The organism is Micromonospora sp. DT41 (assembly GCF_049841715.1).
GTDB classification, from domain to species: domain Bacteria; phylum Actinomycetota; class Actinomycetes; order Mycobacteriales; family Micromonosporaceae; genus Micromonospora; species Micromonospora profundi.
Genome location: NZ_JBNCKU010000020.1, coordinates 1 through 53,976, shown reverse-complemented (window position 1 = coordinate 53,976; position 53,976 = coordinate 1). Strand labels below are relative to the sequence as shown.

57 protein-coding genes (1 of these 57 only partly in view) are annotated in these 53,976 nt (G+C 71.3%); 28 read left to right on the top strand and 29 right to left on the bottom strand.

Annotated elements, in window-relative coordinates; all coding sequences use genetic code 11:
* Together ACLQ23_RS27770 and ACLQ23_RS27765 are read right to left on the bottom strand one after the other, a co-directional pair.
* On the bottom strand, nucleotides 1-1,382 hold the 5' portion of the coding sequence (locus tag ACLQ23_RS27770; protein ID WP_355629890.1) for a PP2C family protein-serine/threonine phosphatase. It extends 286 nt beyond the left edge of the window; the window shows 1,382 of its 1,668 coding nt (coding positions 1-1,382); it begins with the start codon at nucleotides 1,380-1,382; its stop codon lies beyond the left edge, outside the window.
* Nucleotides 1,383-1,509: 127 nt separating this feature from the next.
* On the bottom strand, nucleotides 1,510-2,748 hold the full coding sequence (locus ACLQ23_RS27765; RefSeq protein ID WP_355593837.1) for an ROK family transcriptional regulator: 1,239 nt from the start codon (nucleotides 2,746-2,748) through the stop codon (nucleotides 1,510-1,512).
* Nucleotides 2,749-2,835: 87 nt separating this feature from the next.
* Between ACLQ23_RS27765 and xylA the strand changes: the two genes are divergently transcribed.
* The 3 genes from xylA (at nucleotide 2,836) to ACLQ23_RS27750 (ending at nucleotide 7,000) form a co-directional block, all read left to right on the top strand.
* Complete coding sequence (gene xylA / locus ACLQ23_RS27760; RefSeq protein WP_053653080.1) at nucleotides 2,836-4,023, top strand: xylose isomerase; 1,188 nt, start codon at nucleotides 2,836-2,838, stop codon at nucleotides 4,021-4,023.
* A gap of 9 nt (nucleotides 4,024-4,032) precedes the next feature.
* On the top strand, nucleotides 4,033-5,460 hold the full coding sequence (gene xylB / locus ACLQ23_RS27755) for a xylulokinase (protein ID WP_355593839.1): 1,428 nt from the start codon (nucleotides 4,033-4,035) through the stop codon (nucleotides 5,458-5,460).
* Between the two features lie 94 nt (nucleotides 5,461-5,554).
* Nucleotides 5,555-7,000 carry an MFS transporter gene (locus tag ACLQ23_RS27750; protein ID WP_355593841.1) on the top strand — a complete coding sequence of 482 codons (1,446 nt, stop codon included), beginning with the start codon at nucleotides 5,555-5,557 and terminating at the stop codon, nucleotides 6,998-7,000.
* A gap of 265 nt (nucleotides 7,001-7,265) precedes the next feature.
* Here the strand turns inward: ACLQ23_RS27750 and ACLQ23_RS27745 are convergent, their stop codons facing one another.
* From ACLQ23_RS27745 to ACLQ23_RS27725, 5 genes are all read right to left on the bottom strand, one after another.
* A complete protein-coding gene (locus ACLQ23_RS27745) occupies nucleotides 7,266-8,939 on the bottom strand; it encodes a glycoside hydrolase family 13 protein (RefSeq protein ID WP_355594010.1) in 1,674 nt (557 codons plus the stop codon).
* Nucleotides 8,940-9,039: 100 nt separating this feature from the next.
* On the bottom strand, nucleotides 9,040-10,086 hold the full coding sequence (locus ACLQ23_RS27740; protein ID WP_355593843.1) for a LacI family DNA-binding transcriptional regulator: 1,047 nt from the start codon (nucleotides 10,084-10,086) through the stop codon (nucleotides 9,040-9,042).
* A gap of 67 nt (nucleotides 10,087-10,153) precedes the next feature.
* Nucleotides 10,154-11,119, bottom strand: a complete 966-nt coding sequence (locus ACLQ23_RS27735) for a carbohydrate ABC transporter permease (protein WP_355593845.1) — start codon at nucleotides 11,117-11,119, stop codon at nucleotides 10,154-10,156.
* 1 nt (nucleotide 11,120) lies between these two features.
* Nucleotides 11,121-12,167: a carbohydrate ABC transporter permease gene (locus ACLQ23_RS27730; RefSeq protein ID WP_355593847.1), complete on the bottom strand. Its 1,047-nt coding sequence runs from the start codon at nucleotides 12,165-12,167 to the stop codon at nucleotides 11,121-11,123.
* A 70-nt stretch (nucleotides 12,168-12,237) separates the two neighbouring features.
* The gene (locus tag ACLQ23_RS27725) at nucleotides 12,238-13,584 is read right to left on the bottom strand and encodes an ABC transporter substrate-binding protein (protein ID WP_355593849.1); all 1,347 of its coding nucleotides are present in this window, start codon (nucleotides 13,582-13,584) and stop codon (nucleotides 12,238-12,240) included.
* Between the two features lie 238 nt (nucleotides 13,585-13,822).
* On the opposite strand from ACLQ23_RS27725, the gene ACLQ23_RS27720 reads away from it, so the two are divergent.
* Entirely contained in the window at nucleotides 13,823-14,596 is a 774-nt protein-coding gene (locus ACLQ23_RS27720; protein WP_355629887.1) for a peptidoglycan DD-metalloendopeptidase family protein, read from the top strand.
* A gap of 53 nt (nucleotides 14,597-14,649) precedes the next feature.
* On the opposite strand, the gene ACLQ23_RS27715 is transcribed toward ACLQ23_RS27720, so the two are convergent.
* From ACLQ23_RS27715 to ACLQ23_RS27695, 5 genes are all read right to left on the bottom strand, one after another.
* Nucleotides 14,650-15,144, bottom strand: coding sequence for a TspO/MBR family protein (locus tag ACLQ23_RS27715; protein ID WP_355593853.1), 495 nt, complete (start codon nucleotides 15,142-15,144; stop codon nucleotides 14,650-14,652).
* 190 nt (nucleotides 15,145-15,334) lie between these two features.
* The gene (locus tag ACLQ23_RS27710) at nucleotides 15,335-15,478 is read right to left on the bottom strand and encodes a GPGG-motif small membrane protein (RefSeq protein ID WP_165947907.1); all 144 of its coding nucleotides are present in this window, start codon (nucleotides 15,476-15,478) and stop codon (nucleotides 15,335-15,337) included.
* Nucleotides 15,469-16,245, bottom strand: a complete 777-nt coding sequence (locus tag ACLQ23_RS27705; protein WP_053653071.1) for a metallophosphoesterase family protein — start codon at nucleotides 16,243-16,245, stop codon at nucleotides 15,469-15,471. The genes ACLQ23_RS27710 and ACLQ23_RS27705 overlap by 10 nt, the downstream gene beginning before the upstream one ends.
* A gap of 10 nt (nucleotides 16,246-16,255) precedes the next feature.
* Complete coding sequence (locus ACLQ23_RS27700) at nucleotides 16,256-16,534, bottom strand: hypothetical protein (protein WP_355593855.1); 279 nt, start codon at nucleotides 16,532-16,534, stop codon at nucleotides 16,256-16,258.
* Entirely contained in the window at nucleotides 16,531-17,157 is a 627-nt protein-coding gene (locus tag ACLQ23_RS27695) for a nucleotidyltransferase (protein WP_355594012.1), read from the bottom strand. Before ACLQ23_RS27695 ends, ACLQ23_RS27700 begins: the two co-directional genes overlap by 4 nt.
* Nucleotides 17,158-17,295: 138 nt before the next feature.
* Between ACLQ23_RS27695 and ACLQ23_RS27690 the strand changes: the two genes are divergently transcribed.
* A complete protein-coding gene (locus ACLQ23_RS27690) occupies nucleotides 17,296-18,042 on the top strand; it encodes a dTMP kinase (protein ID WP_355594014.1) in 747 nt (248 codons plus the stop codon).
* Here ACLQ23_RS27690 and ACLQ23_RS27685 read toward each other — a convergent pair.
* The gene (locus ACLQ23_RS27685) at nucleotides 18,027-18,719 is read right to left on the bottom strand and encodes an SDR family NAD(P)-dependent oxidoreductase (protein WP_425881352.1); all 693 of its coding nucleotides are present in this window, start codon (nucleotides 18,717-18,719) and stop codon (nucleotides 18,027-18,029) included. The two genes, ACLQ23_RS27690 and ACLQ23_RS27685, sit on opposite strands and share 16 nt — an antisense overlap.
* A 249-nt stretch (nucleotides 18,720-18,968) precedes the next feature.
* Here ACLQ23_RS27685 and ACLQ23_RS27680 point away from each other — a divergent pair, with 249 nt between their 5' ends.
* The 3 genes from ACLQ23_RS27680 to ACLQ23_RS27670 all read left to right on the top strand — a co-directional run bounded on the left by ACLQ23_RS27680 (nucleotide 18,969) and on the right by ACLQ23_RS27670 (nucleotide 22,230).
* The gene (locus tag ACLQ23_RS27680; protein ID WP_355593859.1) at nucleotides 18,969-19,883 is read left to right on the top strand and encodes a MurR/RpiR family transcriptional regulator; all 915 of its coding nucleotides are present in this window, start codon (nucleotides 18,969-18,971) and stop codon (nucleotides 19,881-19,883) included.
* Nucleotides 19,880-20,836, top strand: coding sequence for an N-acetylmuramic acid 6-phosphate etherase (locus tag ACLQ23_RS27675; RefSeq protein WP_355593861.1), 957 nt, complete (start codon nucleotides 19,880-19,882; stop codon nucleotides 20,834-20,836). The genes ACLQ23_RS27680 and ACLQ23_RS27675 overlap by 4 nt, the downstream gene beginning before the upstream one ends.
* 404 nt (nucleotides 20,837-21,240) lie before the next feature.
* On the top strand, nucleotides 21,241-22,230 hold the full coding sequence (locus ACLQ23_RS27670) for a sigma-70 family RNA polymerase sigma factor (protein ID WP_053653065.1): 990 nt from the start codon (nucleotides 21,241-21,243) through the stop codon (nucleotides 22,228-22,230).
* Nucleotides 22,231-22,302: 72 nt separating this feature from the next.
* Here ACLQ23_RS27670 and ACLQ23_RS27665 read toward each other — a convergent pair whose 3' ends face one another.
* Nucleotides 22,303-23,280, bottom strand: a complete 978-nt coding sequence (locus tag ACLQ23_RS27665) for a C40 family peptidase (protein WP_355593863.1) — start codon at nucleotides 23,278-23,280, stop codon at nucleotides 22,303-22,305.
* A 501-nt stretch (nucleotides 23,281-23,781) separates the two neighbouring features.
* On the opposite strand from ACLQ23_RS27665, the gene ACLQ23_RS27660 reads away from it, so the two are divergent.
* A complete protein-coding gene (locus ACLQ23_RS27660) occupies nucleotides 23,782-24,303 on the top strand; it encodes a DUF6232 family protein (protein WP_355593865.1) in 522 nt (173 codons plus the stop codon).
* Between the two features lie 18 nt (nucleotides 24,304-24,321).
* Here the strand turns inward: ACLQ23_RS27660 and ACLQ23_RS27655 are convergent, their stop codons facing one another.
* Nucleotides 24,322-24,648, bottom strand: coding sequence for a DUF3817 domain-containing protein (locus tag ACLQ23_RS27655; RefSeq protein WP_053653062.1), 327 nt, complete (start codon nucleotides 24,646-24,648; stop codon nucleotides 24,322-24,324).
* A gap of 25 nt (nucleotides 24,649-24,673) precedes the next feature.
* Entirely contained in the window at nucleotides 24,674-25,120 is a 447-nt protein-coding gene (locus tag ACLQ23_RS27650) for a hypothetical protein (protein ID WP_355593867.1), read from the bottom strand.
* A 130-nt stretch (nucleotides 25,121-25,250) separates the two neighbouring features.
* Between ACLQ23_RS27650 and ACLQ23_RS27645 the strand changes: the two genes are divergently transcribed.
* The 3 genes from ACLQ23_RS27645 to ACLQ23_RS27635 are packed head-to-tail and all read left to right on the top strand — an operon-like array spanning nucleotide 25,251 to nucleotide 26,493.
* Nucleotides 25,251-25,589 (top strand): DUF6158 family protein, encoded by a 339-nt coding sequence (locus ACLQ23_RS27645; RefSeq protein ID WP_167942952.1) that lies wholly within the window; start codon nucleotides 25,251-25,253, stop codon nucleotides 25,587-25,589.
* Complete coding sequence (locus ACLQ23_RS27640; protein ID WP_355593869.1) at nucleotides 25,589-25,918, top strand: hypothetical protein; 330 nt, start codon at nucleotides 25,589-25,591, stop codon at nucleotides 25,916-25,918. The genes ACLQ23_RS27645 and ACLQ23_RS27640 overlap by 1 nt, the downstream gene beginning before the upstream one ends.
* Nucleotides 25,919-25,950: 32 nt before the next feature.
* Nucleotides 25,951-26,493 (top strand): DUF1360 domain-containing protein, encoded by a 543-nt coding sequence (locus ACLQ23_RS27635; protein WP_355593871.1) that lies wholly within the window; start codon nucleotides 25,951-25,953, stop codon nucleotides 26,491-26,493.
* 61 nt (nucleotides 26,494-26,554) lie between these two features.
* Here ACLQ23_RS27635 and ACLQ23_RS27630 read toward each other — a convergent pair whose 3' ends face one another.
* The 3 genes from ACLQ23_RS27630 to ACLQ23_RS27620 all read right to left on the bottom strand — a co-directional run bounded on the left by ACLQ23_RS27630 (nucleotide 26,555) and on the right by ACLQ23_RS27620 (nucleotide 28,371).
* The gene (locus tag ACLQ23_RS27630) at nucleotides 26,555-26,749 is read right to left on the bottom strand and encodes a hypothetical protein (RefSeq protein WP_088987953.1); all 195 of its coding nucleotides are present in this window, start codon (nucleotides 26,747-26,749) and stop codon (nucleotides 26,555-26,557) included.
* 23 nt (nucleotides 26,750-26,772) lie between these two features.
* Nucleotides 26,773-27,006 (bottom strand): hypothetical protein, encoded by a 234-nt coding sequence (locus ACLQ23_RS27625; protein ID WP_377671804.1) that lies wholly within the window; start codon nucleotides 27,004-27,006, stop codon nucleotides 26,773-26,775.
* A gap of 279 nt (nucleotides 27,007-27,285) precedes the next feature.
* Nucleotides 27,286-28,371: a 3-deoxy-7-phosphoheptulonate synthase gene (locus ACLQ23_RS27620; RefSeq protein WP_355593875.1), complete on the bottom strand. Its 1,086-nt coding sequence runs from the start codon at nucleotides 28,369-28,371 to the stop codon at nucleotides 27,286-27,288.
* A 283-nt stretch (nucleotides 28,372-28,654) separates the two neighbouring features.
* Between ACLQ23_RS27620 and ACLQ23_RS27615 the strand changes: the two genes are divergently transcribed.
* Nucleotides 28,655-28,867 (top strand): hypothetical protein, encoded by a 213-nt coding sequence (locus ACLQ23_RS27615; RefSeq protein WP_053653055.1) that lies wholly within the window; start codon nucleotides 28,655-28,657, stop codon nucleotides 28,865-28,867.
* Here ACLQ23_RS27615 and ACLQ23_RS27610 read toward each other — a convergent pair.
* Nucleotides 28,837-29,583 carry a phosphodiesterase gene (locus tag ACLQ23_RS27610; RefSeq protein ID WP_425735721.1) on the bottom strand — a complete coding sequence of 249 codons (747 nt, stop codon included), beginning with the start codon at nucleotides 29,581-29,583 and terminating at the stop codon, nucleotides 28,837-28,839. The two genes, ACLQ23_RS27615 and ACLQ23_RS27610, sit on opposite strands and share 31 nt — an antisense overlap.
* A gap of 96 nt (nucleotides 29,584-29,679) precedes the next feature.
* On the opposite strand from ACLQ23_RS27610, the gene ACLQ23_RS27605 reads away from it, so the two are divergent.
* The 5 genes from ACLQ23_RS27605 to ACLQ23_RS27585 all read left to right on the top strand — a co-directional run bounded on the left by ACLQ23_RS27605 (nucleotide 29,680) and on the right by ACLQ23_RS27585 (nucleotide 34,624).
* Nucleotides 29,680-30,972, top strand: coding sequence for a pitrilysin family protein (locus ACLQ23_RS27605; protein WP_334550422.1), 1,293 nt, complete (start codon nucleotides 29,680-29,682; stop codon nucleotides 30,970-30,972).
* Complete coding sequence (locus ACLQ23_RS27600) at nucleotides 30,969-32,306, top strand: M16 family metallopeptidase (RefSeq protein WP_355593880.1); 1,338 nt, start codon at nucleotides 30,969-30,971, stop codon at nucleotides 32,304-32,306. The genes ACLQ23_RS27605 and ACLQ23_RS27600 overlap by 4 nt, the downstream gene beginning before the upstream one ends.
* A 182-nt stretch (nucleotides 32,307-32,488) precedes the next feature.
* Nucleotides 32,489-33,514 carry an aspartate-semialdehyde dehydrogenase gene (locus ACLQ23_RS27595; RefSeq protein WP_355593882.1) on the top strand — a complete coding sequence of 342 codons (1,026 nt, stop codon included), beginning with the start codon at nucleotides 32,489-32,491 and terminating at the stop codon, nucleotides 33,512-33,514.
* 175 nt (nucleotides 33,515-33,689) lie between these two features.
* The gene (locus ACLQ23_RS27590) at nucleotides 33,690-34,130 is read left to right on the top strand and encodes a PPOX class F420-dependent oxidoreductase (protein ID WP_355593884.1); all 441 of its coding nucleotides are present in this window, start codon (nucleotides 33,690-33,692) and stop codon (nucleotides 34,128-34,130) included.
* A 77-nt stretch (nucleotides 34,131-34,207) separates the two neighbouring features.
* On the top strand, nucleotides 34,208-34,624 hold the full coding sequence (locus tag ACLQ23_RS27585; protein ID WP_355593886.1) for a CBS domain-containing protein: 417 nt from the start codon (nucleotides 34,208-34,210) through the stop codon (nucleotides 34,622-34,624).
* 147 nt (nucleotides 34,625-34,771) lie between these two features.
* Here ACLQ23_RS27585 and ACLQ23_RS27580 read toward each other — a convergent pair whose 3' ends face one another.
* The gene (locus ACLQ23_RS27580; protein WP_425735720.1) at nucleotides 34,772-35,878 is read right to left on the bottom strand and encodes a DNA glycosylase AlkZ-like family protein; all 1,107 of its coding nucleotides are present in this window, start codon (nucleotides 35,876-35,878) and stop codon (nucleotides 34,772-34,774) included.
* 200 nt (nucleotides 35,879-36,078) lie between these two features.
* Here ACLQ23_RS27580 and ACLQ23_RS27575 point away from each other — a divergent pair, with 200 nt between their 5' ends.
* The 5 genes from ACLQ23_RS27575 (at nucleotide 36,079) to ACLQ23_RS27555 (ending at nucleotide 41,029) form a co-directional block, all read left to right on the top strand.
* A complete protein-coding gene (locus ACLQ23_RS27575; RefSeq protein WP_355593890.1) occupies nucleotides 36,079-36,450 on the top strand; it encodes an SCP2 sterol-binding domain-containing protein in 372 nt (123 codons plus the stop codon).
* Nucleotides 36,450-38,510 (top strand): amylo-alpha-1,6-glucosidase, encoded by a 2,061-nt coding sequence (locus ACLQ23_RS27570; RefSeq protein WP_355593892.1) that lies wholly within the window; start codon nucleotides 36,450-36,452, stop codon nucleotides 38,508-38,510. The genes ACLQ23_RS27575 and ACLQ23_RS27570 overlap by 1 nt, the downstream gene beginning before the upstream one ends.
* Before the next feature lie 87 nt (nucleotides 38,511-38,597).
* The gene (locus ACLQ23_RS27565; protein WP_355593894.1) at nucleotides 38,598-39,350 is read left to right on the top strand and encodes a lysophospholipid acyltransferase family protein; all 753 of its coding nucleotides are present in this window, start codon (nucleotides 38,598-38,600) and stop codon (nucleotides 39,348-39,350) included.
* Between the two features lie 85 nt (nucleotides 39,351-39,435).
* Nucleotides 39,436-40,044: an isochorismatase family protein gene (locus ACLQ23_RS27560; RefSeq protein ID WP_355593896.1), complete on the top strand. Its 609-nt coding sequence runs from the start codon at nucleotides 39,436-39,438 to the stop codon at nucleotides 40,042-40,044.
* 4 nt (nucleotides 40,045-40,048) lie between these two features.
* Nucleotides 40,049-41,029 (top strand): GlxA family transcriptional regulator, encoded by a 981-nt coding sequence (locus tag ACLQ23_RS27555; RefSeq protein ID WP_355593898.1) that lies wholly within the window; start codon nucleotides 40,049-40,051, stop codon nucleotides 41,027-41,029.
* Here ACLQ23_RS27555 and ACLQ23_RS27550 read toward each other — a convergent pair.
* The 4 genes from ACLQ23_RS27550 to ACLQ23_RS27535 all read right to left on the bottom strand — a co-directional run bounded on the left by ACLQ23_RS27550 (nucleotide 40,911) and on the right by ACLQ23_RS27535 (nucleotide 44,760).
* Entirely contained in the window at nucleotides 40,911-41,624 is a 714-nt protein-coding gene (locus ACLQ23_RS27550) for a hypothetical protein (protein WP_355593900.1), read from the bottom strand. The genes ACLQ23_RS27555 and ACLQ23_RS27550 overlap by 119 nt on opposite strands.
* A 73-nt stretch (nucleotides 41,625-41,697) precedes the next feature.
* On the bottom strand, nucleotides 41,698-42,411 hold the full coding sequence (locus ACLQ23_RS27545) for a response regulator transcription factor (protein WP_053653044.1): 714 nt from the start codon (nucleotides 42,409-42,411) through the stop codon (nucleotides 41,698-41,700).
* Nucleotides 42,384-43,493 (bottom strand): hypothetical protein, encoded by a 1,110-nt coding sequence (locus ACLQ23_RS27540; protein ID WP_231639949.1) that lies wholly within the window; start codon nucleotides 43,491-43,493, stop codon nucleotides 42,384-42,386. The genes ACLQ23_RS27545 and ACLQ23_RS27540 overlap by 28 nt, the downstream gene beginning before the upstream one ends.
* 88 nt (nucleotides 43,494-43,581) lie before the next feature.
* A complete protein-coding gene (locus ACLQ23_RS27535; RefSeq protein ID WP_053653042.1) occupies nucleotides 43,582-44,760 on the bottom strand; it encodes a sensor histidine kinase in 1,179 nt (392 codons plus the stop codon).
* Between the two features lie 277 nt (nucleotides 44,761-45,037).
* On the opposite strand from ACLQ23_RS27535, the gene ACLQ23_RS27530 reads away from it, so the two are divergent.
* Nucleotides 45,038-46,042, top strand: coding sequence for a hypothetical protein (locus ACLQ23_RS27530; protein WP_355593902.1), 1,005 nt, complete (start codon nucleotides 45,038-45,040; stop codon nucleotides 46,040-46,042).
* 39 nt (nucleotides 46,043-46,081) lie between these two features.
* Here the strand turns inward: ACLQ23_RS27530 and ACLQ23_RS27525 are convergent, their stop codons facing one another.
* On the bottom strand, nucleotides 46,082-46,975 hold the full coding sequence (locus ACLQ23_RS27525; RefSeq protein ID WP_053653040.1) for a septum formation family protein: 894 nt from the start codon (nucleotides 46,973-46,975) through the stop codon (nucleotides 46,082-46,084).
* 304 nt (nucleotides 46,976-47,279) lie between these two features.
* On the opposite strand from ACLQ23_RS27525, the gene ACLQ23_RS27520 reads away from it, so the two are divergent.
* Genes ACLQ23_RS27520 through ACLQ23_RS27510 form a run of 3 tightly spaced genes read left to right on the top strand, consistent with a single transcriptional unit; the run spans nucleotide 47,280 to nucleotide 48,699 of the window.
* On the top strand, nucleotides 47,280-47,753 hold the full coding sequence (locus ACLQ23_RS27520; protein ID WP_053653039.1) for a hypothetical protein: 474 nt from the start codon (nucleotides 47,280-47,282) through the stop codon (nucleotides 47,751-47,753).
* Nucleotides 47,746-47,964, top strand: coding sequence for a helix-turn-helix transcriptional regulator (locus ACLQ23_RS27515; RefSeq protein WP_053653038.1), 219 nt, complete (start codon nucleotides 47,746-47,748; stop codon nucleotides 47,962-47,964). The genes ACLQ23_RS27520 and ACLQ23_RS27515 overlap by 8 nt, the downstream gene beginning before the upstream one ends.
* A 36-nt stretch (nucleotides 47,965-48,000) precedes the next feature.
* A complete protein-coding gene (locus ACLQ23_RS27510; protein ID WP_082377274.1) occupies nucleotides 48,001-48,699 on the top strand; it encodes an NAD(P)-dependent oxidoreductase in 699 nt (232 codons plus the stop codon).
* Here the strand turns inward: ACLQ23_RS27510 and ACLQ23_RS27505 are convergent.
* The 3 genes from ACLQ23_RS27505 to ACLQ23_RS27495 form a co-directional block, all read right to left on the bottom strand.
* Nucleotides 48,605-49,603 carry an alpha/beta hydrolase gene (locus ACLQ23_RS27505; protein ID WP_082377273.1) on the bottom strand — a complete coding sequence of 333 codons (999 nt, stop codon included), beginning with the start codon at nucleotides 49,601-49,603 and terminating at the stop codon, nucleotides 48,605-48,607. The two genes, ACLQ23_RS27510 and ACLQ23_RS27505, sit on opposite strands and share 95 nt — an antisense overlap.
* Before the next feature lie 30 nt (nucleotides 49,604-49,633).
* Nucleotides 49,634-51,586, bottom strand: coding sequence for an AfsR/SARP family transcriptional regulator (locus tag ACLQ23_RS27500; RefSeq protein ID WP_231639938.1), 1,953 nt, complete (start codon nucleotides 51,584-51,586; stop codon nucleotides 49,634-49,636).
* A 224-nt stretch (nucleotides 51,587-51,810) separates the two neighbouring features.
* Nucleotides 51,811-52,989, bottom strand: coding sequence for a hypothetical protein (locus ACLQ23_RS27495; protein ID WP_157552303.1), 1,179 nt, complete (start codon nucleotides 52,987-52,989; stop codon nucleotides 51,811-51,813).
* Nucleotides 52,990-53,355: 366 nt separating this feature from the next.
* Here ACLQ23_RS27495 and ACLQ23_RS27490 point away from each other — a divergent pair, with 366 nt between their 5' ends.
* Nucleotides 53,356-53,904, top strand: coding sequence for a TetR/AcrR family transcriptional regulator (locus tag ACLQ23_RS27490; protein ID WP_053653034.1), 549 nt, complete (start codon nucleotides 53,356-53,358; stop codon nucleotides 53,902-53,904).
* The last annotated feature ends 72 nt before the right edge of the window (nucleotides 53,905-53,976 follow it).

Below are 53,976 nucleotides of genomic sequence, written 5' to 3'. Positions count from 1 at the left end.
ATCCCGCCGACCGGAACAGGGGTGACCGAGCCGGAGGCGGTGACAAGCAGCGGAGCCGGGTGGCCGCCGCCGGCGATCCGGATGTCCACCCCTGTCGGCCCGCGCTCCAGTGAGCCGAGCAGCAGGGTGGTGAACTGGCTGCGCCGTGCCGCTTCGGGAGCGTCGAAGAGCGCCCGGTTGAGAAGGTGGATCAGCTCCAGCGGGCGCTGCTCGACAAGCCGCAACGTCTGCAACGACTGGCGGACCCGGCCGGTCAGGACGGCCGCGCCGACGCCCTTGCCGCACACGTCGCCGAGCGCGAACAGCGCCCCGCGCGAGTGCGGGAACACCTCGTAGAAGTCGCCGCCGATGCGCAGGGTGTCCCCGGCGGACCGGTAGCCCCCGGCGATGCTCACGCCGGGCACCGTCGGCAGCTCCGGCGGGAGCAGGCTGGTCTGCAACACGCGGGCCAGGTGGGCCTGCTCGCCGTACAGCTCGGCGGTGGCCAGTGCCGCGCCCGCTCGCGCCGCGAACTCGCGGGCCAGCTCGATGTCGCGCGGCTCGAACCCGGCCCGCCCGCTGCGTCGGATCAGCAGCAGGGCGCCGGCCGGGCCGCCCGCGCCGCGCATCGGGCAGACAAGCACGGCACCGGGCGGGCCGAAGTCGGACGGCAGTACGGGGGCCAGGCCGTCGGACGTGACGTCCCGCCACAGGCCCGGCTCGACGAGCGTGCCGTCGAGCGCCTCGGCGAGGCCGGGGACGACGGCGGTCAGCTCCGGCCCGACGCGCCCGGTGACGGGCGCGGGTGCCCCCTCGGTGTACCGGGTCCAGCGGGTGTACGGCTCGGCCGGCGGGCGGTGCAGCGCCACTGCGGCGTCGGCCAGGTACGGCACGGCGAGGGTCGTGGTGACCCGCAGGGTCTGGTCGCGGTGCAGGGAGAGCCCCAGCCGGCTGCCGGCCTGGGCGAGGAACGCGGTGCGGGAGCGCTCGGCTAGCAGGGCGTCGGTGCGGGCGTGCTCCTCGGTGACGTCCCGGACGTACCAGGCGTACCGGTTGCCGGCGAGCTGTCGGCGGTAGCCCCGGAGCTGCCGGCCACGGTGCTCGGCGTCGAAGTGCACGGCGCCGTCGGTGACAGCACGGGCCAGCGCCGCGATCGGACAGCCGGGCAGCCCGGTGCCCGCGACGATCTCCGGGAGCAGCTCTGCGGCCATGGCGTTGACAAGGGTGACCCGGCCGGCGCTGTCGGTTGTCAGCACGGCCTCGGCGAGCCCGTCGAGCAGCTCGCGGGCCAACGGCGAGTCGGCCGGAAGTGGACCGCCGGTGGGCTGCCGGGCAGAGCGGCGGGGTGTCTGCCCCTCGTCGCTGACCGGGCCGGCGTCGCCGCCGCGTCTGCTCGTGCTCACCGCCCGACGCCGGCCCGCGTCTGACGCCCTCTACGCATGCTGCTCCTGCACTCCTCACCCGCGGATCGTTTGCCTGACAGCAAGCGTACCGAGCCGCTGTGACGGGCACCCAGAGTGCGGCCGGTGATCAGCTGGAGCGGGTCAGCCAGCCGGCCGGGCGGCCCACGATGTGGCGGACCACCGATCCGGCGGCGCCCACCGAGGCCGCCTCCGGGCCGAGGGTCGACGGTCGGACCGTGACCGGTGACCAGGCGGCGGTGAGCACCCGAGCGGCGATCTCGGCGAGCACCGGAGGGCACAGCCAGGGTGCCAGCGGGGCGTACCCTCCGCCGAGCACAACGGTGTCCAGGTCCAGCAGGTTGACCACGCTTGCCACCGCGACACCGAGCGCGCTGCCGGCGTCGCGCAGCGCCCGCAGGGCGTCCGGGTCGCCGGCCTCGGCCAGCTCCGCCAGCCGTACGGTGGCGGTGTCGGCGGGAAGCTCCGCGCGGGCCAGCCCGGCGGCGGCCACTATCGCCTCCTGGCCGGCGTACTGCTCCAGGCAGCCACGCCCGCCGCAGCGGCACGGACGCCCCTGCGGGTGGACCGGGAGGTGCCCGATCTCACCGCTCCAACCCCGGACGCCCCGGAACAGCGCGCCGTCCAGCACGATGCCCGCGCCGATGCCGACCTCGCCGGAGATGTGCAGGAAGCTGGCCGGCCCGGGAGGTCCGGAGTGCAGTTCGCCGAGCGCGGCGAGATTTGCCTCGTTGTCCACCACGAGCGCCGGTACGCCGGGCACCTGATCGGTGAGCGGAGGGTGGCCCCGCAGCAGGGTCGGAACCGGTACGTCCTGCCAGCCGAGGTTCGGTGCGAGCCGGACCACTCCGGCGTCGTCCACGAGGCCGGGCACGGCGAGCGCGGCGCCGGCCAGGGTGAGGCCCTGCCGGGCGGCGTCGGCGCGGGCCTGTCCGGCCAGGGTGACCAGTTGGGCCAGGGCGTCGGCGGGTGCCACGGGGCGCAGGTCGGCGCGGTGCACCGTGTGGTGGCGTACCTGGCCGGCGAGGTCGACAACGCACACCGCGAGGTAGTCGACGTTGACCTCCAGGCCCAGCCCGGCGGGACCCTGGTCGGCCAGGACCAGCCCGCGGGCCGGTCGGCCGGCGCCGGCGCGGGGCGCCGGGTCGGCCTCGCTCACCAGTTGGCCGGCGAGCAGGTCCTCGACCACCGCGGAGACGGTGGCCCGGGTCAGGCCTGTGGCGGTGGCCAGATCGGCGCGGGACGGGGGGCGGTCGGCGGCGGCGATCCGACCGAGCACGAGGGCGAGATTGAGTTCGCGCAGGCTGCCTTGGCGGGCGGCGCCGGCCGGGGTGTGGGTGGGGCTCACCCCTTGACAGTGCCATAGGGTGGGCAAATAATTCAATCGCTGAACAAATAGCCGGCCACGCCACCCCACCATCACCCGGAGGTCCTCATGGCACCCCGTCCCACCCCCGCCGACAAGTTCTCCTTCGGGCTCTGGACCGTGGGCTGGCAGGCCCGCGACCCGTTCGGTGACGCGACCCGCCCCGAGCTTGACCCGGTCGAGGCCGTGCACCGGCTCGCCGAGCTGGGCGCGTACGGCATCACCTTCCACGACGACGACCTGATCCCGTTCGGCGTCGACGCCACCACCCGCGACTCGCACATCGCCCGGTTCCGCAAGGCCCTCGACGAGACCGGGCTTGTGGTGCCGATGGTCACCACCAACCTCTTCACCCACCCGGTCTTCAAGGACGGCGGCTTCACCAGCAACGACCGCGACGTCCGCCGCTACGCGCTGCGCAAGGTCCTGCGCAACGTCGACCTGGCCGCCGAGCTGGGCGCGAGCACCTTCGTGATGTGGGGCGGGCGCGAGGGCTCCGAGTACGACGTCGCCAAGGACGTCCGGGCCGCACTGGACCGCTACCGCGAGGCCGTCGACCTGCTCACCCAGTACGTCATCGACCAGGGCTACGACCTGCGCTTCGCCCTGGAGCCCAAGCCCAACGAGCCGCGCGGCGACATCCTGCTGCCCACTGTCGGGCACGCGCTCGCCTTCATCTCCCAGTTGGCCCACCCGGAGATGGTCGGCCTCAACCCGGAGGTCGGCCACGAGCAGATGGCCGGGCTCAACTACGCCCACGGCATCGCCCAGGCGCTCTGGCAGGGCAAGCTGTTCCACCTGGACCTCAACGGGCAGCGCGGCATCAAGTACGACCAGGATCTGGTCTTCGGCCACGGCGACCTGATGAACGCGTTCGCACTGGTGGACCTGCTGGAGAATGGCGGCCCCAACGGCGGCCCGACCTACGACGGCCCCCGGCACTTCGACTACAAGCCCTCCCGCACCGAGGACATGGACGGCGTGTGGGCGTCGGCGGCCGCCAACATGGCCACCTACCTGCTGCTCAAGGAGCGGGCGGCGGCGTTCCGCGCCGACCCCGAGGTGGTCGAGGCGCTCGCCGCCAGCAAGGTCGGCGAGCTGAGCACCCCGACGCTCAACCCGGGCGAGGGGTACGACGACCTGCGCGCCGACCGGTCCGCGTTCGAGGAGTTCGACGTCGACGCGGTGGCCGCCCGGGGCTTCGCCTTCGTCCGGCTCAACCAGCTCGCCGTCGAGCACCTGCTCGGCGCCCGCTGAGGCCCCGCCATGCCGCTGGTCGCGGGCGTTGATTCGTCCACTCAGTCGTGCAAGGTGGTCATCCGGGACGCGGAGACCGGTGCCCTGGTCCGGCAGGGCCGGGCACCGCACCCGGACGGCACCGAGGTCGATCCGGAAGCCTGGTGGCAGGCGCTGCGCAGCGCCGCCGATCAGGCCGGCGGGCTTGGCGACGTGGCGGCGGTCTCCGTGGCCGGCCAGCAGCACGGCATGGTCTGCCTCGACGAGGCCGGGCAGGTGGTCCGCCCGGCCCTGTTGTGGAACGACACACGCTCCGCCGACGCCGCCGCCGACCTGATCGAGGAGGCCGGCGGCGGCGCGGCCGGGCGTCGGTTCTGGGCCGAGGCCACCGGAAGTGTGCCGGTGGCCAGCTTCACCCTCACCAAGCTGCGGTGGCTGGCCACGCACGAGCCGGAGCGGGCAGCCCGGGTGGCGGCCGTCTGCCTGCCCCACGACTGGTTGACGTGGCGGCTGGCAGGCGCACCGGGGCTCGGCGCGCTGCGTACCGACCGGGGTGACGCAAGCGGCACCAGCTACTGGTCGCCGGCCACCGGCGAATATCGGCTGGACCTGTTGGAGCAGGGCTTCGGCCGGCAGGTGGTGGTGCCTGAGGTGCTCGGTCCGGCGGAGTCGGCGGGAAAGCTGGCCGACGACCTGGGCGGGTCGGGCGGCGCGCTGCTCGGCGCGGGCACCGGAGACAACGCCGCCGCCGCGCTCGGCGTCGGCGCCGGCCCGGGTGACGTGATCGTCTCGATCGGCACCTCCGGCACCGTGTTCAGCGTCGCCGACGTGCCGGCCGCCGACGACAGCGGTGCGGTGGCGGGCTTCGCAGACGCGTCCGGTCGCTTCCTGCCGCTTGTCGCCACGCTCAACGCCGCCCGGGTGCTGGACGCCGCCGCCGCGATGCTCGGCGTCACCCTCGACCGTCTGGCCGAGTTGGCGCTCTCCGCGCCAGCCGGCGCGGACGGGTTGGTCATGGTGCCCTACCTGGAGGGTGAGCGGACGCCCAACCGGCCGCTCGCCACCGGCGCTGTGCACGGGCTGACCCTGCGCACGTCGACGCCCGCGCACCTGGCCCGCGCCGCCGTGGAGGGCATGCTCTGCGCGCTCGCCGACGGCCTCGACGCGCTGACCGCCCAGGGCGCCACCGCCCGCCGCGTCATCCTGGTCGGCGGCGGCGCACGGTCGGCGGCGGTCCGCCGGATCGCGCCGCAGGTCTTCGGCTGTCCGGTGGTCGTCCCGCCGCCGGGCGAATACGTCGCCGACGGAGCTGCCCGCCAGGCCGCCTGGGTCGCCCTGGGCGGTCCGACGCCGCCCACCTGGGCGGTCGAGGGCACCGAGGAGTACGCGGCCGAGCCCGTCCCCGCCGTTCGTGAGAAGTACGCCGCCGCGCGTGGGATGGTCCTCGACAGGCGCTGACCGACCGGGTCGACGCGGGTGGGTGCCGGTGCGAAGCCGACCGGTACCCACCCGCGTGACGACCTCCTCAGCGGAGTCTGGTTGGCTGCCGGTCATGACCGTGACCAGTGGCGGGCCTGCACCGGGCCGGGCGCGACGCCTGCACGGCTGGGGCGGGAGCCCGGCGCACCGGTTCTACAGCGTGGCGGTGTTCGTGCTCCTCGCCTCGCTGGACAACGTGGCGATCGGGTTGGTGCCGCCGCTGTACGGCCCGATCTCCGACGCGTTCGACGTGCCGGGGCGGCTGCTCGGTCTGGTGACCGCGGTCAGCTTCCTGGTCAGCGCGGTGGCAGCGGTCGGCTGGGCGTACGTCGGTGACCGGACCAACCGCAAGCCACTGCTCATGGTGGGCACGTTGCTCTGGGCGGCGGGCACCGGCGGCAGCGCCCTCGCCGGCGGCTACCTGACGTTCCTTGCCGCACAGATGGTCGGCGCTGTCGGTCTCGGCGCTGTCGGCTCGGTGGGCTTCTCGGTGGTCACCGACCTGATCTCGCCGACCCGGCGCGGGCTGGTGATGAGCTTCTGGGGGCTGTCGCAGGGGATCGGCACGCTCGCCGGAACGCTCGTCGGCGGCCTGCTCGGGTCCACCGACTGGCGGCGGCCGTTCTGGGTGCTGACCGCTGTCGGCCTGGCCGCCACTGTGGCCTACCTGTTCACCTATGACATCCGACGTGGCCAGAGCGAACCGGAACTGGCCCGGGCGCTGGACGCGGGTGCCGACTACGACTACCGGATCAGCAGGGCCGATCTGCCGCGCATCCTTGCCCGGCGGACCAACCGCTGGCTCATCCTGCAGGGGCTGACCGCGCAGGCGGCCTTCGGTTCGCTTGTCTGGCTGCCGGTGCTCTTCGCCGAACGCGCCGAGGCCCAGGGCTATTCGCCGTCGACGGCAGTGGTGGTGGGAAGCGTCTTCGCCACACTGTTCCAGCTCGGCGGAGTGCTCTCCATCGTCGGAGGGCTGGTCGGCGACGCGCTGCAACGGCGTACCCCGAGGGGTCGCGCACTTGTCGCGGCGGTCGGCATTCTCGCGGCCGTGCCGTTCTACCTGGTGTTGTTCTTCGTGCCGGTGACCATCGACGTGCCCGACGGCGCCGGCGGCGGCGCGGTGATCGGCGCGGTGCTGTCCAGCGTGTTCACCGAACCGTCGGTGGGGCTGAGCCTGCTCACCGCTGTGGTGGCGCTCGCGCTGACCTCGGCCAACTCGCCGAACTGGTTCGCGCTGATCGCCGACGTCAACCCGCCGGAGCACCGGGGCACCGTCTACAGCCTCGGCAACCTCGTCAACGGCGTCGGGCGGGCGGCCGGCAACGGGCTGGTCGGTGTGGCCTTCCAGGGGTTACGTGCCGCGTTCCCGCCGCCGTTGAACTTCGCCGTCGGGCTGGCAGCGTTCCAGCTCTTCTTCATTCCGACCGGCATCATGTACTGGCTCGCCTCGCGTACCTCGCCAGCGGACATCGACAACGTGCACGACCTGCTGCACAGCCGCGCCGACCGCCTCTGACCGCACCCCGCCGACCCTGCCGATCCGCCGGCCGCCCGCAGATCGAGGCCACTACATCAAGGAAATAGTGGGCTCCAGCCGGGTCGAGGCCACTACATCGTTGAAGTAGCGCGACCTTGGTGGGCAGCGTGCAGCGGGGTGGGCGGGTGATTCGTTTGCGACATCAGCTCTTACGGGCGCGACCCACCTCCGCCGCCCCGGTCAGGAGCACTGACCGGAGGGGTCGGCGGGGATGGGTCGGCGGGGACGGGTGGTCGGTCGCCTGTCAGGCGCGCAACCACACAGTCACGTCGGTCGGGATCGCGCCGTCGTCGTCCAGCGGTGCGCTTGCGGCGAGCACCTCCGCCCCGGTCGGCACCGGCACCGCAGCGTCGCCGAAATTCGTCAGCACTGTCAGCGTTCCGTTGCGGAAGGTCAGCACCTCGTCGCCGGAGGACAGCCACTCCAGCGTGCCGCGGCCCAGCCCATGTTCGCGGCGCAGCCGCAGGGCCGTGCGGTACAGCTCGTACGTCGAGCCCGCGACGCCGCGCTGCCGGTCCAGCGCGTACTCGGCCCAGGACGCCGGCTGTGGCAGCCAACTGGCGTCGGTCGGCCCGAAGCCGTACGACGGCGCGTCGGCCTCCCACGGGATCGGCACCCGGCAGCCGTCCCGGCCCCGCTGGGTGTGCCCGCTGCGCGCCCAGGTCGGGTCCTGCCGGGCCTCGTCGGGCATCGTGGTGTGCTCGGGCAGCCCCAACTCCTCGCCCTGGTAGAGGTACGCCGAGCCGGGCAGGGCGAGCATCAGCAGGGTGGCCGCCCGAGCCCGGCGCAGGCCGAGCGCGGCGTCCGGCTGCGGGTCGTCGGCGCCGATGCCGTTGGGCCGGCCGCTGCCGACCGGCAGACCGAGCCGCGAGGCGTGCCGCACCACGTCGTGGTTGGACAGCACCCAGGTGGTCGGCGCACCGACCGAATCGGTCGCCTCCAGCGAGCGCGTGATCACCGCGTACTGGGCCGGCGCGGACCAGGCGGCGAGCAGGTACTCGAAGTTGAAAGCCTGGTGCATCTCGTCCGGGCGGACGTAGCGGGCCAGGCGCTCGGCCGGCTCCACCCACGCCTCGGCGACAAGCACACGCCCGCCCGGGTAACCGTCGAGGACCTGCCGCCACTGGCGGTAGATCTCGTGAACGCCGTCCTGGTCCCACATCGGCGGGCGCGGCTTGTCCACGTCCTGGCCGGAAAGGATCTCCTGCGGTTCCTGCCAGTTGGCCAGGTCGGCCTGCTTGACGAGGCCGTGTGCCACGTCGACACGGAAACCGTCCACCCCGCGGTCGAGCCAGAACCGCAGGACGTCGAGGAACTCAGCGTGCACCTCAGGGTTGTCCCAGTTGAGGTCCGGCTGGCCGGTGTCGAACAGGTGCAGGTACCACTGGCCCGGCTGGCCGTCCGGGTCGACGGTCCGCGTCCAGGCGGGGCCGCCGAAGACGCTCTGCCAGTCGTTCGGCGCCTGGTCACCGGTCGGGCCGAGGCCGTCCCGGAAGACGTACCGGGCGCGCTCCGGGCTGCCCGGGGCAGCGGCCAGCGCGGCCTGGAACCAGCGGTGCGCCGAGGAGGTGTGGTTCGGCACCAGGTCGACGATCACCCGCAGACCGCGGGAGCGGGCCTCGGCGATCAGCTTGTCCGCGTCGGCGAGGGTGCCGAACAGGGGGTCGACGTCCCGGTAGTCGGCCACGTCGTAGCCCGCGTCGGCCTGCGGCGACGGATAGAACGGGGACAGCCACACCGCGTCCACGCCCAACTCGACAAGATGGTCGAGGCGGGCCGTGATGCCCGGCAGGTCGCCGACCCCGTCGCCGTCGGAGTCGGAGAACGATCGGGGATAGATCTGGTAGATGGCGGCCTCGGTCCACCAGCCGGTGATGGGGCCGCCGGAGGGGGTCTGCTGGGTCGGGTCGGTGTTCAGAATGATCTCCCGTGTCGAGCCGTGGGTGGACTGCCGGGCGGTGGTGCGGCTGCCGGCCGCGTCGCCGCCAGCCGCCGACCGGCGGCAAAACATTGAGATGTCAGTGTGCCCGGGGCGGCGCGGTCGACTCGCGGACCACGAGCCGAGTGGGCAGGATCACCGGCGTGTCGGGGTCGCCGGCCCGCTGGCCGACGACCGGGCCGACGCTGCGCGTCCCGAGCGGGTCCAGCAGCATACGGGCGGCCAGCCGGCCCTGCTCGGCGGCGGGCTGGGCGATGGTGCTGAGCCCCAGCACACCGGCGAGGTCGTGGTCGTCGATGCCGATCACGCTGACGTCCTGGGGTACGCGCAGTCCGGCGTCGCGCAGCGCGGTCATCGCGCCCATCGCCATCTCGTCGCAGGCCGCGACTATCGCGGTCGGTGGCTCACCACGGGCCAGCAGTTCGGTGGCTGCCTGGTTGCCGCCGTCGATGGTGAACGAGGACTCGACGTCCAGACTCGGATCGGGCCGCAGGCCTGCGGCCTTCAACTCGGCCTGGTAACCGCGACGCCGGTCGAGGTGGGTGGTGAACGCCAACTCGTCGTCGGGGTCACCGGAGATGTGGGCGATCCGGCGGTGGCCGAGGTCGAGCAGGTGGCGGGTGGCCACCCGCGCGGCCGCGACGTCGTCGATGCGGACGCACGGCCAGTTGGGCACCCTGCTGCCGGAGCTGATGGTCACCCCCGGCAGGTCCAGGGTGGCCAGCGCGGTCAGGTCGGACGGGCGCAGCGGGGTGGCGACGAGCATCATGGCGTCCACCCGCTTGTGCAGGTTCGCGGTACGCAGCACCCGCTGGCGGACCTGCTCCCGGCCGCCGAGGTTGTAGAGCAGCAGGTCGTAGCCGGACTGGTGGAGGTACTCCTCGACGGCCTCGACGACGGTGCTGAAGAACCAGCGGGTGATCCGGGGGACGACCACCGCGACGGTGCCGGTGCGGCCTCCGGCCAGCCGGGACGCGCTCGGTGAAACCGCGTAGTCGAGCTGCTCGGCGGCGGCGAGCACCCGGCGTCGGGTGGCTGCCGAGACCGTCGGCAGCCCGCGTAGAGCCCGTGAGACGGTGGCCGTGGAGACCCCGGCCAGCCGGGCGACATCATCAATCCTCGTCACGGTTCCCCCCGCTTCGTACGCGGCGCCCGCCGCCGCCCAAGGGGCCAGGCGGCGGCGGGCGAGCGGGTCAGCCCTTGACGCTGCCGGCGAGCAGACCTCGCACGAAGAAGCGCTGGAGGGACAGGAACACGACGAGCGGAACGATGATCGACACGAACGCGCCGGCGGTGAGCCGTTGCCACTCGTTGCCCCGCGTGCCGGCCATCTCGGCCAGCCGAACCGTGAGCGGGGCGGTCTCGTTGCCGCCGCCGGCGAAGATCAGCGCGACCAGCAGGTCGTTCCAGACCCAGAGGAACTGGAAGATGCCGAACGCCGCAAGCGCCGGGGTGATCAGCGGCAGCACGATGGTGCGGAAGATCTTCGGGTGGGTTGCCCCGTCGACGCGAGCCGCCTCCATCAGATCCCCCGGTAGCTGCGAGATGAAGTTGTGGAGCAGGAAGACGGCGAACGGCAGCGCGAAGCAGGTGTGTGCGAACCACACCTGGGCGAACTTCTGCTCGTCGACCAGGTCCCAGGCGGGCATCAGGGTGATACCGCCGAGGCTGACGCCGGTGGAGAAGAACTTCAGCAGCGGCACCAGGGCCATCTGAAGCGGAACGATCTGCAACGCGAAGATCGCGATGTAGACCCAGTCCCGTCCCTTGAAGTTCATCCAGGCGAGCGCGTACGCGGCCAGGGCCGCGAAGGCGAGCGGGAAGAGCACGGACGGGATGGTGATGGCCAGCGAGTTGATGAAGTAGCTGGCGAGCTGCCCGGATGACGACGACCGCCCGAACAGGACCTGCTGGTAGTTCTCCAGCGTGAACTGCGGGTTGGTGAAGGCCGTCCACCAGCCGGTCGTCTTGATCTCGTCCTCCGGGCGGAGGGAGGAGATGAACAGGCCGAAGGTCGGGATGGTCCAGACCACCGCGATGACGATGGAGACCAGGGTCGCCGTACGACTGTTCAGTCGCTTGCGGACCCGCCCGGCGGCGGTCTTCGGTGTGTCGGTCTTCTGGGTGCCGGCGGCGACGGTCGGCGTTGCGGTGGTCATCTCAGCCCTCCCGTTGCTGACGGAGGTTGCGGATCTGGTAGATCACGACCGGGATGACCAGGATGAAGAGGAAGACCGCGAGCGCGGAGCCCTGCCCGTTCTGGCCGTACCGGAACGCCTGGTTGTACATCTCGCTGGCGATCACGCTTGTGTCGTAGTTGCCGTTCGTCGAGGTCCGGACGATGTCGAAGACCTTGAGCGTGGCGATCGTGAGGGTCACCGCCACGACGATCAGCGCCGGTCGGATGCTCGGCATGGTGATCTGCCAGAACATCTGCCACGGGCTGACGCCGTCGAGTCGGGCGGCCTCCACGATGTCACCGGGGATCGCCTTGATCGCGGCGGAGAGCACCACCATGGCGAAGCCGGCCTGGATCCAGACCATGATGACGATCAGCAGGAGCGTGTTCAGCGGTGATTCGAGCAGCCACTGCCTGGGCTCGAAGCCGAGGCTGACCACGATCTGGTTGAGCAGGCCGATCTGGTCGCCTTCACCGCGGTAGGCGTAGACGAACTTCCAGATGATGCTGGCGCCGACGAACGAGATCGCCATCGGCAGGAAGATCAGCGATTTGGCTATGGCCTCGAAGCGGGCCTTGTCCACCAGGACGGCGTAGATCAGGCCGAAGGCGGTCGCGACAAGCGGGACCAGGACCACCCAGACCAAGGTGTTGATCAGGACCCGGACGATCGAGTCGTCGGAGAACATCCAGCCGTAGTTGCGCAACCCCACCCAGTTGGTGCTGCTGCCGTCCATCAGGGAGAGCAGCATGGTGCGGATGGCCGGCACGACCAGGCCGACGGTGAGCAGCAGCAGCGTCGGCAGCAGGAAGAAGAACGCGAAGAAGCCCTCGCGCTGCTTCGGGCGGCGGGGGAGTGGGGTCCCACTCGTCGAGGCCGCCACGAGTTGCGCTTCCCGCCGCTTGGCGAACCAGGCCGGTACGACGTCGAGCAGCAGGAGCAGACCGCTCACCACCACCACGAAGGCGACCAGCCCGTACATCAGCATGAGGAGCTTCGGCTGCTCGTCGGCGAAGTCGAACTCCATCAACCCTCCCTTGAAGGTCCGTGCGGTCGGTGGCCCGGCCCGCTGAGCGCGGGCCGGGCCACCACCGGGATCACTTAGGCCAGCTGCTCTCGATGCCCTGGAGCACCGGGGCGGTCGCCTTGCCGTTCAGCCAGTCGACCATGCCCTTCCAGAACGTTCCCGCGCCGACGGCGGCCGGCATCAGGTCGGATCCGTCGAAGCGGAACACGCCGCTCTTGTCCTGGAGGATCTGGACGGAGAGCTTGTCGACAGGGCTCGCGACGTTGGCGATGTCCAGCTTGTTGTTCGCCGTGACCCAGTTGCCGAGCTTCGCGCGGCTGTTCACGTACTCACCGGAGGCGAGGTAGGTCTGCACCGCCTGGACCTCGGGGCGGTCGGCGTACGCGACGACGAACTCGCCAGCGCCCAGGACCGGCTTGCCCTTGGCCGGGTCGATGGCCGGGAAGTAGAAGGCGAACGCGTCGCCGTCCTCGGCCACCTTGGTGCCCTCGGGGAACTGGTTGGCGTAGAACGACGCCTGCCGGTGCATCGCGCACTTGCCGTTGGTCACCGGCACGCCCGCCTCCTGGAAGGAGGTGGTGGTGATGCTCTTGACGCCGCCGAAGCCGCCGTTCATGTACTTCTCGTTCTTGAGGATGGTGCCCGCGCGGTCAACGGCGTCGACGATCCGAGGGTCGTTGAACGGGATCGCGTGGGTGGTCCACTGGTCGTAGACGTCGGGCGTCTGCGTACGCAGCAGCACGTCCTCGATCCAGTCGGTGGCCGGCCAGCCGGTGGCGTCACCGGACTCGACGCCCGCGCACCACGGCTTCATGCCGCTGTCGGCGATCTTGTCGCTCAGGGCGATGAGCTGCTCCCAGGTGGTGGGGACCTCCCAGCCCTTCTCCTTGAACGTCTTCGGCGAGTACCAGACGAAGGACTTGACGTTGGCGCCGAGCGGCACGCCGTAGAGCGTTCCGTTGACGGTGCCGTACTTCAGCCAGTCGGCAGGCATGTTCTGCTCGGCCATGGCCTTGGTGTCGGCCCCGAGGGACTTCAGCTTGCCGGCGTCCGCGAAGCGCTTGACAAGGCCGGGCTGGGGCACGAAGGCGATGTCGGGGGCGTTGCCGCCGTCGACCCGCACGGGGAGCTGCGCCTCGAACTCGCCGCTGCCCTCATAGTTGATCTCGATGCCGGTGCACTCGGTGAACTGGGACCACGAACGCTCCAGCAGGTCGGCCTCGGCGTCACGGATGGACGCGTAGATGGAGACCTTCTTGCCGTCGTTGCCCTGGTACTTCTCGTACGGGGCGCACTCCGCGGAGCCCGCCTTGTCACTCTTCTTGTCGTCACCGGTGCCGCAGGCGGTGGCGCTGAGCGCCAGCCCGAGCACACCGGCGATCACGAAGGCCTGGCGTGGTCTGGTGAAGACCGCCATGCCGTCCTCCTTCCTAGCCGGCGCGGTCGTGCTTTTGACCCGTCGCCGGTCCGATTGGGCGTGCACACATGTAAGCGCTTGCATCCGGTCTGGTCCACCCCCAGTCAGACACGAGCGAGTAACAATCCAGAAACCTTGAAACCCGCGCTGGGCGCGCTCCCAGACCTCTTTCGAAGATTGGCAATATCTGTCAGGCTGATGCCACTACATCGAAGGTTTTCAACATAGGAGGTGCTGTATGCGTAAGAGGTGGATGAGCCTGTTGGCGACGGCTGTGCTCGTCGCGGGAGTCCTCACGCCGGTCAGCCCGGCGATGGCCGCTCCGACCTTCAGGGTGCCCTTCCCCTGCGGCCAGACCTGGTCCGGGCAGACCCGGTCAGGGCACAGCCCGGCGTACGCCATCGACTTCAACCGCACCGACGACGTCGGCGATCCGGTGGTGGCCAGCGCCCCCGGCACCGTCGACGTGGTGACCAACCTCGGTAACACCAGCTACGGCAAGTACGTCCGGATCAACCACGGCGGGGGCTACACCACCTACTACGCCCACCTCAACGGATTCAACGTCTCGGTCGGGCAGACGGTCGGCTACGGCAAGGTCATCGGCTGGGTCGGCAGCACCGGTGGATCCAGCGGGCCGCACCTGCACTACGAGCAGCGCCTCAACGGCAGCGACATCCAGGTCCGGTTCAACGGCAGCCTGGCGCTCTACTGGGGCACCAAGAACTACACGAGTGGCAACGGTTGCAGTTCGGGTGCCGGCTCGGGCACCGTCGACACCAGCGGTACGCCGCTGACCGTGCGCTCCGGCCCGGGCACCGGGTACGCCTCGGTGGGCACCGTCGCCGACGGCGCCAAGGTGACGATCGCCTGCCAGACCAGCGGCACTAGCGTCACCGGCACCTACGGCACCAGCACGATCTGGGACCGCATCGGCAGCGGACGCTTCATCGCCGACGCGTACGTCTACACCGGCCACGACGGATACATCCCGAACGTGCCCCGCTGCTGACGGGGGCGATCAGGGTCTCCGGCCGGCACTGCCGACCGGAGACCCGACGCGGTTCAGGAGTTCAGCTGCCAGATCGACAGGTTCAGCGCGGCGGCGAAGGTGACCCAGGCCCAGTAGGGCAGCATCAACGCCATCGCGACCCGGGACACCCGGGCGAAGAGCACCACTGTCACCCCGATCGCCAGCCACATCAGCACGATCTCCGCGAACGCCAGTCCGTACTGGCCGGCGCCGAAGAACAGCGGGGTCCAGATCGCGTTGAGCACCAACTGGGCGGTCCACGCCCAGAGCGCGGGGGAGAAGCCGACGCGCCGCCAGACCAGCCAACCGGCCACCGCGATCAGCGCGTACAGCGCCGACCAGACCGGGCCGAACAGCCAGGAGGGCGGCGCCCAGCTGGGCTGTTGCAGGCTCGCGTACTCGCCGGTGGTGCCCTGCACACCCAGCCCGCCGATCGCGGCCGCGACGAAGACCGCCGCCGCGAAGCCGGCAAGGGCGAACCAGGATCGCCGGCCGGTGGTGGGTCGCGCCTGCCGAGTTGTCTCCATGGTCGAGATATTTCCTGTTCAGCTGCCGGTCAAACCGGCGCCAAGCCGGGCGTCGACGGCGCAGCGGCCACAACGGCGTCACCTGGCGCAAACGGCGCCGGGGCCGCCGCGGCCGGTGCCCCTGTCGGGAGGACGGGGCTCCGGTCGCCGGCGGCCCCGACGGGTCCCGGTGTGTTGGTTGATGCGGACGTCAATTGAAGATGCTGACACCACCCGGGCCGACCAACAGCCCGACAACGATGAGGACGACGCCCCACAGGATCTGCCGGCGGAACAGCGCGAGGATGCCGGCGACCACGAGTACGACTGCGAGAATCCAAAGAATCAGCTCCATGACCTCTGACTACCCGACCCGCCGATTCTGGAAACCTGGTCGGTGTCGAGTTGATCGCCGACATGGAACACGCTGTACGCCTGCTTGATCACCGGGTGCGCCACGTTGCGGACACGCACCCCACCGGGGGTGGTTCCGCGCTCGGTGCCCGCGTGCGCGTGGCCGTGCACGGCAAGCGCTGTGGGTGCCGAGTCGATGGCCTGCCCCAACTGGTACGAGCCCAGGAACGGGTAGATCTCCAGCGGCTCGCCGACCAGGGTGTCCGGCACCGGGGCGTAGTGGGTCAGCGCGACGAGCATGTCGCAGTCCAGTGAGCGCAGCGCAGCGCCGAGGCTCTCCGCGCTCTCGTTCGTGGTCCGGACGAACGCCTTCATCTCCGGCTCGCCGAAGTCGCTCGCGCAGCGCCCCGCGAACCCGCCGCCGAAGCCCTTCACGCCGGCGATGCCGAGCCGGCCCCCGGCGCAGTCAAGCACCACACCGTTGCCCTCAAGCACCGTGATGCCCGCGTCTTCGAGCACCTTTACCACCTGTGGCACCTGGTCACACTGGTGGTCGTGGTTGCCCAGCACGGTCACCACCGGCACGGCGAGGCCACCGAACTCCTGCGCCACGCAGCGCGCCTCGGCCTCGGTGCCGTGCCGGGTCAGGTCTCCGGCCAGCAGTAGCACGTCGGCGCAGTCCGGCAGCTCCTCCAACGCCGGGCGGAACCGACCGACGACGTCCTCGTCCAGATGCACGTCACCCACGGCGGCTATCCGGATCACCATCGAACCTCCCTCAGGGCAGTTGCTCGATCTCCGTGGGCGCCTGGGCGCGGATCACCCCGATGTCGCTGGTGATCGGCACGTCCGGGAAGCGCTCGGCCACTCGGCGCATGATCTCCTCGCGCCGGTGTGGGCTCTCCACCTCGCCGTTGAGCACGAGGGTGTCCTCCCGTCGGACCACGGTGATCCCCTGTTCGGCGACTGCGGGATCCTCGGTGAGCAGCCGTTGGATCTCCGCCTCGACGTACTCGTCCGGTGGTGGCCCGGCGCCGGTGTCGCGATCGTGCGTCACGGTGTCCCCTCTCCTGCCTGGGTGCCGCTGTCCGGCACCACCTCCAGCCGGTCCAGCAGCACCAGGAACGCCTCCGCGTACGGGGAGTGCTGCGTCTCCTTGCGTACCCGTTCCCAGTCGATCTGCTCCCGCAGCGACCGGGCCAGTGGCAGGCCGCGGGCGAAGTCGCAGTAGTGCTGGGAGAAGCTCAGCAACTTGTGCACCATGAGCTGGGTGGCGGACAGGACCGGCATCTGGATGGCGTCCACCGGACGCACGACCGTGTCGGCGAACGTCTCCTCGGTCACCGGGGTCTCGATCGGCCGGTGGATCAGATCGACCATCCGCTCGTCGTCGAAGACCTTGACGAGCCAGTCCTCCGGCGGGCGCTCGGCGCGGAAGCCGGCAGCCACCAGGGCCTCCAGCGACCGTTCGACGTCGGCCTCACGGATCAGGAAGTCGACGTCGTGATCGCTCGAGTGGCCCCCGTGCGCGTAGACGGCGAAGCTGCCGCCCAGGGCGAACGGGATCTCGGACTGCTTGAGCACGGCGGCGACCTTCTTGAGGGTGTGCACCAGACTCTCGTCCCCGCGCTCGGCCATCTGGGTCTCCCGTCGGTCATGTTCGTGGACAGGCGGCTGGATCGAACTTCCGTACCCGGCATTCCGGTTGCCCACACCTGGCGAGGTAGCGGTCGGGGATCAACGGGGACGAAGCGCGACAAACCTCGCAGAGATGAGCGTGGGTCGGATAACCTGTCAAGGGTGGCCAGATCACCGGGGATGCGACGTGGCACTACCCGATTACGCACCATCGCACTGATCGGCATCGACGGCTCGGGCAAGACGACCCAGGCGCACCGGCTGGCCGACGCGCTGACCGCCGCCGGTCGCCCCGCCACCTACCGCCGCAACGCCAGCGGGCGTCGCTGGCTCGGCCGGGTCGCGCAGCGGCTCGGCCGTCCGGACGCGCAGCGGCTCGTGGGGCGCGACGGCGTCCTGGCTGTGGAGTCCGTGCTGCGTTGGTGCGCCATCGCCATCGCACTGATCAGCTGCCTGCTCACCGGCCGCACGGCGGTGATGGACCGCTATTCGGCCTGCCAGTACGCCAGCATCCGGGCGCATGGCGGGCAGCGGTGGGAGCGGCTGGCCCGCGCCGGCTACCGACTGTTCCCGACACCGCAGGTGACGTTCCTGCTCGCCGTCGACCCGGCGGAGGCGTACCAGCGCATCGAGCGTCGGGGCACCGACCACGAGACGATGGGCTGGCTCACCGCGGCGGACACTGCGTACCGGACGCTTCCCGAGTATCCGACCTTCGTGCTTGTGGACGCCGGTCGTCCGGCCGATGAGGTGACCGAGCAGATCCGGGCGCACCTCACGGCCTGGCTGCCCTCGGGCGTTGGCTCCGACCCGTTCCCGCAGTCGTTCGATGCTCCACCGCTGCCGGACGGGCCACCCGTCGCGCCGGTGGTGCAACGCTCCGAGCGCGTCGGCACCGGCCCGCTTGTGGCTCAGGCGCGTCCGTAGACCGGGACGCTGGCACCGCTTGTCGGCGCGGAATCGGCCGATGCCAGAAAGTGGATCACCGGCGCGATCTCGGTCGGGGAGACCCAGCGGGAGTGGTCGGCGTCGGGTTGGGCGGCCCGGTTCGCGGGCGTGTCGATGACGCTTGGCAGCACTGTGTTGCAGCGGACGTTCCGGGACCGGTACTCCACAGCTACCGCGTTGGCAAAGGCGAGCACCGCCGCCTTCGCCGTGACGTAGCCGGCCGCCCCGGGGAACGGGGCGAGGGCCGCGCGGGACGACACGCAGACGACCGCGCCGCCGCCGGCGGCAACGAGGTGCGGCAATGCGGCCTGGGTGACCAGGTAGGTCGGTCGCAGGTTGACGGTGAGCATCCGCTCGAACTCCTCGACCGGCGTTTCGTGCACAAGCCCGCTGCTGGCGTACCCGCCGACAAGGTTGACCACGGCCCGCAGCGGCGCGGCGGCGTCGGCGGTGGCGGCCTCGACCGCGCGGGCAGCGCCCGCGGGGTCGCTCAGGTCCGCGGCCAGGCGGACCAGACCGTCCGCCGCCGGCTCCGGCCCGGGCCGACTCTGCCGCTCGGGTACGACCACACGCCAACCCGCCGCCAGGAAGGTGCTGGTGACCGCCCCGCCCAGCCCGCCCGCGCCTCCGGTGACAAGCACACTGCGTTCCGCCATGCGGTCACGCTAGCGTCTCGCGGGGATGACCTGGCCGGTGCGGTCGACCGAGGGGGCCGTACGGGCCGGCTGGGCCCGGATCGCCGCACCTGAAACGCCGTATGGTGCAGTGGCCGGACCCGGTGGGGGAGGCGGTGCTGTCTGGACGGTGGCACGCTTGGCCGGAGGGACCCGGCCGGTTCGGCAGTGTTTTGCCCAACACGTGGAGTCGTGGTTGACGCTTCCGCCTGGTGAAAGTAAGTTTCATCCGTGGCGAAGAGTCCGAAGATTTCTGCGAATCACGAGCCCGGTGGGCTGATCGTCCACATCAGTGGGCTGCTGCCGTCGCTGTCGCCTGCCGAGCAGCGGGTCGCCCGGCTGGTCGTGTCCGATCCGGCCGCCGCCGCCCGGCGGACGATCACCGACCTCGCCACCGCAGCGGAGACGTCCGAGGCGACAGTCATCCGGTTCTGCCGTTCGGTGGGCATGGACGGTTACCCGCAGCTGCGCATCCGGCTCGCCGCCGAGGCTGCCCGCCGGATCGAGCCGCCGGACGCCAGGGTCGTCGGCGGTGACATCCCGCCCGGCGCCGACCTCGCCCAGATCATCGCCACCATCGCGTTCAACGACGCCCGCGCGGTCGAGGAGACCGCCGAGCAACTCGACCCCGCTATCTGCGAGCAGGTGGTCGAGGCCATCAACGGTGCCGGTCGCATCGACATCTACGGCGCCGGCGCCAGTGGGTTCGTCGCTTCCGACTTCCAGCAGAAGCTGCACCGCATCGGGCGGATCGCCTTCTACTTTCCCGACGTGCACACCGCGCTGACGTCCGCCGCGCTGCTCGGCCGAGGCGACATCGCGATCGGCATCTCGCACACCGGCACCACCTCCGACGTCATCGAGGTGCTGGAGCAGGCGCGTACGCGGGGCGCCAGCACCGTGGCGCTCACCAACTTCCCGCGGTCGCCGATCACCGAGGTGGCCGACTTCGTGCTGACCACGGCGGCTCGGGAGACGACCTACCGCTCCGGTGCCACAGCCAGCCGGCTGGCCCAGCTCACAGTGGTCGACTGTCTCTTCGTCGGGGTGGCCGCCCGCAACAGGTCCCGCGCCCGCAAAGCCCTCGAGGCGACCGCCGAGGCGGTCCAGTCGCACCGGGTGGGTGCCAACCGGAGGCGGGCATGACGCCCGGTGCGGTGGAGCCGGACGAGGCCATGTCAGCACCGCCCGTCCGCCCGGCCGTCCGGGTGGGTGCCCCCACGGAACGGCGTAACCCGCTGAGCGTCGACCTCGACCTGATGTCGACCCGGGACGTGCTCACCGTCATCAACGAAGCCGACCGGCGGGTGCCGGCGGCGGTCGCCGCGGTGCTCGACGAGATCGCCGCCACTGTCGACCTGGCCGTCGCGGCGCTGCGTGGTGGCCACCGGGTGCACTACTTCGGGGCCGGCACCTCGGGTCGGCTGGGCGTCCTCGACGCGGCCGAGCTGGCACCCACGTTCAACTCGCCCCGGCACTGGTTCTGTGCGCACCTCGCGGGCGGGCCGGACGCGATGTGGCGGGCAGTGGAGGACGCCGAGGACGACGATCAGGGCGGCGCGGTCGAGGCCGCCGGATGTGTGCGTGCGGGTGACCTCGTGGTCGGTCTCGCGGCCAGCGGGCGCACCCCGTACGTCCTCGGGGCGCTCGCCGCGTCCGGCGCCACGGGTGCCTCGACGGTGCTGCTCTGCGCCAATCCGGAGGCGGAGGCGGCCCGGTCCGTCGACGTGTTCATAGGGGTGGACACCGGACCCGAGGTGGTCACGGGGTCGACCCGGATGAAGGCGGGCACAGCGCAGAAGTTGGTGCTCAACACGTTCTCAACCGCCGTCATGGTGCGCCTGGGTCGGGTCTACTCGAACCTCATGATCGATATGGTGGCCACAAACGCGAAGCTTCGTGGCCGAATGATCTCGATCCTGATGGAGGCGACCGGATGCTCCGAGGAGGTTTGCCGGCGGGCCCTCAACGAGGCCGATGGTGATCTGAAGACGGCACTGGTCTCGCTGGTCTCCGGCGCCGAGGTCGCTGCCGCGCGGGCCGCGTTGGCGCGCTCCGCCGATCAGGTGCGCGGCGCCCTCGCACTGCTCGCCTCCTGAGGCCCTGCACGCCGGGAAGCGAACGGGGCTCCGGATTGTTCATCGGGGCGGGGGGTAATAACACCCCCAGTGGATGAACCGACCGGCCCGCCGGTACGTGTTTGGCAGTGACCAGGATCGCAGCACGGTGGTGACCCGGGTCGCTGTGCCCCCGCCGCGGGCGGTGTTGCCATGGTGCGGGGTGTTCGGCGATTTCGTCGACCCGCCAACCCGTTTGAGGTGCCCAGCGGCGAGTTACCCGGGCGGGTGCTGACAGCGAACATGGACCGTGCTCTCAGCAACTACTCAGGCATTCGTGACACTTTCGACTCACGACATGGAATCCCCGAGACGTCTTATCTGTTGTGTAGGTGTCAGCACCGATGGGCACAGCAGAAGTTACCAGGGGCTGACCGACGTGGGGAATGGCAAGGAACCGGGCAACCGGCGCGAGCGAGGGGACCGTGGGCAACGTGGACAAGAACATCGGCATGCGCACCGACGAGGTGGCCGAGGAGCGCGACCTGGTCGGCGTCTACCTGCACGAGATCTCCCGGACGCCACTGCTGGACGCCGCCAAGGAGGTCGACCTCTCCAAGGCGATCGAGGCTGGCCTGTACGCCGAGCACCTGCTCGGTGAGGACGCCGTTCCCGACGGGGTCGACCGGACCGACCTGGAGTGGCTGGTCGTCGAGGGTGAGCGCGCGAAGGACCTCTTCATCCGCGCCAACCTGCGACTGGTCGTGTCGATCGCCCGCCGCTACGTGCGCTCGGGCATGCCCATGCTGGACCTGATCCAGGAGGGCAACACCGGCCTCGTCCGGGCGGTCGAGAAGTTCGACTACGAGCGTGGCTACAAGTTCTCCACCTACGCCACCTGGTGGATCCGTCAGGCCATCAGCCGGGCGATCGCCCAGCAGGAGCGCACCGTGCGACTGCCCGTGCACCTGGTGGAGGACGTCAACCGGATGCGCAACGTGGCCCGGCAGCTCACCCGTGAGCTGGGTGCCGACCCGGAGCCGGAGCAGATCGCGGCATCGCTCGGCGTCACCGTCGAGCGGGTCAACGAGCTGCGCCGCTGGTCGCAGGACACCGTGTCGCTCGACACTCCGGTCGGCGACGACGGTGACACCAACCTGGGCGACCTGGTCGCCGACAGCGACGCGCCGTCGCCGGAGGACATCGTCCTCAGCGGGCTGGAGCGGCAGCGCATCGAGGGTCTGCTCAACCACCTCGACGACCGTTCGGCCGGCATCATGCGGGCCCGTTACGGCCTCGAGGACGGCCGCGAGCACTCGCTCACCGAGGTCGCGTCGCGGTTCTCGCTGTCGCGTGAGCGGATCCGCCAGCTGGAGATCCAGGCCCTCGGCCGGCTGCGTGAGCTTGCCCGCGCGGAAGGGCTGCAGGCCGCCTGACCTGGTAGTAATGACGGCGAACGGCCGGCGTCCGATAGGGGGACGCCGGCCGTTCGCCGTATTCGGGTCGGGCTAGCGGACTCGGCCGTAGCCCTGGATCGGCATCATGTTCATGCCGCGTTTGAGCACGTTGCGGCCGGCGCTCGGTGCGTCGATCACCTGGCCGCCACCCACGTATAGGGCGACGTGCCCGAGCCCGCTGTAGAAGACCAGGTCTCCCGGCCGCAGGTCGCCCTTGCTGATGTGGCTCACCGCGCCCCACTGCATGCGCGTGTTGTGCGGCAGCGACTTGCCGGCGGCCCGCCAGGCCGCCGAGGTGAGCCCGGAGCAGTCGTAGCCGTTAGGTCCGTCGGCAGCCCACACGTACGGCTTGCCGAGCGCGCCGAAGGCGTAGCGCACCGCCGTGCCGGCAGCACCGGACACCGCGGGCACGTTCTTGGCCTCGGTCTTCGCCGTCTTGGGCGCGGGCCGTTCGGTGGCCGATCCGTACGCCTGGCGACGTAGCTCGTAGAGCTTGGCCAGGTCGTTTTCGATGCGCTTCTTGCCTGCGGCGAGTTCGCGGGCCTGCACGGCCTGCCGGGCCAGCGTGGCGTCCAGACGCGACTTCTCGTCCAGTAACCGCTGCTGGTTGGCGGTGAAGCCGGAGATGCGCGCCTGCCGCTGGCGGGTCAACTGGTCGAGCGTGCCGAGTCGATCCAGCAGCGCAGCGGAACCGCCGGGCCGCAGCAGGGCGTCCGCGGTCCGCAGGCCACCACTCTTGTACGCGGAGTTGGCCAGTTGGGCGACGTCGGCCCGGCTCTGCTCGGCCTGTTGCTCCAGCGGGCCGATGCGGGCCTGTAGTTGGGCCACCGTGGCCTTGTTGGCCTTGATCTCCTCGTTGAGCTTGTTGTACGACTCCACGACCCGCTCCAACTCGGTCGAGGAGGCCTCGATCCGGCGGGTCAGGTCGGCCGGGGACGGCTCGGCGTGAGCCACCGCCGTTGGCGCGATCAGCGCGGCCGACATGCCGACCAGCGCCACGGTGCGCAGCAGGTATCTCAGGGATGACAAGAGCGAAAGGCCCCTCTCCCACGGTCGCCGACGGCGCTGCTGACGCCTCGGCGACACCGGCTGGGGCCACCCGGGTGGACGGCACTGGGCCAGACCGGCTCGAACAACCTAACCCGGGACGCCTGAAACCCGCAGTTGAAGTAGGGGCGAATGTTGGCGGAGTGACGTGAAGGACCATTGCGTCGCCTGGCGCGATCGTGGCTGGTGAACACGAGTGGAGGCGACGCCAAATCCCTTCTGTCGGCTATTGACTGGTTTCTGACTTTCGTCGTTCCGGGCGTATGCCGTCGGATGGGCGGCCGCGATACCCGACAAAACCTGAAATGGATGCTGTTTCGTAACGATGTCGCCCGTGTGGGTGAGCTGTCGGAAGCCGGTAAATGCCCAGGTGGGCTGGCGGCGCCCGAACACAATGGAGGCCGGAGCCGGGAATCCCGTCGACAGACGACGATGCCCGCGGCTGGTGGGCCCCCGGCGGATCGCCCCTCGGGGGGAGGACCCGTGAATCGTGAAGGCGCAACGACGCGACCGCAACGAACGGTGCCCGGTGCCCGGTCGACACTGCTGTACGCGCGACCCGGCATCATCGTCACCGTCGACCGGTTCACCGTCGGCCGCACCAGTTACCGCATCGTCGACCTGACCCACCTGCGCACCACCCGAGGCCCGCACGACCGGATCGCCGTCCGGGCCGTCGTGGCCACCGCGTCCATGATCGGTGCGGTCGGTCTGCTGCTCGGCTTCACCGGCGGCCTGGAACGGCTGACCGCCGGGGCGTACCTCATTCTCGGTGCGGTGTTCCTGCTGCCCGCGGCGCTGGCACTGGTCGGCGACCGCTGGCGTCCACCGCCGTACGAGCTGTGGGGATGGCACCGGGGCGCCGAGGTGCTGCTGTTCAGCGCCGACGACGAGCGGCAGTTCGGTCAGGTCACCCGGGCGTTGCTGCGAGCCCGGGAAGTCAACAGGTACGGCGGCTGGGTGGACCCGGTCGCCTCGGCTGACCCGTGGCGGCCCAGCCGTTGACCGCCCGCAGGGCTGCGGTCAGCTGGCGACCGGCTCCGGCGTACGCGCGGCCGGCTTGTCCAGCCAGCCGGTGACCCGGCGCTCGGCGTAGAACGAGACGAACGGCACGGTGCCGGCAAGCATCACCAGGAGCATCCGCTTCAACGGCCACTCGGCCCGGCGGCTCAGGTCGAACGCGGCCAGCAGGTAGAGCATGTAGAGGAAGCCGTGGGCCTGCCCCACCGTCTCCACAACGATCGGGCGGTCGAACCCGTACTTCAGCGGCATGCCGATCACGACCAGCAGGATCAGCGCGACGCCCACGATCCAGGCGATCACGCGGTACCGGGTAAGGGCTGCGCCCACCGTCGTCCGTCCTTCCGAACCCGGCTCAGCCGGGGTAGTCACCGGGCCGGGCACCCGGATTGGCGTTCAACCATGACAGGTAGTCGTTGTAGGCGGCCAGGTCGGCGTCCTCGGCGGGCGGGGCCGTCGCCGGCACCCGGGACACCCGGACCGGCCGGCGTACCGCCGGGCGGGACCCGGTGGTCGCGGCCGGCGTCGACTCGGCCGCCGTCGCGTCGGCAGCCGGGTCGGCTGCGTCGGCCGGTGACTCGGCTGTCGCCTCCGCGCTGCGGCGGGCCAGCCGTACCTCCCGCCACCAGACGTAGACCACGAAGCCGGCGAAGACCGGCCACTCGACGGCGTACCCCCAGCTGATGCTGTTGCCGGCGGTGGCCCGGCTGATCTGCCACCAGCCCAGCCCGAGGAAGCTCACGACCAGCACGACCATGGCCACGTGGCGTGCGATCCACGCCGGGGTCCAGAGCCACCTCATGGCGTCGAGGGTACCGGGCACCGTGCCGATCTCCGACACCGTGTCGTAGTCGTCGCGTCGTCGGGATGGTTTGGCGGCACCGGCTTTGGGCATCCGTCTAGACGCCAGCCCAAACGAACCCAGGGGGGCGATGATGACCGGATCGGTACGTGAGGACGGTTTTGCGTCCAGCGGCAGCACGGACATGAGCCCGGAGCAGCGGGTGCCCGAGTGGGGCGGCGACCAGTTCGCCGACCCGGGCGGCGCGGATCTCGACGGCGGAACGCTCGGCGTCGACCCGACGGAGCTGACCGACGAGGATCTGATCCGCGAGATGCACAGCCTGCACCGCACGCGGCTGGACACCCTCCGGCACGCCTCGGACTCCGCCCTCGCCAACCACCTGAGGCGCACGGCCGAGCTCGAAACCGAGTACCTGGCCCGCCACCCGGGCCGCGAGGTCGACCCGAGTCGCCTGCGGGACGACTGATGGCGGCCCATGCGGTACGAGGCATGTCCGCGCCGCCGGAGGTGGTCTTCAACACGGCCACCGACCCGTCCCGGGCCTCGGCGTGGCTGCCCGAGCCGTTGCGCGGCGACGGCAGCCCCGCCGCCGAGATCGACGGCGAGGAACTGCGGGCCCGCTGGGACGACACCGACTGGTCCGCGGAACTGCGGGTCCATCCCGCGGACAGCGGTGGCGCGCGGATCGAACTCGACCTGACCGACGGCGCGGGCGGCTCGGGTCCGGACCAACTCGCGGACGAGGCGTTGGCCAACCTCGTCCGTGAGGTCGCCGACAACCTCCAGGCCGGCTGATACCGCACCTTCACGACATGCGAGGAGAACGGGTGACCGACACGGGCCTGCGACACAGGGTGGCGCGGCTGCGCCGGGCGTACGCGCCACACGAACATCGGCCGCTCGGCGGCTACCTGGTGGCGATGGGCACCTACGCCGGAGTGACCGGAGCGCTCGCCGGTCTGGTCAAGGCAACCGGTCGGCCGGTGCCCGAGCGCCCCGCCCCAGCCGACGTGGTGCTGCTCTCCATCGCCACACACAAGCTGAGTCGGCTGCTGTCCAAGGACGCGGTGACCAGCCCGCTGCGGGCGCCGTTCACCAGGTACGACCGGCCGATCGGCAGCGGCGAGGTGATGGAGCAGGTCCGTGACTCCGGCAGCTCCACCCGGCACGCCATCGGGGAACTGCTGAGCTGCCCGTTCTGCCTGGCGGTGTGGGTGGCCACCGGGCTGACCGGTGGTCTGGTGCTTGCTCCCCGGCTGACCCGGCTGGTGGCGACAGCGCTCACCGCGGTCGCCGCCTCCGACTTCCTCCAGATGGCGTACGCGACGGCGCAGCAGGCCGCCGAGGGCGGGCACCACGACGACGACTGAACCGCGCACACGAAAGCGGGGGCCGGCATCCGTACTGCCGACCCCCGCTTTCGTGTGCGCGTCAGCGCTGCATGCCGGACCAGCCGTGCGGCGACTCCGGCTCCCGCTCGTCCTCGTCAGCCCCGGTGATGATGTCCCGGTCGACTGCCGTCTTGTCGTGTTCGTTTGCGAAGTCCGGCTCGGGCGTGGTGTCCATGCCCTTCGGCGGTTGGCCGAGCGCCGGCACCTTCTCGTCGTGGTCCTCGTGGTGCGTCATGTCGGTGTCCCTCCTGGGGTCGCTCACCCGACGGAACCGCCGAGCAGGTCGCTTACCTCGTCCACCGCGTACTCGCCCTCGGGCAGGGCGTCGATCCGGGCGAGCAGCTCGGGCGGGAGTTCGGCGGCGACCGCCCGGCGGTAGATGTCCGCCTGGGTGATCCGCTCCTGACCCCGGTAGAGGTCGTCGAGCAGGTCGTCTAGAGCTCGGGTGTCCGGCTCGCCGGTAATTGATGCGTCGTCGGTCACGCGGATCAGCTACCCGGGGCGGAATCGGTCAAACGTCGCGCCAGCGGCTCGCGCAGGGTGCGGCGCCCGCCGGTAAAGACAGCGCCGCCCCCGGCCGAAGGGCCGGGGGCGGCGCTGGTGTCGGTGTGCAGGTCGCCTCTCGGCGAGTGGCACGACGCGGCTCCAGCCGAACGGTATTCCGCGAGGGCTATTTAGGTGAGGCCCGGGGACACTGGACACACCGACACCTCTGTCAACGGACCGACCCCCGCCGGTGTTCCGGGCAGGTCAGTGACCGCCGTCACACCGTCAGGCGCGGGCCGGCAGAGCGGCCCGGCGGGACTGCACGGCCGTGGCCAGGTGTTCGAGCACCTGGGCGGTGTCGTCCCAACCGAGGCAGGCGTCGGTGACCGAACGGCCGTACACCAGCTCACGGGTCGGGTCGAGATCCTGCCGGCCCGGCAGCAGGAACGACTCAAGCATCACGCCGGTGATTCCGCGCTGGCCGTCGGCCATCTGGCCGGCCACGTCCGCGACGACCTTCGGCTGGTTGCGGTGGTCCTTGCCGCTGTTGGCGTGGCTGGCGTCGATGACGAGCCGCTCCGGCAGCCCGGCGGCGCGTAGCAGGTCGAGCGCGCCGGCCACCGACTCGGCGTCGTAGTTGGGTCGACCGCCGCCACCGCGCAGCACCAGGTGCCCGTCGGTGTTGCCCCGGGTGTGCATGATCGCCGGGGTGCCGGAGAAGTCGATACCCGGGAAGACGTGCGGCACACCGGCGGCGCGGATCGCGTCCACGGCGGTGCCGATGCTGCCGTCGGGACGGTTCTTCATGCCGATCGGCATGGACAGCCCGGACGCGAGCTGCCGGTGCACCTGGCTCTCCACGGTGCGGGCGCCGATGGCCCCCCAGCCGACAAGGTCCGCGATGTACTGCGGCGAGATCGGGTCGAGGAACTCGCAGCCCACCGGCAGGCCGAGGCGCAGCACGTCGAGCAGCAGTGCGCGGGCGAGCCGCAGGCCGGTGTTGACGTCGCCGCTGCCGTCCAGCCCCGGATCGTTGATGAGGCCCTTCCAGCCCACCGTCGAGCGCGGCTTCTCGAAGTAGACGCGCATGACGATCAACAGGTCGTCGGAGAGCCGGTCCGCGACCACGCGCAGACGCTCGGCGTAGTCGAGGGCGGCGGCCGGGTCGTGCACCGAGCACGGGCCGACCACCACCAGCAGGCGATCGTCCTCGCGGTCCAGCACACGGCTCACCGCGCGGCGGCCGGTCAACACGGCCGAGGCCAGCGAGGCATCCAGTGGCAACTCGTGGTGCAGCAACGCGGGAGTGGTCAACGGCACGACACGTTCGATCCGTTGATCACTGACGCGAACGGTCTCAGGGGTCGTCACGGTGGGGCATCCTTCCGCCGACCGTGCCCCGGGGCCGGTGCCCGGGTCGAGCCGGCTGCTCGTACGCAAAAGGGCAGGAACGAGAGCTCCTGCCCGGGCCGGCTTGGTCAGCGGTGACGTCAGATCATGGAGAAGTCACCGGCGTGCAAGCCGGCTGCCTAAACCATCGATACGAACACCTCACGAGCTGAGCGTACCCGACCGGCTGCGCAAGGCGACCGTCGTCCCAAGATGCGGCAAGAACACCGCGTGTCGGACGCGCCGCCGGGGTAACAGGGGTGCCATGACTGACGAGCAGAGCGACCAGGAGCGGGTGGAGTCCCGCGCACACCTCCTACCCGAAGAGGCGGCGGCCGGCAGCGACGACCCGGAGGCGCAGGCGGAGGCCATCCTCGCCGAGTCGGACATCCGGGAGGCGGACCAGAACGCGGCCCCCGACACGGTGCTGGAGCGCCGTACCTCGGATCAGACAGTGGCCGTCGAGCCGCCGGACTGACCGGACGCGCCGCGCGCCCGACGCGACCCCCGGTAGGTCTGGTCCCGCAGCCAGGCCAGCGGGCCGGCCGCCCGCAACCCCGGCGGCAGGTTGCGCACCGGGTCGAAGGCCAGCGCGGCATCCTCCCGGGCGCTCAGCCGGGCGCCGATGCTGAACTGCCCGACCGGCCGCCACGGCCCCACGGCGGACGCGACCGCGAGCACCAGTCGCGGCGCGTCCGCCCGGGCCGCAGCGGCCACCGTGGCCAGGCTCCGACCCAGGTCGACCGCCTCGGGGTCGGCCAGCGCGGCCAGCCAGAGCCGCCGCCGTCCCACCCGAAAACCCACGATCGTGCTGTACGTCCCGGCGAAGCGCCGCCGAGGCAGCGGCAGCGACCGCAGCACCGGGGCCGCGCCGCTGGAGCTGACCAGCAGGTCGAACGGGCGACCGCTGTCGAAGTGCACCCGCAGTGCCAGGCCCAGCACGTCCGGCCAGGAGCCGGGCGTGGGGGTGCCCTTGGAGAGTCGCACGATGCCCCCGTACCGGCCGGGGTCGTCCAACAGGCCGACCCCGGTGGGCGGTCCGGGCGTACCCCAGATCGTCACCTCGGCGACGAACGACGCACCGGCCGGATGCAGCAGCCGGCCGCGGCGCAGCCGGCCGAGCGCGGCGCTGGCGCGCTCGACGGCGGTGGCGGCCGGCCCGGCCGTCCGGCGTGCGGGAGGGGTTACGGTCATTCCCCTCCGATACCCCGACCAAAGGGCTCGATGCGGTCGGCTCGCCGACCGACCACACGTCACCTTTCCGCCCGCGAGATCGGATAGCGTCGTGTCATGCCCGACAGTGGTTACCCCTGGCCCATTGAGACGTCCCGACTGGACAACGGCCTGCGCGTGGTGGTGAGCGAGGACCGCACCGCACCCGCGGTGGCCGTCAACCTCTGGTACGACGTCGGCTCCCGGCACGAGCCGGCTGGGCAGACCGGTTTCGCCCACCTCTTCGAGCACCTGATGTTCGAGGGCTCGGTGAACGTGGCCAAGACCGAGCACATGAAGCTGATCCAGGGCTCCGGCGGCTCACTCAACGCCACCACCAACCCGGACCGCACCAACTACTTCGAGACGGTCCCCGCCGAGCACCTGGAGTTGGCGCTCTGGCTGGAGGCCGACCGGATGGGTGGCCTGGTGCCCGCCCTGACCCAGGAGACCCTGGACAACCAGCGTGACGTGGTGAAGAACGAGCGCCGGCAGCGCTACGAGAACGTCCCGTACGGGGACGCGTGGCTGCGCCTGCTGCCGCTGCTCTACCCGCCGGGGCACCCGTACCATCACGCGACCATCGGCTCGATGGCCGACCTGAACGCCGCCGACCTCGCCACGTTCCAGGCGTTCCACAAGACGTACTACGCGCCGAACAACGCGGTCCTCACCGTCGTCGGTGACGCCGACGCCGCCGAGGTGTTCGCGCTTGCCGACAAGTACTTCGGGGCGCTGCCCGCCCGTGAGGACATCCCACCCGCTCCGGACGGCCGCCACGTCCCGGCGACCGGCACACCCGCGGTGGAGACGGTGACCGCCGACGTGCCGGCCCCCCGCGTCTACATCGCCCACCGTGGTCACCCGTTCGGCAGCCCGGGGTACGACGTGCTCACGGTGCTCGCCACAGTGCTCGGCAGCGGTCGGGGCAGCCGGCTCTACCAGCGGCTGGCCGACGGGGAGCGGATCGCCCAGCCCGACCTGGTCGGCGCGTACGGGGTGGACCTGGCACACGCCCCGGCACCGCTGATCGCCACCGCCACCGCCCGCCCCGGCATCAGCGCCGAGCGGCTCACCGAAGGGCTGGCCGAGGTCGTCGACGAGTTGGCCACCGTGCCGGTGACCGCCGCCGAACTGGACCGGGCGAAGGCGTTGCTGAGCACCGCGTGGTGGCGGCAGATGTCGACTGTGGATGGTCGAGCGGACACGCTCGGCAGGTACACCACCCAGTTCGGCGACCCCGCCCGAGCCGCCGACCGGCTGCCCGCCTGGCTCGCGGTGACCGCCGAGCAGATCGCCGAGACCGCCGCCGAGGTGCTCGGCGCCGCCGACCGGGTGACCCTGACCTACCTGCCCGAGGAGACCGCATGACGCTGATCGCCGACCGTCCCGGCCCGGGTGCCGCTCGCCCGTACCGGTTCCCGCCGGTGGTCCGCCGCACGGTGGCCGGCGGCCAGGTGGTCGCCGCGCACCTGCCCGGGCAGAACCTCGCCGTCGCGCTGCTGCTGCTCGACGCCGGCGCCGCCCGGGAGCAGCCCGGCAAGGAGGGCCTGGGCGGGGTGCTGGCCAAGGCGCTGGAGGAGGGCACCGCGCAGCGGGACGCCACCGCGTACGCGCTGGCCATCGAGGCGCTCGGCACCGAACTGGTGACCGGGCTGGACTGGGACTCGTTCCAGGTGAGCGTCCAGGTGCCGGTGGACCGGCTGACCGCCGCCGTGCAGTTGCTCGCCGAGGCCGTCCGGACGCCGCGACTGGACCCGGCCGACGTCCGGCGGGTCCGCGACGACGAGGCCACCGCACTGCGGATGGACTGGGCCAACCCGGGGCCGCGCGCCGACGCGGCGCTGCGCGCGGATTTGTACGGGCTGGACAGCCGGTGGGGCCGACCGATGTACGGGGACCCGGACTCGGTGGCCGGCCTGGACGTGGAGGACGTGACGGTCTTCCACTCCGAGTGGTTCCTGCGGCCCGGCACCCTGATCGTCGCCGGTGACCTGGACCGGATCGACCTGGACGCGCTGGCCGCTGCGGCTTTCGCCGGTACCGGCGGTGGCCCGGCCGAGCGGGGCGGCCCGATCGAGGTGCCCTTGCACACCGGCCGGCGCATCATCCTCGTGGACCGGCCCGGCTCCGTGCAGTCGACGTTGCGGCTCGGTCACCCGTCGCCGCACCGGTCGCACCCCGACCACGTACCGATGACGCTTGCCGGCACTGTGCTCGGCGGGGCGTTCACCTCCCGCCTCAACCACCTCATCCGTGAGGTGCGCGGCTACACGTACGGCATCAGGGGCGAGTTCGCCTCGTCCCGGCGCTTCGGCCGATTCGCTGTCAGCTCCGGCGTGCAGACCGCTGTCACCGTCCCGGCGCTTGTCGAGTCAGTGGGGGAGATCACCCGTACCCAGGAGGGGGGAGTGACCGAGGACGAGCTGGCGGTGGCCCGCTCCTGGCGGGCCGGGCAGCTGTCCGTCGAGTTGCAGAGCCCACGGGCCATCGCGTCGGCGTTGACCACGCTTGTGGTGCACGACCTGCCGGACGACTACCACGCCCGGCTGCGGGAGGCGCTGCTCTCCGCCGACGTGGCGCAGGTCTCCGCCGCGGCCGCGACCCACCTGCACCCGGAAGCGCTGACCCTGGTCATCGAGGGCGACGCAGCCGTGATCCGCGACGAACTGGTAGCGGCGTCCCTGGGCGACCTGATCACCTGACCGCCCTCCCGCCCCCGCCCCGACCGGCCTCCTTGCGTTGATCATGAGGTTGTCGTCACACCGCCCGGCGTGTCGTGACGACAACCTCATGATCGACAAAGGGGTGGGGTCGGGCGGGTGTGATGTGGGACTGGTGGGAAAGGGCTCCCGGTCCCGGGGGTGGGCTGGGTAGCCTCGCGGGCATGAGGATCGGCATTGTGGGGGCCACCGGCCAGGTCGGTGGCGTGATGCGGCAGGTGCTGGCGGACCGTGAGTTCCCGGCGGAGCAGGTGCGATTGTTCGCCTCGGCGCGGTCCGCCGGTCGTACGTTGCCCTGGCGGGGCAGCGAGGTGACAGTCGAGGACGCCACGACCGCGGACTACGCGGGGCTGGACATCGTGCTCTTCTCGGCCGGTAAGGGCACGGCCAGGGAGTTGGCGCCCCGCGTGGCCGAAACCGGCGCCGTCGTGATCGACAACTCGTCGGCCTTCCGGATGGACCCGCAGGTGCCGCTCGTGGTCGCCGAGGTCAACCCACACGCCGCCGCCGACCGCCCCAAGGGCATCATCGCCAACCCCAACTGCACCACAATGGCAGCGATGCCGGTGCTGCGCCCGCTGCACGCCGAGGCCGGCCTGGTCGGGCTTGTCGTCTCGACGTACCAGGCGGTTTCCGGCGCCGGCCTGGCCGGCGTCGCCGAGCTGGACGAGCAGGTCCGCAAGGTCGCCGAGCACGCCGCCGGCCTCGCCTTCGACGGCTCGGCGGTGGAATTCCCCGCGCCGCGCTCGTTCGCCGAGCCGATCGCCTTCAACGTGCTCCCGCTGGCCGGCTCGATCGTCGACGACGGCTCGTTCGAGACCGACGAGGAGCAGAAGCTCCGCAACGAGAGCCGCAAGATCCTGGAGATCCCCGACCTGAAGGTGTCGGGCACCTGCGTCCGGGTGCCGGTCTTCACGGGCCACTCGCTCCAGATCAACGCCCGGTTCGCGCGGCCGATCACCCCGCAGCGCGCCCACGAACTGCTCGCCGACGCCCCCGGCGTCGCGTTGACCGCCGTGCCGACGCCGTTGCAGGCCGCCGGTCAGGACCCGACCTACGTGGGACGCATCCGCGCCGACGAGACCGTCGAGTACGGGTTGGCGCTGTTCTGCTCCAACGACAACCTGCGCAAGGGTGCTGCGCTCAACGCCGTGCAGCTCGCCGAACTGGTCGCCGCCGAACGCCGCTGACCTGCCGTGCTCACTCCGCGCCCCCGCCGGCCACCGGCGGGGGCGCGGTGCCGTTCCGGACGACGGGCGCGCTACGGGTCAGCCGGTCGTGCTTCGGCCGAGTGTCCTTCGGCCGGTCGTGCTTCGCCGGTCGTGCTTGGATGGGACGAAGCCGACGATCCATCTGGAGGAGCCCGTGCCGGACGACAGCACCCAGCAGGCGTTGACCGACCTGATCGCCAGCCGTCAGATGGGCGTGCTGGCGACGATCAAGCGTGACGGGCGACCGCAGCTGTCCACAGTGGTCTACGCCTTCGACTCCGAGGCCGGCCTGATCCGGGTGTCCGTCACCGACGGCCGGGCCAAGACCGCCAACCTGCGCCGCGACCCACGCGCGAGCTTCCACGTCAGCAGCGAGGACGGCTGGGCGTACGCGGTGATCGAGGGACGCGCCGAGCTGACCACGCCCGCCGCCGACCCCGGCGACGCGACGGTCGAGGAGTTGGTGGGGCTCTACCGCTCGGTGCGCGGCGAACACCCGGACTGGGACGACTACCGCCAGGCAATGGTGGCCGAGCGTCGGGTGGTGCTGCGCCTGCACGTGGAGCGGCTCTACGGGATGCCCCCGCGCGACTGATCGGCGCAGCGCAGCGCGCGTTACCTCGCCCCGGGCGGCGGGTAGACGGGCCGTGCCGACACCGAGAGGGGAGCACCATGACAACGGTCGGAGAGTTCATGACGACCCGGTTGGTGACGATGGACGGCAACGACACGTTGAGCGCCGCCGCGCAGGAGATGCGGGACAGCGCCATCGGTGACGTGGTGGTGACCGACGGAGACAGCGTGGTCGGTATCGTCACGGACCGGGACATCACGGTCCGCGGTGTCGCGGAGAACAGAGACCCCGGCATGACCCGGCTGAAGGAGATCATCAGCCGGGATGTGATCACCGTGAGCCAGTACGACGACGCGGTGTCCGCCGCGGACCTGATGCGCACCTACGCCGTACGCCGGCTGCCGGTGATCGAGGACGGCCGCCTGATCGGCCTCGTGTCGATGGGTGACCTCGCGGTGGAGCGTGAGCCGCAGTCGGTGCTTGCCGACATCAGCGCCGACGAGCCCAACAACTGATCGTCCGCCGCGGGCGCGCCGGCTCTCCCCTGTCGGGAGGGCCGGCGCTGCGTTCGTCGGCGACAGGCCGCATCGACCAGGGGCCGTCTTCGACCAGGGGCGGCGTCGCCCCGGGCCGCTCGCGGTACCCCGAACGTCCAGCCGACGTCAGGGCTTGTCGACCTCGACGCGTACGTCGGTGGCAGATCGGGCCTCGGCGACAGTGGCGGCCTCGGCGTCGAGTTCCCGTCGAACCCGGGTGGACAGCGTCGACCAGGGGCTGACGGTCAGCTCCAGCCGGCCCTTTCCGGCCTGCCGCGCCCGCCAGGTGCCGGCCACCTCACCGTCCACCAGGAGCGCGCCGGGGTTGCCGACCGGCCGCCACAACTGTTGCTGGTGCTCGCGTACGGGGACCAGCAGGTCACGATCGCGGCCGGCGAGAAAAGGGTCGCCCGGTGGGAGGAGTCGCACCAGTCGTGGCGGGGACGCGCCAGTCAGCGCGTCGAGCGCGTCGGTGGGCAGCCAGGTGGCCTTGCCGTCGACGCGTACCTCGGTCAGCCCGGCGGGCCAGGCCTGGCGCAGCTCCCTCGCCGACGAGCCGAGGAATCCGGCGGCATCGCCCACGGTGGCCGGGCCGAGGAGCCGCAGGTGCGTCGTGACCACCTCGGCGGTGTGCGCCGCCTCGGCGGGCGGGCCGGGCCAGTCGAGCAATGGCGCGAGCCGGGCGGCCCGGCCGGACACCGCGAGGCGTACCCCGCCGGCGAGCCCGGCCTGCTGGAAGAGCGCGCCGGAGATGTGCCGGGACCGGCACGGCTGGCAGTCGTAGGTCAGCTCGGCGGGCACCAGTTCGGAGACGGCGCGGCTTACCGCGCCGCGCTCCATCTCGGCTGTCACGACCGCCTGGAACGCCTCGGCGGTGGCCCGGAAGGCGGCAAGCCCGAGCCGGGCGCCCTCCCTGATCTGTCCCGGCATCCGGCGGGTGGCGTCGACGTCGGTGAGCGGCCAGAGCGCGGCGGTGAGCCTCGGCAGGTCGGCCCCTCGGTGCAGGTGTGGGGCGCCGCGCATGGACCAGACGAGCTCCAGTCGGTCGTCCGGCCCGGTCGCGCCCCGCGCGGCGAGCGCCTGGCGGGCCGCGCCGTACGGCGTGTCCTGCACACCGAGCGCAAGTACCGCCAGGTCGCCCGGCCGCCGGTCGGCAGTGCGATCGAGTTGCTGGGCCGCCACCCGGTAGGCGAGTACCTGGCGACGGTCGATCTCCGGTGTCCGCCCCGTCATCTGGCACTCCGTCCCGGACTGTCCCCTCGTGTCCTTCCGGCACGTTACCGCCACCGACCGGCGTCGGCGGCTCACCCGATCTGGGCGAGGTTGACCGCGGGGTTGGCGGGGACCCGGTTGTCCAGGTGCAACGCCGGCCGGGCGCGACGCGAGCGCGCCGGACGGGATCCCGGCCGGTGAACGGGGAGGAGTGGGGCCCGATGGTGGACGCGACCACGAGGTTCTTCGAGGACCTTCAGCGACGGGGGTACGAGCCCCTGCTGGCGAAGGCGTCCGGGACGATGCGGATCGACCTTCAGGAGGGTGCGCAGACCCGGCACTGGATGCTGGCGATCGACCACGGTCGACTGCAGGTGACAAAGGAGGACCGGGAGGCCGACACGGTGGTCGGGACGAGCCCGGCGCTGTTCGACGACATCGTCTCCGGCCGCGAGCACGGCCTGGCCGCCCTGTTCCGCGGTGACATGACGGTGTCCGGTGACGCCCGGCTGGTGGTTCAGGTGGAGCGGATCTTCCCCGGGCCGCCGGACTCCCGGGGGCCGCGTCGCCGCTTCGCGGGGGAGGCGAACTGATGGGCCAGAGCAACACGGTACGGATCCTCGACGGCAACACGTTCGTGGTCTGCGAGGACACCGGTGACATCGAGGCGACGCCGAGCGAGCCGACCGGGCTCTTTTCCCTGGACACCCGGTTCTTGTCCACCTGGGTGCTGACGGTGAACGGTGAGCGGCTCAACTCGCTCTCCTTCGACGACCTCCAGTACTTCGAGTCGCGGTTCTTTCTGGTGCCGGGGATGGCGACGCACTATGTGGACGCGAAGTTGTCGATCATCCGCGAGCGCGCGGTCGGCGGCAGCTTCCGCGAGCAGCTCACCATCCTCAACCACGACGAGAAGCCCGTCGACCTGGAGATCAGGATGGACGCGGCGTCGGACTTCGCCGACCTGTTCCAGGTCAAGGACGAGATCCTGAACAAGAAGGGCGAGATCTACACCGAGGTCGAGGCGGACAGGCTGCGGTTGGGCTACCGACGGGGCAACTTCCGGCGGGAGACGATCATCTCCTCCTCGGTGGCGGCCCGCTACGACAGCAAGGGGTTCGCGTACACGGTGCGCCTGGAGCCCAACGAGCAGTGGAACACCGCGATCGACGTGAAGACGCACGCGATCGGACCAGGTGGCCGGGATCTGCGGATGGGTCTTCGGATCCACGGCAACGAGCGGCTCGCCCTCCAGCACGACCTGGAGCAGTGGATCGCAGACGCACCCAAGGTCAACAGTGAGCACGGCCGGGTGTCGGCGACGTACCGGCGCAGTTTGATCGATCTCGCGGCGCTGCGCTTCTCGCCGCTGTCGCTGGGCGGTGCCACGCTTCCCGCGGCCGGCCTGCCCTGGTTCATGACCATGTTCGGCCGGGACAGCATCCTCACCTGCCTACAGACGTTGCCGTTCACCCCGCAACTGTCGAAGACGACCCTGCGCATCCTGGCGTCGTTGCAGGGCACCCGTTTCGACGACTTCCGGGACGAGGACCCGGGGCGGATCCTGCACGAGATGCGCTACGGGGAAACCGCGGCCTTCGAGGAGCAGCCGCACACGCCGTACTACGGCTCGGTGGACGCGACCCCGCTGTTCGTGGTGCTGCTCGACGAGTACGAGCGGTGGACCGGAGACGCCGACCTGGTCAAGGAGTTGGAGCGGGAGTCCCGGGCGGCGCTGGGCTGGATCGACAGTTACGCCGACCTAATCGGCAACGGCTACATCTGGTACGAGCGGCGCAACACCGAGACGGGTCTGGAGAACCAGTGCTGGAAGGACTCCTGGGACTCGATCTCCTACTCCGACGGGACACTGCCGCCCTTTCCCCGGGCCACCTGCGAGGTGCAGGGGTACGCGTACGACGCGAAGATCCGCGCTGCGCGGCTGGCCCGGGAGTTCTGGGGCGACCCGGAGTTCGCCGACCAGCTGGAGCGGGAGGCGGCGGAGCTGAAGGAGCGGTTCAACAGAGACTGGTGGGTCGCCGACCGCGGGTACTACGCGCTCGCGCTGGACCCGGACGGCCGCCAGTGTGACGTCCTCAGCTCCAACATCGGCCACCTGCTGTGGAGCGGGATCGTCGATCCCGAGCGGGCCGAGCAGGTCGCGCAACACCTGGTGGGACCTCGTCTCTTCTCCGGCTGGGGGGTGCGGACCCTGGCCGAGGGGGAGGCCCGGTACAACCCGATCGGCTACCACAACGGCACGATCTGGCCGTTCGACAACTCGTTCATCGCCTGGGGTCTGCGCCGGTACGGGTTCGCCGAGGAGGCGGCGACGATCGCCAACGGCATGCTGGACGCGGCGACGTACTTCGACGGGCGGCTGCCGGAGGCGTTCGGCGGCTATCCGCGGGAGCTGACGAAGTTCCCGGTGGAGTATCCGACGGCGTGTAGCCCGCAGGCGTGGTCGACCGGTACGCCGCTGCTGTTGCTGCGCACGATGCTCGGCCTGGAGCCGCACGAGGGGCACCTGGCGGTCGAGCCGCGGCTGCCGGTGGGGATGGGCCGGATCGAGGTACTGGACATTCCGGGCCGGTGGGGTCGGGTGGACGCGTTCGCCCGGGGCCGGCTCGACCTGGACAACCTGGCCGACTGACGCACCGAACAGCGGCGACGCGGGCAACCTGCGTCGCCGCTGGCCGCCGCCCAGGCGACCCACAGCCGGGCACGATAGATTCTGCGGATGCCGGAGCTCGTGTACCCGCCCGTTATCGCCGCCGCCAAGACGATGTTCCGGGTCCTCGACCTGAAGATCAACATTGAGGGCGCCCACCACGTACCCCGCACCGGTGGGGCCGTGCTGGCCAGCAACCACGTGAGCTACCTCGACTTCATCTTCGCCGGCCTCGGCGCGAACCCCTCGGGCCGGATGGTCCGGTTCATGGCCAAGCACTCGGTCTTCGAGCACCGGATCGGCGGGCCGTTGATGCGCGGGATGAAGCACATCCCGGTGGATCGCGAGGCCGGCGCGGCATCGTTCCGGGCGGCGGTGGACGCGCTCAAGCGCGGCGAGGTCGTCGGCGTCTTTCCGGAGGCCACGATCAGCCGCTCGTTCACCGTCAAGGAACTCAAGAGCGGCACCGTCCGGATGGCCCGCTCGGCGAAGGTGCCGGTGCTGCCGGTCGCGCTGTGGGGCACCCAGCGGCTCTGGACGAAGGGCCGCCCGCGCACCCTGACCCGCCGGCACACGCCCATCACGATCCTGGTCGGCGAGCCGATCGAGCCGGCGGACTTCCGGGACCCGAATCTGCTGGCCGCCGAGCTGACGACCCGGCTCACGGCGCTCGTCGATCGCGCCCAGAGGGAGTACCCGGACGAACCGGCCGGCCCGGACGACACCTGGTGGCTGCCGGCGCACCTGGGCGGCACCGCCCCGACACCGGAGGAGGCCGCCGCCATGGACGCCGCCGGGGAGCGGCGTACCCCCAGCGTCTGAACGGCCGGCGCGGTGACCGGATCGTTCCGCAAGCGGGCGTGATGGTGTCTGCCGTCGCGGTCACCGCCCGACCAGGATCGACGTCATGAGCAGAGCAGCACTTCTCGTGATCGACGTCCAGGAATCGTTCCGGCAGCGCCCCATCTGGGCGTACGGCTCCAACCCCGACATCGTCGGGCAGGTCGACCGGCTGGTCACCGCCGCCCGTCAACGCGGCGACCTGGTGGTCTGGGTCCTGCACGCCGAACCGGGCACGGGCGGCGTCTTCGATCCGGCGCGCGGCCACGTACGCCTGCTCGACGGACTGACACCGGCCGCGGGTGAGCCGACGCTCGTGAAGACCGCCCACAACGCGTTCACCACCACAAATCTCCAGCAGCTGCTCACCACCGCGGGCGTGGACGACCTCACCGTCTGCGGCATCCGCACCGAGCAGTGCGTCGAGACCACCGCCCGGGTGGGGTCGGACCTCGGCTACCGGATGACGTTCGTCACCGACGCCACGCAGACCTTCCCCATCCCGCACCGGGAGGTGCCGGAGACAGCGACCGTCGAGGAGATCCTCGCCGATCCGCGCACCATGACCACCGAGAAGATCATCACCCGCACCGAGTACGCGTTGGCAGGCCGCTTCGCGACCATCAGCACCGTCGACGAGGTCACCGGCGCGGCCCTCGTCAACGCCCGGAGATGAGCCGATGGCCAAGGTCGTCTTCCTGCTGGTCCCGCAGTTGCACCTGCTGGACCTCGCCGGACCGGCCCAGGTCTTCTCCAGCGCCGCGGACCTCGGCCACGACTACCGGCTGCACTACGTGGCCGAGCGGGAGCAGGTCCCCACCGTCCAGGGCGTACCGCTGGTGGCCGAGACGCTCTGGCCCGAGCTGACGCCGGAAGACCTGGTGATCGTGCCGGGCTGGCGGCCGGCGGCGCACGGCCCGCAAGGGCCGGTGTCGCCGGCCGACCTGCGGCGCCTGGCCGACCACCACGCGTCCGGCGGCACTGTGGCGAGCGTCTGCGCGGGCGCGTACGCACTGGGCCGCGCCGGGCTCCTCGACGGCCGACGCTGCACCACCCACCATGAGGTGCAGGACGACCTTGCCCGCCGTTACCCGGCAGCCCGGGTGGCCCGCGACGTGCTGTACGTGGTCGACGACCGGGTGGTCACCTCGGCGGGTATCGCCAGCGGCATCGACGTTGCCCTGCACCTGGTGGCGACCCGGCACGGCCCGGCCACCGCCGCCCGGATCGCCCGCACGCTCGTCGTCCACACCCGGCGCAACGGAAACGAGCCGCAGGCCAGCGCGATGATGCGTCATCGCCTGCACCTGTCCGACGCGGTGCACCGGGTGCAGGACGTGATCGACACTCGGTACGCCGAGCCGCTGCCGCTGGCCGAGCTGGCCGCCACCGGCGGTGTGGCGGAGCGGACACTGACCCGGCTGTTCCGCGCGGCCACCGGGCTGACGCCGCTGGGCTATCAGCAGTCGCTGCGCGTGGAACGCGCCGAGCACCTGATCGGGCACGGCGCGACCGTGGAGGCTGCGGCGCGCAACGTGGGCTTCACCGACGCCCGGATGCTGCGCCGCCTGCGAGCCCGTCCCAGGACGTCGGCTCCGGCCCCGAACGGTAGTAGTCGTCCCGGGAGCGGAATTCCACAGGCAGTGAACCAGGCAGGGTGATCCGGTTCTCGCCGGCGAGCAACGCGGGGCCGGCCCGCAACAGCAGCACGTCGCGTTCCTGGGCGGAGAGGTCCACGAGCTCCGGGTGGGTGAGCCGGAACACGGCCACTGCCCGGCGGATCTGCTGGGCCAGCGCGATTACCTCTCCGGCCGGCCCGCCGAGGGCAAGCGCCGGCTGCTGGATGGTGCGCAGCGCGTCGCAGACAATCAGCAGCTCGGCCGGATCGGCCTGTGGAAGTTCCAGCCGGGACGGCCACTGCCAGCGGACCTGGCCGGTCATCAGACCGCCAAGCCGGCCCGGGGGCCGGCGTCGGGACGTGCCGTCGGCGACGAGGGACAGCTGCGAACCGGTGCCCACCCAGCAGATTCGCTGATCGGTGACTGTCACCGAAACCGGCCCGGGAAGCTGCCAGCCGAGATGAGCCTCGGTCGGCCCGAGCAGGCAGCCCGCGACCGACAGCCGGTGTCGGCTGAGCACGTTCTCACCGGGCAGCGGACGCATGTTGTAGTGCCGGTCCAGGGTGGGACCCACCTCGTCGTCCGGTGCGTCGAACCGGTGTGGACCGATGAAGAAGGGGGACGCGTCGGTATGCATCGTCACGACCTTCCGGTCAGCTGGGCTGTGCGTACGAGCCTCGCGGATCCGGGGGGCGCTGTCATGACGGCCGTTAGGGGGTCGGCCGGTCGTACGTCGCCTGTGACCGGTAGATGCCGATCTCCTCCGGGCGGACTAGCCCGTCCTCGATCGCACGGGCGAGCAATGCGGCCTTTGTGGCGGCCGGCCGCCCCGCACGGGTGTACTTGATGCGCGCACGGTCCACGTATTGCTTCACCGTGTGTTCGCTGATCTGCATCCGGCGGGCCACCGACGCCTTGGACATCGACTGGAACCAGAGCAGCAGCGCCTCACGCTCCTTGTCGGACAGCATCGGCCGGTCCGGCCTCGGATCGCCGACCATCGCGCCGGCCAACGCCGGTGGCACGTACGGGCGGTCGCTCGCCGCCGCCAACACCGTCGCCACGCAGTGCTCCCGGCCCTCGTGCTTGGCCAGGAACGCCACCGCCCCGGCGTCCAGCGCGGCGAGCATCGTCTGCGGATCGGTGTGCTCCGAATAGACCACCACCCGTCGCCCGGTGGCACTCAACTCGGCCAGCTTGTCAAGCGCCATCCGGCCGTGCAGCCGCAGGTCGAGCAGGACGACGTCGGCGTCCGGCGCCGCCCGCAGCACCTCGTCCGGATCGTCGCCGGTGGCAAGCACTGTCAGCCGGGGCTCGGTGGCCATCCAGGCGCGAACCCCGTCGACGACCACCGGGTGGTCATCGACGATCGCCACCCCGACCGCCCGATCGCCGGTCACTTCCGCCACCGGGTCTGCGCCCATCTGATGTCCCCGTCCCGTTCGTAGAGGTGCTGTACCGGCCCGTGGTCGTACTCCCCAGGTGGTGGGCCGGTCGCCTCCGGCCCCTCCCGGTCGGGCGTGACAAGGCTGACCACCACCTCGTCGGGGCCGGAGACGACGGTCAGTCGTGCCCAACCCCGTGCGTCGGCGAGATGCGCGGCGAGCGGGTCTGCCAGCTGACGGCGGATCTCGACGGGCAACGGCGGTGGATTGCCGATGGTGACCAGGTCGATCGGCAGTCCGTTGCGTTCGGCCAGGTCGGCGGCGGCCCGCAACTCGTGCAGCAGCGGATCGGGTACGTCGTCGGACTCCGCGATCATGCGGCGTAACCGGGCTGCGGCAAGTACGCAGCGCCGCTGCACCTCCGGGTCGTCCGGGTCGGCCGCACCGTAGGCCAGCTCACCGAGCACCCGGCCGGCCGCGCTGCCGGCCAGGGCGAGCCGGTCGCGGCGCTCCCGCAGGCCCCGCTCGGCGGCAGCCCGCTCGGCGGCCATCGCGTGCAACGCGGCGGCCGTGGCCGCCCGGTCCCGGGCCAGCCCGACGATCGTCATGCCGCCCACGAAGACGGCCAGTTGCAGGGAGAAGGTGCCGTAGACGTACATCGTGAAGCGGGCCAGGGCGGCGGCGTCGGGGCCGTGGGTGAGTACGGCGACCAACGCGATCACCGTGTGCGTGGTCAGCAGCACGACAAGCCCGACGACCCGGCGGCCCCACAGCATGAGCACGAAGAACCAGCCGAGCGTGCTCCACACCCAGTTGGCCGCGCCGAACAGGTGCCGATCACCGACCGCCGCGAAGACCGCCGCGTCGGCGGCGAGCAGCAGCACTGCCAGCGGCCACGGCGGCAGCGGTGTGCCGCGCAGCAGGAAAACGCCGGCGACCACGCCCGCCACGGCGACCAGCGCCCAACAGCCGAGCACGACAGCCGGCTCGGCGAACTCCGTGCGTACGCCGAGAACCGCGGGGAGGCCGATCGTCACGTGCCACACCCACGCGATGCCGACGACGACGATCCGGGCTCCGCGATCGGAGGCCCGCGCCACCGCAGCCGGTGCGGCGTGCACCCCCTCGCCGGGCTCCGGCGTCGCGTCCGACTGTTGCTGCGGAGTCGCTGCCCCGCGGGTGACGGTGTGGCCCGCTGGCACGTCGAGGTCAGCCGACACGTGGCCACTCCAGTCGGATCCGGGTGCCCGCGCCGGGCGCTGACCGCACGTCGGCCCGCCCGCCGACCGCTGCCATCCGGCCGTGGATCGACTCGCGCAGCCCGTACCTGTGCGGTGGGACGGTGGCCGGGTCGAAGCCCGGGCCGTCGTCGACGATCTCGGCCACGACGGCCATCGCGTCGCGGGTCAGCCGCAGCACGGCCCGCGCGCCGGGAGCATGCCGGTCCACGTTGGACAATGCCGCGTAGGCGCTCTCGGTGATCGCGTCGGCCACCCCGGCGGGCACCGCGCACGCCGCCAGGTCCATGTGCACCCGCAGCTGGGGCAGCCGGTCGGACACCGTCCGCAGCCGACCGTCCAGGGACACCGGGCCGTCGCCGGGCGTCGGGCCGCTGTCGGTCAACGCCACGAGGGTACGCAGGTCGGTGGCGCACCGATCGCGGAACGCAACGGACGGGCCAGCCACCGCGCCGAGCCCCACCATCGTCAGCGTGCCCAGCACGGTGTCGTGCAGATCGCGGTTCTGCTGGCGTTCCGCCTCCCGTGCGGCCCGCGCGACCATAGACTCCCGGGTCAGCCGCTGGTGCTCGGCGAACGCCAGGTCCGCCCGACCGATCCGGCGGCGCATCACCCCGGTCACCAACGCCGTGACGCCCGTCTGCACAAGCAGCGTCGCGGCGTGCGCCCGCGCCTCGGTGACGTTGCCGGCGGCCTGTGCGCCCACGACGTACGCGGCGGTGACCAGCAGCCCTCCCGGCACCGACCAGCGGGCGGGAGCCGTGGCCTGCGCGTTGATAACCGTGGTGCTGGCCAGCACGGCGATCCAGCTGCCCTCGCCGGGCAGCACCTCAGGCGCCACCATCTGGGGGATGAGCAGGCACGCCGCAACGGTGACCACGATGTCGCCGACGGCCAACACCCGGGTGATGCCGTGGCGCAGCGCGCGAATGCCGTAGAAGAGTGACCAGCCGGTCAACACGGCCACGCCGGGCCACAGCACCGCCGGCTCGACCGGTGGGGTACGCACCGACAGCGCCACGGCCGCACCGACGAGCCCGCACGTCAGCCGCAGCAGCGCGGGCAACGTGGTGAAGATGAGGCCGAACGCGCCACCTGCCGGGTTGTCCAGCGAGGGGGGCGGCACAGTGGGGGCGGTTAACGCCGGCATCGGGGGGTGTCCCTTCCGACAACGACCCGGTGCGGGTCCGCACGGCGGAGATCGACATCGGAGAATAGCATGCGGACGGTGAGTGTTCACCCACCGTCCGCATGGTGTCATTACAGCGTTGCTCTGCGCTATCGGCCGTTGATCCCAGCGGTCGCCGTGCGGATGGCGAAGACCGCAGGCCGAGGCGGGTCTGTCGCTCCGACGCACTACCTGTTCCAGTGGGAACCCGGCGCCGTCACCGCCCGTCAGAGTTGGTGACAGAGGGGTGGTGGGCGGGATGCGCTCGCGGGCAACGATAGTGGCGGCGGCGCTGCTCGGCGCGGTGCTGAGCGGTTGTGCAGGCACCGACACCGGGCCGGACGGAGTGGATACTCCCGGCCCCGCCCAGATCGTCGACAAGTGGACGTCCTGTGCCGAGGACGCACCGCACGCCGGCGCCGTGCTGCCCGCCCCGCCCCCGCCGGGCGGATCGGCGTCCCCGGTGCCGGACGAGCCGGCGGCCGGGCGCATCGACCCCGCGTTCACGCCGGTCACCGCTGTGCTCTGCGGACAGCAGATCCGGCCCGGCCCCGCCGGCGGCACGGAGCAGGTGGCCACCGAACGACGCGCCGACGACATCGACTCCCTGCTCGCCGCGCTGCGCCTACCTGACCAGCGCGGCGACGAGGAGGTCGCCTGCACCCTCGACCTGGTCATCCCGCCCTGGGTGGCGCTGCTCGACCAGCAGGGGCGTTGGCTACGGCCACACCTGCCTGTGGACGGATGCACCAAACCGCGTCCGGAGGTGCGCGCGGCGTTGGACGGGTTGCGCCTGACCACTGTCGCCACACGAACCGTCGGGCAGGTCGTATCTCCGGCGGCCGAGGCCGCAGGCTGCGAGCAACAGTGGTCGGACATGGTCTGGGCGGAGGGGGCCGACGGTCGCCCCGAGCCGCCCGCGCCGGGCGCCGCCCCGGAGGCCGGGCCGCTGCGGCTCTGCGTCTACCTGGTGCCCGTCCATGAGCGGGGCGGCAGCAAGCCAGCCGGTGACTTCGCGTACGGCGGGGCGCTGCCGCCCGATCGGCAGGCGAACATCCTGCGGGCGCTTGCCACGACCCGGCCGGCGAAGCCCTGCGGCACTCCGGCGTCCCGTTTCGCTGTGCTCCGACAGTTGGACGGCAGCGGAGCGGAGTCGTACGTCGAACTCGACGGCTGCCGGCGGGTCCTCGTCACGCCGCTCGGCGGTGGGTCACGGCTCGGGCAGGGCGACGCCGCGTTGACCGCGCTGCTCGGGCCGATCTGAGCCGTCCCCTCCCGGTCGCCTGTCGGCGCGGCCACGACTTCAGCGGATCGGCAATGCCGCCGGGCCGCCGTTGGCGATCGACCGCTTGACCGTTTCGCCGCCGGACCAGAAGTAGCAGCGCACACCCCGGTCGCCGCGCGCCCACAGATTGGGGGAGGGGAGGCGGTACGCCGTTCCGGTGCGGTAGCGCAGGTTGGCGTCGTTGGGAACCTTGGCGTAACGGGCGACCATGGTGCGGCAGGCGGGATGGATGGCTGCCTCGTCGCGGACGGCGTCCTGGTAGGAGCGGTCCGGGGCGGTCCAGATGCCGACGTACTCGTACTGGTGCGCGGTGGTGCAGCCAGCCGGTCGCAGCCGGCCCCACTCGTCCTCGTTCATGCAGCCGTACGTCAGCGGGGAGCGGCTGCCCACAGCGTTGCGCAGCGTGCCGGCCCGGTGGATGGCCCGGTCGGTGTCGCCGTTCGCGCCGTCCACCTCGTCAAGTTCGAAGATGTCGCACCGGTACCACCGGCTGCCGCCCGCCCAGCCGGCCGGTGACGTCGGAGCGACCTGCACGGAGAGCCGGGCGCTGCGCCACTCACCGCCGACGAATTCCTTGGCGCGGGTGTCGCAGTCGGTGAAGATCGGGCGCATGGCCGCCGACTCCACCGTCGGCGGGGCGCTCCGCTCGGCCAGGTCGCCCGTGAAGGTGCCGACGTGGAACGTCTCCACCAGGTGCGTCTTCGCGCAGTCCACAGGGGCGTAGCTGCTCAGATATGCGCTCGGCTCGGGGATGACATGGCACTCGCCGGCCTGCGGCGAGAACTGCTTGGCCTGGGCCATCGGTCGCCAGTCGTCGGCCAGGTCGCCGTCCGTGCCGGCCGGCGTGCCGCAGCCCGCCAACCCCACAGTGATTAACGCAGCCGCGAGCGCTGCCGTGAAATGCCGTCGCATGTGAAATCTCCCCGTGGCCCCCGTGCCGACGCGCGCAGCATATGGCACCGGAGCGACGAGCAGGCACCGGTTTCCGGCCAGGTTCGCGCTACCCCGACCAGTCACGTGGACGTGAGATGCCGGACCGCCGCTCGCCTCGATGGACGAGGGTCAGCGGCGGTCGCGGCGCGTCCTCGGCGGCGGGTCAGCCGGCGAACTCCCGGCGCGTGCCGCTGCGGGCTCCGTGTCGAGGATGATTGACGTGATGTAAGAGATGTTTTACATTGGGCCATGTAAACAATTCTTGACACGGGGGGAGTGGGTGATGATCCGCGACGCCAACCGAGAAGACCGAGTCGCCATGACGTTCGGGCAGCGGAACGCATGGGTTTCGGCCATCGTCATGCCTGGGGCATCCATCGCGTACCTTGGCGTGGTCCTGCCCCGGCTGGGCGACCGGCCCGCCGCGGAGGTCTCCTGGGTGGGGCCGATGCTGTGGACGATCGGCGCGACGATCGTCGGCACCATCGTGGGGACCATCCTCGTCTCGATCGCGGCAGCCGTCGCCAACCGGGACGTGGAGTCCAAAGGGGACGTACGAGACAAGCAGATCGACCGCTACGGCGACCGCCTGGCGCAGGCCATCACCGCCTTCGGCGGCGCTGTCGTCCTGGCGCTGGTGATGTTCGAGGTGGATCACTTCTGGATCGGCAACGCCCTGTTCGTGATCGGCGCCATCGGAGCGACGTGGGGGGCCATCGCGAGGATCCGCGCGTACCACGGTGTCTTCAATGGTTAAACCGACCCGCGTCACCAACCGGATCCGCGCTCTTCGGTTCGCCAACGACGAGATGACGCAGGCCGACCTGGCCGAGCGCGTCGGTGTCACCCGGCAGACGGTCATCGCCATCGAGCAGGGGCGGTACTCGCCGTCGCTGGAGATGGCGTTCCAGATCGCCCGGGCGTTCGGCGTGCCACTGGACGAGGTCTTTCAATACCCCGACGAGTAGGCGAATCGGGGCCGACATGGCAACGAGAGGACGATCATGAGCAGTCGTGGCAGGTCGAAGGTCTGCATCGTCGGAGCGTCAGGAAAACTTGGCAGGTACATGGTCCGGCACGCGCTGGACAAGGGCTACGAGGTCGTCGGCGTGTGCCGTGCGGGCAGCGTGGACAAGCTGGACGAGTTCAAGGGCCGAGTCACAGTCGTCGCGGGGCCGACGAACGATCGTGCCGTCATCGAGCGGGCGGTCGCCGGCTGCGACGGTGTGCTCACCGTCCTGGTCCCCTGGGGTGTGCACGGCTACTCGACGGGCACGGCGCGGGCGGTCCTGGACCACGCCGACCCGGGAGCACGCCTGATCTTCTCGTGCGGCTGGCACATCACGCGCGACGGCCAGGACGTCTACCCGTGGACGCTCAGGGCGTTCGTCGCAGTTTTCGGGGTGCTCGCGCGGCTGGCCCGCTTCGCCGATATCCGCGACCAGGTGAAGGCGTGCCGGCAGATCTTCGCCAGCGACACCCGGTGGACGGTCGTGCGCGGCAGCGACCTCGAGGAGGGCGACAGCCAGGGCCTGCCCGTCTGGAGCCGGCACGTCGGGGATCCCGTGCTCAAGAGCAACATCACGCGCCGGGTGGATTTCGCCCTGTTCATGGTGGAGGCGCTGACGAACGACGAACTGGTCCACGAGGCACCGGCGATCGTCGGCCGCCGGACACCCTCGGCACTGGCTGCGACTGCGTGATCCGGTCGCGTAGCCAGGAGTTGACATCGTTGAGCGCCGTACCGGCGATTGCCGTGGGGTGGCCTGTGAAGCCGTGCGGTGACTCGGGGTAGATCCGGACCTCGACGTCGTTGCCGGCCGCCGACAACCGGCCAGCCATCGTCAGGTTGTCCTCCAGTAACACGTCTGCGCTCCCGATGACCAGCAACGTCGGGGGCAGTTCGCGAAGGTCGGCGTAGACGGGGGAGATGTCGGGATCGGTGCGGTCCTCGACGTGGCCGACGTACGCCTGGATGAAGTACTCGTCGGCGATACGGCGACCGGCCGGGGTCCGCGCGCTCAGGTCGTAGGTGCCGAACTGGAGCGCGGCGCCGGTGAAGCAGTCGACGACGCCCCTGTCTCTCAGCCGGAGCACTGTCGCCAGGGCGAGCGTCGCTCCGGCGGAGCTGCCGCCGATCGCGAGTCGGGAGGTGCCGAAGCGGGCCTCGGCCTCCTCGACGAGCCAGAGCGCCGCCGCCTCGCAGTCGTCGGGTGCGGCCGGCCAGGGATGCTCGGGCGCCAGCCGGTAGTCGACGCTGACAACGGCCAGGCGCAGGGCATCGGCAAGCGCCCGGTTGCGTTCGTCCCGGTGCGCGGCGGAGTCCAGGTAGAAGCCGCCGCCGTGGATGTCCAGGTAGACGCCCTGCGGCGGGCCGTCGACAGGGGTCAGGATCCTGACGGGTACGCGCGCACCGGCGGCGTCGATCGTCTCTGCGACGGCGGGTGGATCGGCGGCACGAGGAGCGGACCTCCGCGCCCGGACCTCCTTCAGCTCCTCAGGCGAGCGGGGGCCGTGGCCCGCCCGCCTCGACCGGTAGAAGGCACGGGCCTCGTCGACCTGCTCCGCCGGCACGTCGACGAGCAGTGCGTCCAGCGCGAACCGCACCCGACCTCCTCTCTGGGCTGCGGCTCCACGCTATCGCCGACACGCCGCGCCGGATGCGCCGCACACAAGCAGCCGCTGGTGCCGGGCGGGCCGCCCATCCCGCTCACCCGTTGGATAGTCGAGTTCGGCGAGGCAGGAGCCGTAGAACCGCCTGAGGGCTGCCCGACGTTCGTGGGCGCTGTGCTGCCGTATCGCCCGGTCGTGGGCGTACCGGTGCAGCAGGTCGTGGAAGGCGAACCGGTCCGGGGCGTGCTCCTCGATGAGATGCGCGGCGGCGAGCCGTCCGAGCAACTGCTCCGCCTCGGTGAGCGTGATCCCGCTCAACGCGGCGGCGGTCGCCGTCGAGAAGTCTTCCCCGGGCGCGAGGCCCAACAGCCGGAACAGCCGCTGGGCGGCCGGCGGCACCGTCTCGTACGACAGGTCGAACGCCACCTGGATGGCCGCTTCGTCGTCGTCATCGGCGGCGAGCGCGGCGAGCCGGTCCTCGGTGCGCAACTCGGCCACGAGATCGGCGACGCGTCGGTACGGCCGGTGCGCGAGGCTGGCGACCGCGATGCGCAATGCCAGGGGCAGGTACGCGCAGAGGCTCGCCAGCTCGCCGACCGTTTCCGGCTCCGCGCGGGCGCGCTCCTCGCCGAGCAGCCTGGCCAGCAGTGTGCCGGCGTCATCGGGGGTGAGCACGCCCAGCGTGAGGCGGCGGACACCCTCGCGGGCGGCGAGCCCGGCGAGTCGGTCCCGGCTGGTGATGAGCACCAGGCAGCCCGGACCCCCGGGCAGCAGGGGCCGTACGTCCTCCGCCGAGCGCGCGTTGTCGAGCACCACCAGCATGCGTTTGCCAGCCGTCAGCGACCGGTACATCGCCGAAGCGCCGGCGACGTCGATCGGCACCTCTTCCGGACGGACCCCGAGCGAGCGCAGCAGCACCCCCAGCGCCTCGACCGGGCGCAGCGGCGGCTCCGGGGCATAGCCGTGCAGGTTGATGAACAGTTGCCCGTCGGGGAACCGGTGCGACACCTGGTGCGCCCAGTGCACCGCCAGCGCCGTCTTGCCGACCCCGGCCGAGCCCGCGATCGCCGCGGCCGACGCCGGCGCGCCGACCTCCGGGAGCAGCAGGTCCAACTCGGCAAGCGCCTGCCGTTGGCCGGTGAACATGGCGACGTCCGCCGGAAGCTCGTGGGGCACGGCGACCGACCGCGCCACGGTCTCATCCACTGGTGGTCGCCAGGCCAGCGACTCGTCGCCGCGCAGCATCGCCCCGTGCAGCGTACGAAGCAGCTCACCGGGCTCGACGCCGACCTGTTCGGCCAGCAGCCGGCGGACGCGCTGGTGGGCGCTCAGCGCCTCGGCCCGCCGCCCGGACCGGTAGAGGGCCAACGTGAGCAGCGCGTGCAGGCCCTCCCGGTACGGATGTTCGCCGGTGAGGTTTGTCAGCTCGGGCACCAGTTCCCCGTGCCGGCCCAGCGCGAGGTCGAGCTGGATGCGGCGTTCCAACGCGCTCAGCCGACGCTCCTCCATCTGCGCGGCGGCGGTTTGCAGCAGCGGAGTGGACAGCCCGTCGAGGGCGGGGCCACGCCACAGCCGCAACGCCGCGCCGAGAGCCGCGCGGGCGCCGGCCAGGTCGCCACCGTCCGCCAGGGCGTCCGCGCGATCGACAGCCTCGTCGAACTGGCGCAGATCGAGCTGCCAGCCGTCGAGGTTGAGCTGGTATCCCGAACCCCGGGTGGCGATCAGCTCGCTATCTGCGTGTTCGCATCGTAGGAGACGACGCAGGACGCCCACCCGGTTCTGCACCTGGGCACGCGCGCTGCTTGGCGGGTCGTCTCCCCAGGCGGCGTCGATCAACCGGCGGATCGACACAACTCGACCAGTGTCCAGGAGCAGAGCTGCCAGGATCGACTGGTTACGGGCACCGCCGAGCGCCACGCCGTTGTCTCCGGCATGGGCCTCGACCGGCCCGAGCATGGTGAACACCTTGATTCTCATCCGTTACCCCCGTACCGGATCATCAGTAAGACGTGCAGCCCTCCTTCGCAGGCGCCTCAGTGTCCACTGTGCGACCGACTTTCGCTTGCCCGGACCAGATACGTCGCGCGTTGTCCTCCCGGCACAGAGAGGCCGGCGTCGGCCGCCTGGGGGGAGGCGACCGACGCCGGTGTGAGTGGGTGGATGTCGACCTCAGCCAGCGGTCGTCGCCGGCCGAAGTGCCCTTATGCCGCGGCCGTGACCTGGGTGACGATGTTGCTGGTGGCGGTCAGGGTGCCACCGGTCTGGGCGCTCCACCACTTGAGGCGGCCCTGGTAGGCGGTATTCGGCGCCAACCCGGCCCGGTCGCAGGTGACGGTCTCCGGGTTTCCGGACACCGACCGGCGCGGCCCCTCCAGGAAATCCCCGCCGGCGGCCAGCCAGGACGCACAGGAGACCCAGCCGGTGGCCTGTCCCGGATCGACCCGGGTCGACCACTGGATCGACGTCGACGTGGGAGCCGCGGGACCCGCGGAGGTGGTCATGGCCGGCGGGCCGGCGAACAGTGAACCGCTCACCGCATCCCGCCACGCCTGGATGCTGCCGGAGTCGCCGATCAGGTCGTACTGCGGCCAGCCGGTCGCGTCGAAGTAGGTGACGAACCGGGCGTCAGCAGTGTTGCGCATCCACCTGGCGATCTCGCGCAGCATCGCCGGCCGGTTCGCGTGGTCGTCCACGCCCAGCTCCGCCACCGCGTACGGCTTGCCCTCCGACCGGGCCGCCTCAAGACCCGGGCGCAGCGCGTTGTGCGCCGCCATGGTCTCGGACTTCGTCACGTCGAAGCCGTAGACATCCCAGGCCATGACGTCGACGTACGCCGCACCCGGGTAGTAGTCGCGCCAGTTCCGCCCGCTCTTCGGGTCGAGCGTCCAGTCCATCAGGATGGTGGTGGCGTACAGGCGCGAGTTGTTCGCCTGGTCGGCAAGGCCGGCGATGCGCTGCCACGCCGCCCGGTACGCGGCGGCCGTGAACGCGCCGTCGCGGATGTCGTCCTCCGGCTCGTGGAAGTAGGTCCAGTAGATGTCCCGGTCCTGCGGCGCGTTGGCGAACCAGGTGCGCAGGTAGTCGTCCGCCGAGCCGGTCAGGATGACGTCGGCGTCGTACTTGAAGGACACCACCGTCGAGCGTCCCGGAGTGTTGAGCTTGGCGTCGGTCCACGCGCCGGGGGCACCCGGGTAGAAGACCCGCAGGATCGGCAGCGTGCCGTAGCGGGCGTCCGCCGCCGCAAGCGCCTGGTTGAACGTCTGCCCGGACGGCTGGTGCACCGACGATCCGAAGAGCGTCGGGGTGCTGGCGCTCGCGGGCGCCTGCAGGCCGCCCAAGACCACGGCAGCGGCCGCCGCTGCGGCGACTAGTCGTCTCAAGATTCCTCCTAGGGGTGGTTGGCGAGGTCGGGCGGCGTCCCCGGTCAGTGGACGACGGGCTGGCCGGCGTCGATATCCCGCCCGTGCCATTTCGCCGGTGAGGGGGCCGGCCCGACAGTAGAAAGAGATGCTGGGTCGAATCGTGGAGAAGCCGGGCTCCCCGCCGAGGCGCGGGACCATCGACTGACGCCAGTCTCCGAGGGCAGGCCACACATTCGTCATGGAACGGCCATAGCCCGCCCTGGGGCGTGCGGTGCGACGCGCCTACCGGCGGAGCTGGCCCGGTGCGAGGGCTCGCGGCCGGGGCGATGGCGAGGAGGAACCTAGTATTCGGGTCATGACCGCAGCGCGTCCCGGGGACCAACGGTGAGTCGCGCTCCCCGCAGCGACGGCCTCGCCAACAGGGAGAAGATCCTGGCGGCGGCGTTGCGGACGTTGCAGCGTGACAGCACCGCTCCGATGGCGGCCGTCGCGCAGGAGGCCGGCGTGGGCGTCGGGACGCTCTACCGTCATTTTCGCGACCGCGACGCCCTGCTGGTAGCCCTGGAGGTCCGTTCCATCGGCATGGTGCTGACAATGCTCGACGAGGTGCTCACGCGCGGGCTTCCGGGCATCGAGGCCGTGCGGGAGTTCCTGATCGGCACGGTACGGCACGGTTCCGAGCTCTTCCTGCCGCATCACGGCGCCCCGATCACGACCGATCCCGAGTATCGACGCCTCGACCGGCTCGTGTGGGAGGGCGTCGGTCGGATTGTCGAACTCGGCGCGGCGGACGGAACGCTACGGCCCGATCTGACGGCCCGCGATGTCATCATCTTCGGCTCGCTGATCGCAGTGCCGATGCCTTTCGCGGGCGACTGGCCCGAGGTCGCGGGCCGCCAGATCGACCTGTTCCTCAGGGCTGTCCGCGCTTAGCCTCGGCCCTTCAGTAAGGGCTGGTGGTGGTGACGCCCGGGAACGCGAAAGTGCCTTCTGATCTGGGATGAT

What these genes read in the sequence shown, in the direction of transcription:
- xylA (WP_053653080.1), top strand. Translation starts at nt 2,836, where the DNA reads ATGGCACCCCGTCCCACCCCCGCCGACAAGTTCTCCTTCGGGCTCTGG.
- xylB (WP_355593839.1), top strand. Translation starts at nt 4,033, where the DNA reads ATGCCGCTGGTCGCGGGCGTTGATTCGTCCACTCAGTCGTGCAAGGTG.
- ACLQ23_RS27750 (WP_355593841.1), top strand. Translation starts at nt 5,555, where the DNA reads ATGACCGTGACCAGTGGCGGGCCTGCACCGGGCCGGGCGCGACGCCTG.
- ACLQ23_RS27735 (WP_355593845.1), bottom strand. Translation starts at nt 11,119, where the DNA reads ATGACCACCGCAACGCCGACCGTCGCCGCCGGCACCCAGAAGACCGAC.
- ACLQ23_RS27730 (WP_355593847.1), bottom strand. Translation starts at nt 12,167, where the DNA reads ATGGAGTTCGACTTCGCCGACGAGCAGCCGAAGCTCCTCATGCTGATG.
- ACLQ23_RS27725 (WP_355593849.1), bottom strand. Translation starts at nt 13,584, where the DNA reads ATGGCGGTCTTCACCAGACCACGCCAGGCCTTCGTGATCGCCGGTGTG.
- ACLQ23_RS27720 (WP_355629887.1), top strand. Translation starts at nt 13,823, where the DNA reads ATGCGTAAGAGGTGGATGAGCCTGTTGGCGACGGCTGTGCTCGTCGCG.
- ACLQ23_RS27715 (WP_355593853.1), bottom strand. Translation starts at nt 15,144, where the DNA reads ATGGAGACAACTCGGCAGGCGCGACCCACCACCGGCCGGCGATCCTGG.
- ACLQ23_RS27710 (WP_165947907.1), bottom strand. Translation starts at nt 15,478, where the DNA reads ATGGAGCTGATTCTTTGGATTCTCGCAGTCGTACTCGTGGTCGCCGGC.
- ACLQ23_RS27705 (WP_053653071.1), bottom strand. Translation starts at nt 16,245, where the DNA reads ATGGTGATCCGGATAGCCGCCGTGGGTGACGTGCATCTGGACGAGGAC.
- ACLQ23_RS27690 (WP_355594014.1), top strand. Translation starts at nt 17,296, where the DNA reads ATGCGACGTGGCACTACCCGATTACGCACCATCGCACTGATCGGCATC.
- ACLQ23_RS27685 (WP_425881352.1), bottom strand. Translation starts at nt 18,719, where the DNA reads ATGGCGGAACGCAGTGTGCTTGTCACCGGAGGCGCGGGCGGGCTGGGC.
- ACLQ23_RS27675 (WP_355593861.1), top strand. Translation starts at nt 19,880, where the DNA reads ATGACGCCCGGTGCGGTGGAGCCGGACGAGGCCATGTCAGCACCGCCC.
- ACLQ23_RS27670 (WP_053653065.1), top strand. Translation starts at nt 21,241, where the DNA reads ATGGCAAGGAACCGGGCAACCGGCGCGAGCGAGGGGACCGTGGGCAAC.
- ACLQ23_RS27650 (WP_355593867.1), bottom strand. Translation starts at nt 25,120, where the DNA reads ATGAGGTGGCTCTGGACCCCGGCGTGGATCGCACGCCACGTGGCCATG.
- ACLQ23_RS27645 (WP_167942952.1), top strand. Translation starts at nt 25,251, where the DNA reads ATGATGACCGGATCGGTACGTGAGGACGGTTTTGCGTCCAGCGGCAGC.
- ACLQ23_RS27640 (WP_355593869.1), top strand. Translation starts at nt 25,589, where the DNA reads ATGGCGGCCCATGCGGTACGAGGCATGTCCGCGCCGCCGGAGGTGGTC.
- ACLQ23_RS27630 (WP_088987953.1), bottom strand. Translation starts at nt 26,749, where the DNA reads ATGACGCACCACGAGGACCACGACGAGAAGGTGCCGGCGCTCGGCCAA.
- ACLQ23_RS27615 (WP_053653055.1), top strand. Translation starts at nt 28,655, where the DNA reads ATGACTGACGAGCAGAGCGACCAGGAGCGGGTGGAGTCCCGCGCACAC.
- ACLQ23_RS27610 (WP_425735721.1), bottom strand. Translation starts at nt 29,583, where the DNA reads ATGACCGTAACCCCTCCCGCACGCCGGACGGCCGGGCCGGCCGCCACC.
- ACLQ23_RS27605 (WP_334550422.1), top strand. Translation starts at nt 29,680, where the DNA reads ATGCCCGACAGTGGTTACCCCTGGCCCATTGAGACGTCCCGACTGGAC.
- ACLQ23_RS27600 (WP_355593880.1), top strand. Translation starts at nt 30,969, where the DNA reads ATGACGCTGATCGCCGACCGTCCCGGCCCGGGTGCCGCTCGCCCGTAC.
- ACLQ23_RS27595 (WP_355593882.1), top strand. Translation starts at nt 32,489, where the DNA reads ATGAGGATCGGCATTGTGGGGGCCACCGGCCAGGTCGGTGGCGTGATG.
- ACLQ23_RS27585 (WP_355593886.1), top strand. Translation starts at nt 34,208, where the DNA reads ATGACAACGGTCGGAGAGTTCATGACGACCCGGTTGGTGACGATGGAC.
- ACLQ23_RS27580 (WP_425735720.1), bottom strand. Translation starts at nt 35,878, where the DNA reads ATGACGGGGCGGACACCGGAGATCGACCGTCGCCAGGTACTCGCCTAC.
- ACLQ23_RS27575 (WP_355593890.1), top strand. Translation starts at nt 36,079, where the DNA reads ATGGTGGACGCGACCACGAGGTTCTTCGAGGACCTTCAGCGACGGGGG.
- ACLQ23_RS27570 (WP_355593892.1), top strand. Translation starts at nt 36,450, where the DNA reads ATGGGCCAGAGCAACACGGTACGGATCCTCGACGGCAACACGTTCGTG.
- ACLQ23_RS27565 (WP_355593894.1), top strand. Translation starts at nt 38,598, where the DNA reads ATGCCGGAGCTCGTGTACCCGCCCGTTATCGCCGCCGCCAAGACGATG.
- ACLQ23_RS27560 (WP_355593896.1), top strand. Translation starts at nt 39,436, where the DNA reads ATGAGCAGAGCAGCACTTCTCGTGATCGACGTCCAGGAATCGTTCCGG.
- ACLQ23_RS27555 (WP_355593898.1), top strand. Translation starts at nt 40,049, where the DNA reads ATGGCCAAGGTCGTCTTCCTGCTGGTCCCGCAGTTGCACCTGCTGGAC.
- ACLQ23_RS27550 (WP_355593900.1), bottom strand. Translation starts at nt 41,624, where the DNA reads ATGCATACCGACGCGTCCCCCTTCTTCATCGGTCCACACCGGTTCGAC.
- ACLQ23_RS27545 (WP_053653044.1), bottom strand. Translation starts at nt 42,411, where the DNA reads ATGGGCGCAGACCCGGTGGCGGAAGTGACCGGCGATCGGGCGGTCGGG.
- ACLQ23_RS27535 (WP_053653042.1), bottom strand. Translation starts at nt 44,760, where the DNA reads ATGCCGGCGTTAACCGCCCCCACTGTGCCGCCCCCCTCGCTGGACAAC.
- ACLQ23_RS27530 (WP_355593902.1), top strand. Translation starts at nt 45,038, where the DNA reads ATGCGCTCGCGGGCAACGATAGTGGCGGCGGCGCTGCTCGGCGCGGTG.
- ACLQ23_RS27525 (WP_053653040.1), bottom strand. Translation starts at nt 46,975, where the DNA reads ATGCGACGGCATTTCACGGCAGCGCTCGCGGCTGCGTTAATCACTGTG.
- ACLQ23_RS27520 (WP_053653039.1), top strand. Translation starts at nt 47,280, where the DNA reads ATGATCCGCGACGCCAACCGAGAAGACCGAGTCGCCATGACGTTCGGG.
- ACLQ23_RS27515 (WP_053653038.1), top strand. Translation starts at nt 47,746, where the DNA reads ATGGTTAAACCGACCCGCGTCACCAACCGGATCCGCGCTCTTCGGTTC.
- ACLQ23_RS27510 (WP_082377274.1), top strand. Translation starts at nt 48,001, where the DNA reads ATGAGCAGTCGTGGCAGGTCGAAGGTCTGCATCGTCGGAGCGTCAGGA.
- ACLQ23_RS27500 (WP_231639938.1), bottom strand. Translation starts at nt 51,586, where the DNA reads ATGAGAATCAAGGTGTTCACCATGCTCGGGCCGGTCGAGGCCCATGCC.